Raw genomic sequence first — 43,975 nt, 5'->3', positions numbered from 1 at the left:
CATGAGCGGCGCGAGCTTCACGCCGACGCCGTGCGTGTATTCCATCGATCCGCCCATTTTTTGAACCAGACGAAGCAGCTCTTCGACGGTCTCTTCCAGCGCGAGCTGCGCCCGATTCGTGCCGTCGTCTTCGATTCGGAGCGGCATTGAGAAAAGCTCCGGCCGAATCCATAAACCGCTCTCCTGCAGGTGAACCCCGCGCTTGGCGACGATCTCCATCGCCGCCTTTCTAAACGGCAAAACATTGGAGGCGGGCAGTGCGACGTGAATCCAGTCGCGATAAACGCCGTCACGACCGCGCTCTCGCCGCTGCCGACGGTTCTCCATAAATCGCCGCGCAATCGTATGCCGCTCGCTCCAAAACTCTTCCGCCTGTCGTTGGGGCAGCCGTCGCGCGCCTGCCAGCTCGCAGATCGCCAGAACAATTTTCTCCTCCGCCTCGACGACTTCTTTGACGCCTTCGAAAGCCAGATAGAGGAGTGCGAGGCCTTGATACTTTTCTTCATTGTCGCCGAAATCGACCATCGCCGGCTCCAGACCGCGCGCGAAGAATTTTTGGATGGCGCCATATCCCTGCTCGAACGACGCGAAACCGAGCGCGTGCAGAGATCGCTTCTCCGGCCGGGGAAAAATTCGGATCGTCGCTTCGGTCACGATGCCGAAGCATCCTTCGCCGCCGATGAAGAGCGATTTAAGATCGATTCCGGCGGAAGATTTCGGCACGGCGCGCGTCGTCAAGACCTCACCGTTCGCCAAAACCGCTTCCAACCCCAAAACCTGGTCTCCCATCGAGCCGTATTTTCCGCCGCGATAGCCTATGCTATTGGTGGAAATCGCACCGCCGATGGTAGCCACGGGCAAGGTCCATGGATCGTGGCCAAGAATGCAGCCCTGCTCGTTCAGCTTTTGCTCCACCGATTCGAGAACGGCACCGGCTTCTACTCGCGCGGAAAGCGCCTCGACGTCGATGTCGAGAATTTCATTCATTCTTCTTAGGTCGAGCACGACCGCCGGGCGCACCGACAGCGCTCCGCCCATGAGGCCGGAGCCGCCGCCGTAAGGGATGATGGGCGTCTTTTCTTTATCGGCGAGCATGACGATTCGCCGCACCTCCGCCGTGGAATCGGGCAAGACGATGCAGAGAGGCAAAGTTGTGGCAGGTTTCTTCTGAGGATGGAGCCGCCCTTCGCTCAGCGCGTCCCAGGAAAATTCGTCCAGACGCGCCGGGTCCGTAAGAACGTGCTCGGCTCCGACAAGCTCGGCAAGGCTTTCTATCAGCGTCTTTCTGAGCGCCGCTTCCATGATCTAGAGACTCCGGATGCCGTTAGAATATAACTGAAACGACCGTGTCGAAAAAGGTCGCGTTCCCTGTCGGTCTCAGCTCACATCCAGCCACTCCAGCCACTGGCCGTGATTGTGGCAACGGGCAAGAATTCGCCCCGTTCTCACCCCATTGATAAATGAGACCAGTTGAAGCTCGGAATCGATACTGCGGCCGCCCGTCGTCGAGAGCAGAAACAAATCCCGCCGGGCGCCGTATTGAGCGCACATCTCGGCAATCCGCTCGCGGGATTGCGGCGCAAGCGGCGTGAAAGTTCGAAAGATGCACAACGTGTTGTCTTTGGGAACTGCCGCCAAAACCGCAGGAAGCGTCTCAGCCGCGTCTCCCGCAATAAGTTTGACCGGATTTTGCCGGGCGATTTGAATCGCGCGTTTCAGCAACTCAGCCCGCTCGACTTGCTCCGGCCAAACCAACGCCTGTAGCCATAAAATCGCATCCGGATCGCTCGTCTCGATCGGCACGCGATCTAATCCGATGCGGCCGGCGACTTCCGGAAATATTTCCGGAATCGGCGGCGGCCTGCTGTCTCTCAGAGCACATCTGATTTGTACCGGCGAATTTAAATCGCCGCCCCGGTGGATGTCTCCATATATGTAGCCGTAACGGTCCCACAAAAGGTTCAGTCCGGCGCTGGCGCCGATCTCGACGAGATAAAGCGGATGGCCTTGTCCTTGACGCGAGATAAAAACGAAAGCAGGCGCCAAAAAAGCGCGGCGGCTGACCTCGTTGGTTTGTACCAGTCCGACCGCGATCAGCCCGCGAATTTCCTCGTCGTATTCGAGACAAAAGAGCGGAACTCAGGGTAGGGATCTTCAACCGAGGCCGAAGGGCCACAAGCGATCTCAAAAAACACCGAAACCGGATGTTTGATTCCGTTCAGCAAAAGAAATTGAACGGCGGCAAAAAAAAGATTTGGAATCCTCTCGCCGTTTCGCGCATGGGCCGCCAGCGCCAATATCTCCGGATCTTCTGCGATAGATAAAGACAGCTTTTCATAAAGCGGCGAAGCGTCGCGAACCTCTTCACGCGCGAACCGTTGAAACGTCTGTGCCAAAGCTTCGAGCGAAAGGTCGGACATGACCCTGCCTCACGCTGTCAAACGTGATGCCCAAGACGCGGCTGTCTGCGCAGCTTCGTCGAGCACCTCGTCGTCGCTTCGTCCCGAGCTTTTCAGCATGTGCAACGAATGGTCGCCGCCGTCGAAGACGAAAAGCTCCGCGCGCTTGCCGAGACGGTTGCACAGCGGCTTGAGGAGCTTGAGATCGGCGAGCGCGTCGCGCGAGCCCTGGAGAAAAAGCATGGGCACGGCAACATTCATTAGGTGTTCGCCGCGCGCAGCCGAAGACTTGCCTGCGGCATGGAGCGGAAAGCCGAAGAAGGCGAGCCCGCGCACGCTGTCGAGCGGCGTCTTCGACGCAGCCAGGGAAGTCATTCTGCCGCCCATCGACTTGCCGCCGGCAAAGAGCGGCAGGTCGCCAGCGTGTTTTTTCGCTGCGGCGACGGCCGCGCGCACGGTCTCGGTGAGCGTTCCCTCCGAATCCGGCGCCTTATTCCCCTTCTCCATGTACGGAAATTGATAGCGCAACGTCGCAACGCCTTGGCTCGCGAGCTTCTGTGAGATCTCTTCCATGAATTTATGCTGCATACCCGCGCCGGCGCCGTGCGCGAGGACGAGGAGAGCCCGCGCATGATCCGGCCGCAGCAGCAGCGCAGAAACCTCGCCCGCTTTTTCGCCCACGCGGAATTTGAATTTGCTCGGGGTCACGAGAAAATCTTAGCGCGTCGAGCCCGCCGACGCCACAGCGCGCCTTGACTGCCGTCTCATGGGCGTATTAGACATGTGAAAGCGGCAAACGGGAGAAACTATGGCCGAGCGGAAAACGATGAACGAATTGGGTTTCAAGACCACCTACCAGCAGTTCCTGGAGAAAGAAGGCCTGCCCGTGATCCGCGCCTTTCACATCGAGGACATCCGCAAAGTGGAGCTGGCGCCGTGGAATCGCGTCGGAGGTCTCGGCGCCTATCTCAATCTCGAAGGCACGGAGGGAGTCAACGACTGCTACATCGCGGAGATCCCTCCCGGAAAATCTCTCAACCCGCAGAAGAAGATGTTCGAGGAGCTTGTCTTCGTCGTCAGCGGCCGTGGCGCAACGACGGTCTGGCGCGATGGCAAGAAGAAGCAGACCTTCGAATGGCAGCAAGGCTCGCTCTTCTCGCCCCCGCTCAACACCTGGCACCAGCATTTCAACGGGGCGGGCGACAAGCCGGTTCGTCTTCTCGCCATGACGAATGCTCCAACGGTCCTGAATCTCTTTCACAACATCGACTTCGTCTTCAACTGTGACTACCCGTTCACCGATCGTTACGACGGCGAGGAAAATTATTTCAGCGGCAACGTGAAGGCGTTGTCGGAGCACTACCGCGATACCAACTTCATCCGCGACGTGAGGAGCTTCGAGCTGATCGAAAGAAAAGAACGCGGCGCCGGCGGTAAGATGACGCTGCTCGAAATGGCCAATAACGTCATGTCGGCGCACATCTCGCAGTTTCCCGTCGGCACGTACAAGAAAGCGCATCGCCACGGCGCGGGCGCTCACGTGATCATTCTCAAAGGCGAAGGCTTTTCCGTCATGTGGCCCGAGGGCAAGGAGGTCCAGCGATACGACTGGCGCGCGGGCAGTCTCCTGGTTCCGCCCGAGCGCTGGTTTCACCAACACTTCAACGTCGGCAACGAGCCGGCGAGATACCTGGCGCTGAAGCCCTTCAGCAGCAGGAAATTTCCCGGCCTCCGCAAACAATGGGGCACGGCTGAGAGCGTCAAGCAGGGCGGGGATCAGATCGAGTACGACGACGAAGAGCCGCGCATCCGGAAGATGTTCGAGGAAGAACTGGCCAAGCGCGGCGTCAAAAGCCGCATGGACGAGGTGCTGCGGGCAAGCCGCGCGGCATGAATAACGTCATGAAAACAATTTGCCGCCTGGCTCTTATCGCCTTCTTCCTGTCGGCGTCCGGGCCGGCGCTCGACGCTGCCGAAAAAATCCGCGTCGCCGTCACCAACCCCAACATGTCTTTTCTCCCGTCACAAGTGGCTCTGAAAAAGGGGTTTTTCAAAGACGAGGGCCTGGACGTAGAGATCATTCGCATGAACGTGCCGAATATCGTAACCGCCCTCGTGACCGGAGATATCGGCTACACTCTGCTCTTCGGCTCGGTCGTGCGCGGCGCGCTTCGGGGCATGCCCATGCGCGCTCTCGCAAGCCTCCTGGACGGTTCGACCCACGCTTTGGTTGCCAAGCCCGAGTACAAATCGGGCAAAGAGCTTAAAGGGAAAACCGTCGGCATCGGCAACTTCGGCGGCACGGACGAGGTGGCGGGTCGCATGATGTTGAAATCTTTTGGCCTAGACACGGAGAAAGATCTCAAGTTCATCGCCCTGGGGCCGGATCGAGCGCGTCTGGCCGCGTTAAAGGAAGGTCTGGTCGATGTAGCAGTGATCGCCCCGCCCGGGGACGCCCTGGGAAAACAGATGGGATTTAACGTGCTTCTGAGGGCGTACGAGGTTTTTAGTTTCCCGTTCATCGGCGTAGGCGCCAATCTAAAGAGCATCAAAGAAAGGCCGGTGGAGGTCAAAAAGATCGTCAAGGCCCTTATCCGCGCCAACCGCTTCATCCGCGAAGACAAGAACGGCGCGGTCAATGTCCTGGTCGAATGGGGCCGGGTCGACCGCGAGCAGGCGCTGGCCTCCTACGACTCCACGGTGAAAGTCTTCAACGCCGACGGCAACATCCCGCAGGAAGGATTGAAGCTCGTGATCGATCAGGCCAAGACGGAGCTGAAGCTCACCAAAGACGTTCCCGTGAGTGAGGTTATCGATCTCGCGCCCTTGCGCGAAGCGCAGAGAGAGTTGGGCATTAAAATGCCATAAGAAGAGAGGTCCTTCACTTCGTTCATCAGGATGACAGTCTCTCTTGTGTCATTCTGCACGCAGCGAAGAATCTCTCAGGAGCCGAACGATGTCGGAAGAGCAAGAGTTGCGCGACCTGGACCAGAAGCTCCATAAGCTCGGCGTCGAGGGGCTTTGGTCGGAGACGTCCGAGGCGGACCGCGCGACCTACAGCAAGGACCCTCACACGTCGGTGCTGCCGCATCTATGGAAGTGGGACGATCTCTACGGCGCGATCAAGACGGTCGGCGAGATGCACGGGCTCGACGGCAAAGCCGAGCGGCGCGTGCTCCGTCTGGTCAATCCGGCATTCCTGGATTTAAAAAACCGCCGCCAGCGCTCGACGACGCACACGATGCTGATGACCATGCAGCTTTTGAAGCCCGGCGAAGTGGCGCACGCCCACCGGCACAACTTCGCGGCGTTCCGCTTCATCGTCAAAGGTGGCGGCGCGTACACCGTCGTCGAAGGAGAAAAACTGCCGATGGAAGAAGGCGACCTGATCCTCACGCCTTCGATGACGTGGCACGGCCACCACAACGACGCCGGGCCGATCGTCTGGCTGGACGGTTTGGACAATCCGCTGCTCTTCTCGCTGCAATGCATCACCTGGGAGCCGTATCCCGGCGGCGTCCAGCCGATCAAGAAAATTTCCGCGACCACCGCGCCGCGAGTCGGCGCGACGCGACCGGTTTGGGAAAAATCCTCCGATCGGTCGAGCTACAACCTGGTCTACAAATGGAAGGACACGTACGAAAGCCTGAAGAGTCTGAGCGCGAGTCCGGCTAGTCCGTTCGACGGCGTCGCGCTGGAGTACGTCAATCCCGACGGCGGTCATACCATGCCGACGCTCTCCTGCGGCATCCAGATGCTCAGGCCCGGCGAAGCGACCAGGACGCACCGGCATAACAACAGCGCGGTGTATCACGCATTCCGGGGAAGCGGCACAACTTTCATCAACGGACAACGATACGATTGGGACCAGGGCGATTGCTTCGTCGTGCCGCTGTGGAGCTGGCACAGCCACCAGAACCGCTCCAAAGACAAAGAAGCGATTCTATTTTCCATGAGCGACGTGCCGGTCCTCGAGGCGCTTAAGCTCTACCGCGAAGAAGCGGGCGAAGGCGCTTAGGCTGCTCGACCAAATCGTTTGCGTTGCTCGTTCCAACCCGTCAGCAGATACCAAATCAGCATCACGGCGATGACGCTACACACGGCTCCCTGCCATCCGACCACATCAGGAAGAAAAATCGCGGCGCCCAGATCGTCGAAAAGTTCCGACTATTCCGATCAATAGCCACCACGACTTCTTCTACTTTACGGACTCGTGAATTTGTACTAGGCTAACGAACCCGAAGGGAGAATAGAACAATGCAAAAAAATCTGTCCATACTCGCTGGTCTGGGTCTGCTCCTACTGACCGTTGGATGCGCGCTGATGCAGCAGAAGTCTACCCACTATGAGGTCTGGGCGGCCGATCAGAATGACGACAAGATATATATCTTGGACCCGGAAGGAAAAACTCTCAAAACGATCGATGGAAAGACGCTCGGCGACGCCAAGCGACCACACATGCTCTGGGGCGTGCCCAAGGATCCCTATGTGTACGTTACCAGTACGGTCTCCAATTCCGTCACTGTATTAGACGGCAAGGATGGCGCGGTGAAGGCGGTCATTCCCGGCGTTGGAAAAGCGCCCCATGCCGCGCAGCCGAGCCCGGCGCATCCAGAGCGGATCTACGTTTCGAACATCGGCCCGCAGGCCGCCGCTCCGGACGGAAAACCGGATCGGGGCGAGACCATCACTGAGATCGTGCGCAACGGTTCTAAATGGGAGAGCGCACGGTTTCTCGATCTGAAAGCGGCGCCCGCGCTGGCGGACACCAAACTCTACCCGAGCCGGCGCCCCGTTTGCGTCGGGTTCTCGAAAGACGGTCGCTACATGCTGACGACGCTCTTTAATGGCGGCCTGGCAGTGATAGACCTGCAGGCGTGGAGGGTCGCCAAGGGATGGGGAAAGAACGAGATCGCCGAAAACGGATGCGGTTTCGCCGCCTCTCGCTCGGGAGAGGAACTCTACGTGACTGCCGGAAATGAGAAATCATCTTGGTTGTACGTGTTCGACGTCGCCGGAGAGCCGAAGCTGATCGCGACGCACGATCTGTCAAAATTCGGACGGGATTCGCACGGGATTGCTATTGACGCGCCGCGCAATGCGCTTTGGATCGTGCATCGCGTCAGCAGTAATATTACGATCCATCCCCTTGCTGCCATTCGCAAGCCGGGCCAGCAGCCCACTGTCATTGAGTTTGTCGGCAAGACACCCGATCTCATTATGTTTGCGCCGGATCATAGCTTGGCGTACGTGACCCTGCGGGGACCAAAACCGGCGCCGACCATTCCCCATGCCACAGTGGGTGAAACCCCGGGAATTGGGATTATCGATGTGGCCAATCGGAAGCTTCTACGCGTTGTGAAACTGGGCGACCAAGTGAACGCGGATTTTCATGGGATTTTCGTTCCCACCGGCCAGTAGATCAGGTACTCTTAAGAATGATGACCGGCACACAGGGAGGGATACCGTGAACGTAACAGCAGAAAACCGTTTAGAGGAAATTGACCCGATGCTCCTGAAAGCATGGATGGACAAAGGGGAAGCGGTCCTCGTGGATGTGCGCGAGCCGTCGGAGCACGCCGGGGAGCGCATCCTGGGGGCTCGGCTGGTGCCCCTTTCCAGCTTCAACCCAGCACAGGTGCCACGAGAACCTAACAAGAAAGTCGTGCTGCACTGTCTGACTGGGACGCGTTCCGCTGAGGCAGGTCGAAAACTTTTGGCGGCCGGTTTTGCCCAAGTCTACAACCTGAAGGGAGGTCTGCAGGCGTGGAAGGGTGCCGGCTATGCAGTGGAGTATAATCCGAACGCCCCTATAAGCCTGCTGCGCCAGGTGCAGATTGTCGCAGGGACCCTGGTGCTCCTCGGCACGGTTCTGGGGGCTGCGGTTTCGCCATGGTTCCTCCTGCTCAGCGGCTTTGTGGGCGCCGGTCTGATGTTTGCCGGGATCACCAATACTTGCGGCATGGCAATGCTCCTGGCCAAGCTACCGTATAATCGGCGTTCGCAAGCGATCTCCTAGCGTGTGCCCGCGATCTTTCGAGACATTTACTCAGCCGCCGGGTTCCTCCAGGCGCAGATGGTCAACAGAGCGGTCGTTTCGATTGGAAATTCTCTCTACTTCAGGCTCGAATAGTAAGCGGCAAGATCGGCGAGATCCTGGTCCCGAGACTCTTCAAAACTTTTTCTCTTGCGCTTCGAGCGTGGTATCGTCGAGCTTCCGCTTGTCTTCTCTTTGCCGTTTGACACAAGCCCATAGGTAAAGCTACTAGAGCCACATGGCTGAGTGTCGTTTGAGCGTCGTGGTGCCTTGCCGGAACTACGGCCAATATTTGAGCGATGCAATCGAATCCGTGTTGCAGCAGGAAGGGTTCGGCGACCAAGCAGAGGTAATCGTCGTCAACGACCACAGCACCGACTCGAGCACTCTCGAGTGTTTCTCGTATTGGCGGACGGCTGATCCTCGAGTGCGCGTGATCGATAACCCGGGCCGCCTGGGCGCCGCTGCGGCGCGTAATCTTGGAATTGCCGAGGCTCGCGGAGAGTGGATAGCTTTTTTGGATGCCGACGACGTGTGGGTTCCCGGCGCACTGCAAACCCGTTGGCGTGTACTCGATACTCATCCGGAAGCTCAATGGATCGGCGCGGATTTTAAACGCCTGCGCCAGGACGGAACTTCCGACGCGGAAGGATTTTTCAAGACTCGATCCGTGGATCACCCTCGGCTCCGTCACGCCTGTGAATCCGGCGCGGTATTAAAGCTGGTAAAACCCGTTCCTGACTTTCTGCAGATGAGTCTCGGTTGGACCAGCACCGTATTGGCTAAAAAAGCTCTCCTGCTGCGCGTCGGTGGATTCGAAGCTTTGCTGGGGAATTACGAAGATCATCATTTATGGATCAGGCTCGCTCGCCATACGGACTTTTACTTTGTCCCGGAGGTCGTCGCGCTATATCGAGATCACCCTTCGAGCGTTTCCCGCCGGGAGGGGCCTCCGGCCTACTGGTACATCGTCGCCCTGCGCATGCTCCTCAGAGATCCTCACTTTCGACCCTATCGGACCCTGATCCGGCGCAAGTTAGCGTTTCTTTTTGCGCAAAATATGTATTACCATCGCACCCGCGGGGAGAGGGGGCGTGCGATCGCAGCGGCGGCCCAATCTGTCTTGCGTCATCCTTCCAGAATGAGCTACTGGAAGAATCTTCTGGCTGTTTTCGTGAGAAGGCGATGAAAGACTACAGCATTGCCGTGATCATTCCCGCTTATAATGCCGAACTCTTCATCGGCGAAGCGCTTGACAGCGTCGCCGGTCAATCCCGTCGTCCGGATCAGATCATCGTCGTCGATGACGGCTCCACTGATCGCACCGTCGATTGTATCCGTAAGTGGGAACAGCAGTACCATGGCGAGCTCCATGTGCTGCAACAAGACAATCGCGGCGTCTCCGCCGCCCGCAACGCGGGTATCCGTTATGCGAAAACAGACTTAATCGCTCTACTGGATGCAGACGACCTCTTTTTCCCGTTTCATCTGGAGCTGCTCGAACGAGCCTTCAAGAACAATCCGCATATTCTGCTAAGCTTCGGCGATGCCCTGTATTTCGATTCTGAGCGCATTATCAAAGGCAGTGTCTTTGCGGGAACCCGGATCGAGGGCGTCGAATACGACGAGCAAGCCGATGGACTCCGTCTCTTGCGCGGCCCCGTATATAGCAGTTTGCTGTGGGGCAACTATATCGCTCCGAGCGCATCCTTGCTTTTAAAGAGCGCCGGGGAAAAAATCGGGCTCTTTGACGAAGACATTAAAAGCGCGGAGGATCGAGACCTTTTCCTCCGGCTTTCCCGAATCGGATCTTTCGCCTATTTTCCGGTGGTTGTCGCGCGCAAGCGGGTTCATGAAAACAACGCGACGCACCGCCGGCACATGTCGCAGTTCAACCGCTATCAACTTATGGTGCTTCAGAAGATGATCGATAACGCCGAAGAATTGAAGCTCTCGGCCGCGGAGGAGGAGCAGACGCACGCGGCCCTCGGTCAGCAGGTCTGGAGCATGCTTTACGCCGAGTCGCAGGGAGGACTCGGACCCTATTTCGAAACTTTCATGTACCTCATACGCCGTCGACAGATCTCGACGGTTTTCAATCCGAAGCATTTTTTACGCGCGGTCATATCCCACTACCGCGCCGCAAAAAACAAAACCCCGGTTAAATAAAAAACTGAGTAGGCTTGACTATTCCAATAACGCGGCGTGGAAAATGCTTTCCCATCAGGTTGAGGTTGCCGGCGGTCATTCGAGCTGGCTGACGAAATCCCCCATGCCGCCTGCCCCGGTTACTTCGATGCGCGGGAGCATAAGTAAAGGATCCTGAAAACTGCTCAGTCCCTCCTGGCACGACAAACCGAAAACGTAGCCGCAAGCTCCGATCAGATGCTGCACCACCGCATCGACGTCGCCGTACGGATAGGCAAAAGCTCGAATCGGGGTTTTGAGCTCGCGTTCGAGAATAACCCGGGAGCGAGCGCCTTCCCGGACAACGTCCGTCACCGAAAGCCCTGTCAGTGGACGGTGCGTGGCCGAATGGGAGCCGAACTCGACCCCTTCGCTCCGAAGCTGCCGGATCTCCTGCCATCCGAGCAGCGGCACTTCTTCACCAAAGGCGCTGTCCCAGGAATTTGACCTCCCGATCTTCTCTGCCACAAGAAAAACGGTGGCCGAAAATCCATACCGTTTTAATAAAGGCCACGCGTATATGAGAAAGTCGCGATAGCCGTCGTCAAACGTGATGAGCACGGCCTTGCCCGGAAGCGGCATTCTTGTTGCCGCTGCCGCCTGCCAGTCTTCCAGGCCGATGCTGTAGTATCCGGCGTCGCAGAGGTAACGAAGCTGCTCCTCAAAGTTCTCCGGCGTCACGCGGTAGGCGCTCATGGCGGTAGCGCCCGTCGGCGCGACGCGGTGGTACATGAGAATCGGGAGGCGGTCGGTGCCGGCCGCCGGCGCAGCCTGCTCGCGCAGCGGCGCTCCGCCCTGCCAGAGAAAATGCGCCGCGACCTCGGCCGGAAGCGGCGCCGGCTGTTCGGCGAGCTCGATCACTTGCGGATTCTTTCTGTGAAAGCCGAACCACGCTCGGCGATCCCGCCGAAAAAGTTGGATGCGATAAAGCGGTGTGCGCAATTCCTTCACGAGCCTGAGAGAAGGGGTGGCGGCAAGTGTCTCGCCGATGACCTTGGCGCCGAAAGGGCAATCCCAGTCGAAACCGGGCTTGTCGGGTTCATCGACCACCAGATTCGAGTGAGCTGTGAGCAGGTGGCCGCCGGGCACGAGCGCGGCGGCAAGCTTCCGGGCAACCGCCTCAGCCGCCGGCAACGAGCCAAAGTAGTAGAATACCTCGCTGCATACAATCAGATCGAACGGGCCCGGCAGCGGTTCCGTCGTGATGTTGAGTTGCCTGAAGCGGACATTTTTCAGACCGGCGCAGCGTTTGGCCGCCCGATCGAGAGCGACTCGGGAAATATCGGCGGCTAGAAGACTGCCGACGCGGGGAGCGAGCTGACTGGTGAAGTGGCCTTCAGCGCAGCCCAACTCGAGCGCGCGCCGCAGCCGCCGGCGGCGAAGCAATGCCAAGGTCTGCTCGTACTTGGTCTGTTCGTAGGGACTGGTGTATTTCCACGGGTCGGGATGTGCGGCAAAGAGACCCTCGAAATAATGCCGCATATGGCCGGCATTTTGCGCCGCTTGTGCCGTGGCAGATTGGGGCATGGTTGTTGTAGACGCTTGCGCGCTCTGGCCTGAAAGGCAGATGAGATCGGGCGTGTAAATCACGTGTTTCGGCCCATTGTCCCCTCGCGGGATCCGAATCGCCGGCTCGCCGCTGAAGGAAGCGGCGTCGAGGAGTTCACGCGCCGCGGCGGCGGGAAGTGCGGCCCGGCGCGAGGCGCTTGTGCCCATTGTTTCGGGAGCGCGCCGGCCGAGCACTAAGCACGGCTCGCCCAACGATAGAGCACGGTGGAGGGCGCGTTCCGTGACGGCCGCGAGCGCGGGGATCGTCATGAAATTATTGTCTGTCCTTATGAGCTCTGCGGATGCGAGAGCGGCGACGTTTTCAGTATGCTGCGAGGCCGCCGCGGCGGCGAGACGGCCGCGGAGCGATGCGCCGTTCGCAAACGGCTGACCCAACAAACCCTCCCGGACCGCCGCCCGGCACAATTCAAAACCGCTCGCGACATTAAGCGCCGCGCGCAGCTCCTCGGCATGGACGGCATTCTCTTTGACCGGAACGGTCACGACTCCGAGGGCGGCTCCTCCCACCGTGAGGACCGCCGCCAGTTCGGGGCGAGAGATATCCACACTGGAAAGATCCTCGCTGACCTCGGCTACGAGCCAGCCGTCCTCAGCGGAGCGACGAGGAGCTTCTTCTTTCTCCGCCGGAGGTTCATAGAAGCGCGCGTCCGGCCAGTCGGGGCGTCCCCAGATCTCCTGTAAGAATACTACCCAGCCGATCCGATCGTGCGCTTCCGACCAGAAGTCACGCTCGTCCTTAGAATCAGGAGGAATGCCCTCGCCGAGCACCAGCGTCCCCCGTCGGATGGACACGCCCTCCGGCGACCGCTCCACGGCGAGATCCCGATAGATAGTACGCTCAAAGAAACGCCCAAGAATCTGCCACGCAAATTCCGCCGCGATGGCGTCGGCCAGGACGGCGCGAGGCACAAAGCCATCGCAGACGGGGAGATGGAGCATGCCGAGGCAACCCCCCTCACAGTCGATAGCGCACAGAAGGGACTCGGCCGATGCGGGAGGATGAATGTCGACTATCGGTCCGGTGATCTCGACGCGGACGGCATAGGTCGTCCCAAAAGCCAGCGGCCTCGGGCCCGTTGTTTCTTCGATAACCCGACACTCCAGAAGCTTGCGCGCGCGGCGAGCCAGCTTCGGCGCCAGCGTTTGGCTCTCGAGAGCACTTAGAAATGCGTCGAGACCCCGCTCGATACTGGGCCACAGCTCGATCCAGGCGGTGGGCAAGCGACACGTGGGAAGCGGCGCAGCTTGGAAAATGCTTTCCGCGGCCTCGTTTGCATCGAACGTCGGATCGCGCGCCGCGCGCAGGGTTTCGAGCAACAGCGTCGCATCCTCGCCGTTGCCGAGCATCAGACCGGCAGCCCAGCAGGCGAGGCTAAACTTGACCCTATCGATATGGCTCGCCGATCTGCCGCTCGCGTGCGCGGGGTGTGGATTGGGCACGCGCGGGTCGGGCGCGTGCCCGCGCATAATCACACGCAAACCGTCGGCAAGAAACCGCGGGCCGTCGACCGAAGCCGAGGCCGGTCTCATGCGATAGAGCGCAAGCACCTCCTGAATCGCGCCGAAGCGCGCGCCGGTCCTGGCGATTCGCTGCCAGAGATCCCAGTCCTCACAAATACGGAGCGAGGTATCGAAGCCCCCGACAGCCTCCACGAGCGACTTGCGGACGATGCACGCGTGGACTGCAAAGGCGCAGGTGCAGGCGAACAAATCGAACAAGTCTCCTACCTCGTCGGAGAACTGATCGCCGCCGCACAGCGTGCCATCGGGAGCAACCCGGCTCCAACGGCAGTGAACCGCGTCGAGGCTCGGGTTCTGAGCGAGCTCCCGCGTCATCCGCTCTAGGAACGTAGGGGTGAGCCAATCGTCGGCGTCAAGGAAAAGCAGCCAATCGAACCGGGCAAGGTCGATGCCTGTATTGCGCGCCGCGCATACGCCCTGGGGCGGACGGCTTACAACACGGATCCGGGAGTCTTGTGGAGCGAAGGAACTAGCAACGGCCGCCGTCGCGTCGCTCGACCCGTCGTCGACGACGATCACCTCCCAGTCTGGAGAGGTCTGAGAGCGAACAGACTCAAGCGTCTCGGCGATGGTCTCCGCGGCATTGCGTGCGGGGATGACGATAGAAACGTACACGTTAAGGCCTCCGCACTTCTGATAGCGTGACCTTTCTCGCGTGCACTCGCGCCTTGACGTACATCAGCGGGCTCAGCAAGGCCCCCGCCAGTTCGATAGCAGACAGACGCCGGGAGAAATCACCCGGCCGCCACAGGTTTCGCGCCAGCCACCCGCCCAGCCAATTACGGATCGCGAACCGCAATATCGAGGTCGAACTCACTGTGCGGTTGCGCGCGCAGGTAAGGAGGTAGATCCCGAAAGAGCGGCCGTTGTTGTAGATCAGCCGCCGTAGCGAAGCCTCATCCCGCACGTGGGTATGCCAAACCAGAGCCGCGGGCTCATAGACCAACGTGCGCCCGCGCGCAAGGAGGCGGTGCAACATCTCGATATCGCCGCTGCCGCCGCCGGGCGAATCGGAGTCGAGCGCTACGTCAAACGGACCCATAGCGGCAAAAAGGTCGCGGCGGAAGGCCATGTTGACGCCGCTGCCGAAATCGCGCGCCCAAAGCAATTCTCGATCCGTGAGCCCGTCGCGCCGAAAAGTTCGACGGCGCAAACGGTGCCGCAAGCCGTATCTGAACTCAAAGCGAACCTGCGCCGCAGTTTCCAATTCAGAGGCGGCGACGGCCCCGGTCACTGCCGTCACTTGCGGGTCGGTAAAGGCGCAAGCGATCGCCCTGAGCCAGCCGCTGTCCGGACGCGCGCCGCCGGTCGTGAATGCAATTACATCGTAACGCGCCTCGGCGATGCCGCGATTGCGCGCACGGTTCGGACCCGGCCGCCCTTCGCGCACGTAGCGGACCGGATGGCCGCCTGCGAGCGGGGCATGATCGCCGCGCGGCGTGTTGTCCACCACGATGATCTCATGGTTGGAGTAGTCCTGCGCCAAAAGAGCCTGGAGGCATAGCTCGAGCCGGCTGCTCTGATCGGCTGAGACCACGACGCTGATCGGCGTCGACGGACTTTCGGCAGCGGTCTCACTGGAGAATTGTCTCCCTAAAACGCTCGGCATGAGATCCCCGGCGAGCTTATCGATGGCGGCTTTCAACTGCTCCACCGAGACTACCGGATGGCGCAGACCGGTGATAACGGCCTGCCCGACCGGCAGCCGGTGATAGCGCGCCAGGACCAATAGCCCGTCGTATCCCTCCATGCCCCAGATGGGCTTGATCTCTTCCGAGATCTCAAGATCCAATACTTTCATCGGCATAAACAGACTCCGAGGACCGACAAAGCGAATCGGCAAACGGCCAGAATTGGGCCGTGTCCCGGCCGGTCGCTTTTTCCAACGTCAGCGCGTTGAGGAGCGGCCAGGCCATCGTGGTTGCTAGTATCGCTCGAAGATGCGCGCCGCTGAGCCGTTCGGCGTCAAGCCGGGGAGGGATGCGGCCGACCGCCTGGCGTCCATAGCGGATGCGGACGCTCGCCGGCCGCTCCTCGCTCAAGCGCCGCTCCGCCGCCTCTAAACCGTCGCGGAGGTCGATCTCGATCTCGGAACCATCGCCATCGGTTCGCGACGGAGCGCTGTGGAGAAAGTCGGCCAGCGCCCGCTCGGTGCCGATTTCTTTCGCGACGCCGCGCCAGTACCAATAGTCGAGCATGTTGTCCAAAAGTCTTCGCCAGAGATCGCGCATCCGCAATCGCTCAAATATCCTGAGGGCAAAGCCGGAACCGGCGGCGAACAAGCTCTCGGACGCCGGCCACGCGAACGCGGCCGCGCGCAGAACGTAGTTCAACCTGGACCATGAGCCGGCGCGGGCCAGGGGAAGCGCCGGTCGCAGCTCCGGGTGGCGGCGGCCTATCAGCACGTCGGCGCGTCCTTCGTCGTACTTGCGCCTGAATGAACGGCTCATCTGGGTTATCTCGTAGTGATAGCCTAGTGCCTCGGGCGCAAAAGTCAGAGACGCGCCGGCTTTGATCAAGCGGATGCCAAGCTCGTAGTCCTCATGGCAGTAAAGCGCGGGATCGAATCCGCCGATCGCGGCGAACATCTCCGCTTCGAGCGAGAAGTTGCCGCTCAGCAGATCGCGGAAGGTATAACGGTGGCCGGGCTCGCTCATCATGGTGAACTTGTTCTCCCACCAGGCCCGGAGCGAGAGGCGGAAGAAGCCGGTTTGCACCTGAAGGACCGGCGGTAGATAGCCGATCACCACCTGGCCTGGTTGTTTTTGGTGAGCGCGGACATGGGTCTCGATCAACTGTGGCGCCGCTTGAATATCGTCGTCGAGGAAGACGAGCAGACGCCCCGTAGCCAACGTTGCGCCGTGGTTGCGGGCGACGGCGGGACCCTGCCCCTCCTGCTCGACGACGCGAAGCTTAAAAGGCGGGCTGTAGCGACCGAGCACTTTTCCGGTGTCGTCCGAACAGCCATCGGCCACCACGAGAACCTCTATGAGGTTGAGCCGGTAGGTTTGAGTCGCCAGGGCGTCGAGGGTTCGCCCCAGCGCGGCGCTGCGGTTATGCGTAGGGATAACCACACTGACGGTCGGCGTAGATTCTCTCATCTTCATCCGGCTCTGGCACGGAGGCGCTTACGGGAAGCAAAGTAGGCGCGCGGTCCGGCCATACAGCCGCGTAGCTCGGCCACGATGAGGTCCAGCGGCATGCTGCCCGGCCGCCTGAGAAGCGCGTGGATCAGATCCGGAAGCTGTTGAACGTGGAACCACTCCCAGGCGAGACCCAGCGCGCCCAGCTCGCCCTCGGTCAAGAGCCTCCGGGTCATGAATGCGTAGGCGCCCGTGCCGTAGCCATAGAGCGCTTGGCGCAGCTCTTCCCAGGTGCGCCGGTGGCGGTGCCAACTCAGCGCCGCCGGATCGTAGACGATGTCGTATCCGGCCATCAGGATGCGCGAGAACATTTCGTGATCGCCGCCGGAGCGAGTCATGGTCCCGGCGTCCAGCGCCTCGTCGAAAAACCCGATCAGCTCCGGCGCCGTTTTCCGGAGCGCCATGTTGACTCCCGCGCCGACTCGCCCCACTCGTAACGGATCGGCCTGAATTCCCTTGAAGACGGTGCGCTTGAAGCCTTTGCCGAAAGGATTGTGGCGCTCGAACCACTCTTGGGCCGCGGTTTCCAGCTCCATAGGCATGGTCAGCCCCGTGACGCACAGAGTAAGCGGCTGATCGAAGTTCGACGCGAGCGCGCGCAGCCATCCCCGATCCGGCACGGCGTCGTCGTCGGTAAAGGCGACGATCGGGTGGCGCGCCTCGCTGAGCGCGCGGTTACGGGCGGCGTTCAAGCCCGGGCGATCCTCGCGCACGTAGCGAACGCCATTGCAACTCTCCACGAGACGGCGTGTCGCCTCGGTCGAGGGACAGTTGTCGACCACCAGCACTTCCTGCCCGTCGTCGGGCATGCGCATGAGCGCATCGAGACACCGGCCGAGATCCTCAGTCCGGTCGCGGGTGCATATCGCTACGGTCACCGCCGGAGGCGCCGACCGTCTTTCGTCCCACTCGAGACGGTCATGAAGCCAGCGTTCCCAGAGGAGCGTACCGCCTGCGTCGATCAGCGTGGTACGGAGCTCGGCGCCGCCGATACGCCCGCCGGCGACCGGCAGCGATACCTTACCGACAGGCCTGCCGTTCAGCCGGATGAGAACCAGCGCGCGCCCGTAGTTTTCCAGACCGGTGATTTCGGCCGGAAGCCGGTTGAGGTCAAGGTCGAGAACGGCCGTAGCCATCGTTTATTTCACGCCTACTGAGTATGCGTTCTCCGCTCCGTGATCTGGTCGTCCGTGAGCAGGGACCAGACCGGACCGAGCGAAACGACTCCGGACACTTCGAGCTGGGCGTCGGGTCGGCTAAGAATTTCCAAGCAGTGCATTTCCCAATGATAGTCGTACACAAAGTCCCAGTCGGGGGGATACAACCCGACATTGATATAATACCGCCCGGCGAGGAGGGGCAGCTCGGGAAAACGGCAGCGCAGCACGCCGGTGATGGATAAGTTACCGAACGCGGCTTGGGCCGAGGAAACAGCGACTTCGAAGCAGTTCACGTGCGCCTCGTTGTAGATGCCTAGAGTCACGGCCATGTCGGGCAGCGGTTTCATCAAGCGGTATTCCAGTTCGATCGTCAGGCCTTCGCCGCATTGCACGGAGGAGACGGCCCGCCCCTCGGCATCGTAGAAGCGCACGTCGGAGATGGCGGCCTCCTGCGTTCCCTGGCGGCTGCCCTCTGCGACCGCGAGGCTCGGCGACAGCGCTTCCCCGGAGAGCACGGCCGCGCGCTTTTCCGTTCGTTGGCGCATTAAATCATGGTAACAACGCACCGCGTCTTCCGGCTCGCCTTGCATCGCCACCCGGCCTTCTTCCAGCACGAGGACCTCATCGCATAATGTCTCGATCTGCGCGGAGTCGTGCGAGGTGAGGATCAGGGTCTTGCCCGCTTTTCGGAACGCGAGCAGCCGTTCGAGACATTTCTGTTGGAAACGGGCGTCGCCGACCGCCAAGATCTCGTCGAGAATCAAAATTTCCGGGTCGAAGTGCGTGGCCACGGCAAAGGCCAGTCGCAAATACATTCCGCTGGAATACGTGCGCACCGGTTGATCGATGAAGTCCTCCAGTTCGGCGAAGGCGATAATTTCTTCTTCTCCCGACCGCACTTGCCGCGTCGTCAAGCCGTTGAGCAGACCGGCGGTCAGAATATTCTCGCGTCCGGTGAGATCCGGATGAAACCCGGTGCCAAGTTCGAGCAAAGCGCTGACGATCCCGCTACGATGAATCCGTCCGGAAGTGGGCTGCCCCAACCCGCTTAACAGCCGCAGCAACGTGCTCTTGCCCGCGCCGTTGTGACCGATGATGCCGAGCACGTCTCCCTTCTCCATGTAAAAACTTACGTCGCGCAGCGCCCATAACGTCCGGCTCTTTTGATAACGGCCGCTCATCCAAGTCGTGGCGAGCTCGCGGAGCGTCGTCGGCCGCCTGCCCCGGAGATAGAATCGCTTGGAAACGTCCTCGACTGTCAACACGATAGGCATCGCCGTTAGAGAGCATCCATGACGTGCGGCCGTTGAAGGCGGTAAATCCAAAATCCCGCGCCGGCGACGACAAGACTGGCGACGCTGCAATAAACCATCGATTCCCAGTCCGGCGCACGCTGATAGAAAAAAATCTCGCGATAACTCTGGATCAAGCGGGCGATCGGATTCCATAGGAGCAGTCCGGAGTAGGCCGCGCCAAGTTTCAACGGGCGATAGAAGATCGGGATCAAATAAAATAGGAGAGAGAGCGCCACGCTCGTAAGGTGCCCCACATCCCGATAGAAAACATTCAGCGTCGCGATCGCGAGCCCAAGGCCGACCAGCATGATTCCCTGAAAGAGAACCAGCAGGGGAAATGCCAGCACCGCCGTCGTCGGAGGACGGCCATGCAGAGCGAGCACGACGAGCAAAATGGGCAAGCTCACGAGATACGTGAGCAAATTGGAGAGGGTATTGACCACGATCAAAGTCGCCGGCGCGAAATTCGGCCGCCGGAGCAGATCACGATTGGCGGTGAAAAGATTTCCGGCCGACCCCGCGGAGCTGCTGAACCAGGTCCACGGCAAGAGGGCGCTGAAAACAAACGCCGGATAATCCTCGATGTCCAACGGGACGACCTTGCCGAATAGAAAAACAAAGACGAGCAATTGAATCAGGGGAAGCGCGACCGACCAGAGAACGCCCAAGACCGAGCCGGTATAGTGCAAGCGAAAATCCCGTCGTACCAGGTGGCCGATGAGCTCGAATTGATGCGTCGGAGAATACATGCGCTTACGGTGCGGCTTGAAAAGACCTCCTCTTCACGGAATTCTTTGCCGCCCCGAAAAAATATCCGAGCAGCGAAAGAAACTGGAGCTCATGATAAAACGCTTCGCGATGCCGCAGGGTCAAGCTCATGGTGAAAGTTTTCGACAACTGCTCGAGCGTCTGTCGATACTTCCATCTTGGAACCATCCCTAGCGTGCACGCCCCGGGAGCAAGTTTTTGCGCGCCCCACTCGCCGATGCGAAAATACCACCGGCGCAAATACGATTTTGTAAACCGGGACGGATCCGGGCAATGATACACCATCGCGGCCGGATAATACATGGTCAACTCGCCCGCCTTTTTGATTTTTTGGTAAAATTCGACGTCTCCGCCCATCAGCAGTTTATTTTTTCGCCGGTCGAGATCCGGTCGAAAGCCGCCGTATTTTTCGAACACGGAGCGCTTGAAAGCGAGATTGGCGCCGATGCCGACGATGCTGGTATAGGTGTCGTCGGAAAGAATGGCCGTCTCTCCGGGGTCGAATTTTCCCAGCGCGCCGTCATACTCCGCATGCCACCAGGCCGGCCGGGGGAGATCGTCTTTGATTAACACCCGCCCGCCTACGCCCACGACCGGGTTCAGGTCGAAGGCTTTCGTCATCTCCGGCAACCAGTTGCGGGTAACCTCGACATCGTCATCGATAAAAAAAATAAACTCGCCCCTGGCCGCCTGGACGCCGGCGTTGCGCGCATGATTGAGCCCCTGGCGCTCCGCGAAAACGTATCGGACGGTCATCCGGGCATCGCGCGCGAAAGTCTCGGCGGTCCCTCGCGTGCCGTCCGTAGAGTTGTTGTCCACAACGAGAACTTCCCAGGAGATTTCCGGCGGCACGAGCATTTCGCTCAGGCTCGACAACGCGCGGCCCAAACTCTCGGCGCGATTGTAAGTGCAGATGACAACGCTCACCCGGCAAGCGTTTGACTCGCTGGCTGATCGCATACGGCGGGCACTCTTAAGGAGAAAAACGAAAGTTGGGGCTCGTAGACAAGCGCATCAAGTGCGGGCGCTCAGAAAAATCTCAGCGGCCAGGCGCAACCATCACAATGCCCGCCTGGGGGTTTCTTGAAGGGCCGATGCGTGGGACGAGGAGCATCAAGCGTGCCGGCAGAACTTCTCCTAGAACTCTCGTGCCGCGTAACACAGGACGTATCGCATCGGCCCGGAGAGAGACTCCCGGGCGGGCTATGACCTTTTTCAACTTTCAACGGCCTGCTATGTTTCGCGCTCGCTCGTGGGACCGACCTCGCCGGTGCACCACGGCACAAACGCCTTCATCTTGCACGGCGCGCCGTTTTCCTTGAGCTCCTTCTCGAAGATCTGGTGGATCTCGCGGTCTTCGTCGCCGTACTCGATCTGCCAGCCGCCTTCTTTCATGCTGCGGTCGGCATACTCCCCGCCGCCGGCCCGGGGCGAGTTGAGGCCCATATCGCCGGACCGGAGCGCCAGGTAGCGCGCCCGAGTGGTGCCTGAGTTGAAATGCTGGTGAAAGCAGTTGTCGCTGGGAACGATGACCATGGAGCCGAGTTGCCAGTCGCACTTGATCATGTCGGAGCGGTCTTCCTTGGTCCAAACCAAGGAGTAGCCGGCGGTGCCGCTCAGCAGCACGAGGTGCGCGCCCGGGCCGTGGCGGTGCGCCTTCTTGTACGTGCCTATGGGGAACTCCGAAATGTGGCTCTTCTGGTTGTTGTTCGCCATCTCCAGCATGGCGTTGATACCGCCGGCGCCCCGCTCCTTCCATCCGTACAGCTTCATGTCCGGCGCATTGGCGATGAAGTTCGACTCCCAGATCCTTCGCGTGAAGAGCTTGCCGTTGCCGCTGAAGTAGTCCTCCTCGCCCGAATAGCGGCCGCGGAAGATGAAATCGCAGTTGAATATGAATTCGTTGTCCTGAAAGAAGCGCATCATCGGCGGCGCGTTGGTCACGGCGAGGTAGCGGACCGTCTCCTGGCCGCTGCCGTTGAAGTTCTGGTACCACGCGTTCAGCGGAATGGAAAAAAGGCTGCCGGCGTGCCACTCGAAGGTATTTTTCTGTTTGGGGTCTTGCCAGATCGTCGTCGCGCCGCGCCCCGATACGACGTAGATCGTAAGCTCGTACATGTGGTGCTCCGGCTCGGACTTGCCCCCGGGCTTGATCTCTACCACGTGACAGTCGTTGGGCATGTGGCGGTTGGCGATATGGATGACGGCGCCGCTGCCTCCCTTGCGCTCCCATGGGCCCAGCTCGACGTTGGCCAAGCTCGGAAAGTAGAACTCCTCATGGACCTTCACGCCTTCCTGCTCGAGCCAGTCCGAGTACGCGTCCGGTTTCTTGTAATCTTTAAGGCCGTCCTTCGGGGTTTCGGCTATCTTCATATCGGTGCCTAACATAACCATTGTGGCGTCCTCCTCTGAATCTTTTGAGCCTCTTAGTGGAATATCCGATCTGGTCTCGACTTGTCAACGATCGGGAGGAAGACAACCTCCTAAAAATACAACCCCGCCCGGCTTAAAGATATGCAGGGGTTGACCAGGACCCGCGGGACGAATTAAAACAGACGTGTTAATCGAGAGGAGGTCACCGTCCATGAGCATAGCCGCCGCCGCTCGAAAAGCGCCGTCCGCTCTTGCCGATGAAGTCATTATTTCGGCCGATTCACATATTATAGAGCCGGCGGATCTCTGGGAGAAAAACTTGCCGCCGGGGCTCAGGGAAAAATATCCCAAGTACCCGCCACGCAATTCGCCGGGTGAAAAACCCGGCGGCTGGGACCCCACCGCGCGGATCGGCGAAATGGAAGTCGACGGCGTATCGGCCGAAGTGCTCTACCCCACTTCCGGGCTGCGTCTTTTCGCATTGGAGGACGCCGATTTGCAGGAAGCCTGTTTTCGGATCGCCAACGATTGGCTGATCGAATACTGCAAAGCGGCGCCGGGGCGGCTGGTCGGCATCCCATCGATCTCCCTGTACAATATAAAAAACGCGATCCAAGAACTGGAACGCTGTAAAAAGTCAGGGCTGGTGGGTTGTCTCATCTGGCAGGTGCCGCCCGCGCATCTTCCTTTCACCAGCGACTATTATTATCCGTTCTGGGAAGCGGCCGAGAGTTTAAATATGCCGGTCAATCTCCACATTCTCACCGGCTTTAACTATAGCCGCTTCGAGCGCAAAGGCCTCGACATCTTCAAGGCGACCGTGAACACGAAACTCTACGACGCCGCCAACAGCCTGTTCGATCTGGTATTCGGCGGCGTGACGGCCCGGTTTCCCAAGCTCAAATTCGTCTACGTCGAAAACGAGGTCGGCTGGATCCCGTTTGTCGTCCACGAATGGGACAAGTACTATCTCCGCTTTCGCAAGCGGGTGGATATGCCGTACATGAAAAAAATGCCCGGCGAGTATGTCGCGGAACAGGTCTACGCCACGTTCTTCAGCGACCCGGCGGGCGGCTGTCTCATGGAGCGCTGGGGGCAGGACACTTTCATGTGGTCCAACGATTACCCGCACGCGGCCTCGACCTGGCCGCACTCGCGCGAAGTGATCGCCCGCGAGCTCGGCCACCTCCCTAAGGACGTTCTCAGAAAAATAACCCGCGAGAATGTGATCAAACTGTACGATCTAAAAATTGACGGAGTGAACGCATAGAGTTAATATTGACAGCATGGATAATTAAGGAAAGGAGCCGATATGAGCGAACCCGCCGCAGCCAGAGTCAGAGAAGACGAAACACCGAAGGCCAAGATGTTCTCGTTGAAAACCCCGTACATGCAACAGGGCCGGGTGACCCAGCTCGTCGCCGAGACGCCGAATATGTGGATCCACACCAAGATCAATGCCGAAGGCGGCGAGAATGAGATTCACACCCACCTCGATGAAGACCATTCGTTCATCGTGCTGGAAGGCGAGATGAGCGTGTTCGATGAAAAAGGCAATGAGATGCGCCTGAAGCCTTATCAGGGAGTGCTCCTGCCGAAGGGCGCGTATTATCGCTATCTCAACACCGGCGCGGGCAACCTGGTCGTGATCCGCATCGGAGCCGGCGTGCGCAACAAGCCGAAAGCCGGCGAAGCGATGCGGGTCCGGCCCGATGGGCAGGAAATCTTGGGCGGCTCGATAGAAAACAAAAGCCTTCCGCCCATCGAAATGCCCGGAAAATGTTTTGCTGAATCGGCCGGATAAGCGAACGCCGCTCTCATCCCATCCTGCGACCCCGGCGGGCGATGCGTTCGCCCGCCGGGAGTAATTTTAAACTCGATAACTCCCCAGCGCGCAACCCCATCCACGCGCGCCGCGTCTACATTTTCAAATTCAGGGTACAAAAAATCCCACTGTCTGTTATAATAGAGACAAATCTTCCCCAGCCTAGGATCAGACTCATTACAGGCCGGTCGACATGACAAACCTAACGCGGAATGTGTTTCTAGTGTTTTATTTGTTGTCGTTCCCGTCATGGGCAATGGCTGAGGAAATCAAAATCGTCGCAATGGGCGCCAGCCAGACTCACGGCAAGGGAGTCCCTCAATCCGACGCCTACCCCGCACAGCTTGAAAGAATATTAAGGGCCGAAGGTTATTCCGTATCCGTTGCCAACGAGGGAAAAGACGGAGACACGACGCGAATCCTGTTGAGCCGGTTGAACCGTGCCGTGCCTGACGGAACAAAGATCGTCATTTTACAGCCGGGCACCAACGATAAGATGCACACGAATAGACGCAGCGCACTCAGTCCCGAAGAGACAAAGAATAACGTCAAAGAAATATTGGCGAGACTTAGGGAGAGAAATATCACAGCGGTCTTGTTAGGGTACCCGGAAGTAGGAGGGCGAGGAAATCGCGCGACAATCCTCTGCCATCTGGTATGGCCAGCCTAACAAAAATGCATCCACCGACATGCTCCAAGCCGATCGACAGCATCTCACAAAGGAGGGATATGCGGTCTTGGCAAAGAACATGTCATCGCTGATCAAAGATGTGCTTGCCACGCTATCAAAGTGACAACGCGAAGATTAACCTCCCGGCCAAAAGTTACTCCTTTCTCGTTCCTCGCGTCATTCTTCGTGCTGCGCCTTTTATACAGACTGTCGAAATCAGATCGTAAGGAGACACAAAACAAAGAATGGTCAAAACCATGCTGAAGTCCAACGGTGAATCAGCTGAGACCCCGCCCTCCATACCGAAGCCGACGGTATCCGCCGCCGAGATGGGTTCCCGCCAGCGGGAGATTTCCGTCTCCGAGTTCTTCACCAAGAACCGCCACCTGCTGGGCTTCGACAATCCGCGCAAGGCGCTGCTCACCTGCGTCAAGGAAGCCGTCGACAACGCGCTCGACGCGTGCGAGGAAGCGGGGATTTTGCCCGAAGTCGTGGTCAAGCTGGAAGTGGCGTCGAACGGCGACGCTCCGCCGCCGCCCAGCCAGGCGAACCGCTTCCGGTTGACCGTGATCGACTACGGCCCCGGCATCGTGCGCCAGCAGATCCCGCCGATCTTCGCGAAGCTTCTCTACGGGTCCAAGTTTCATCGGCTGCGCATGAGCCGCGGCCAGCAGGGAATCGGCATCTCGGCCGCCGGCATGTACGCGCAACTGACGACCGGCAAGCCGGTGCAGATCATCTCGCGGACCAGCGCGAAGTCCCCCGCGCACTTCTTCGAGGTCCAGATCGACACCAAGAAGAACGAGCCGCGGATTTTCGAGAACAAGAAGATCGACTGGGAGAGCCATCGCGGCACGCAGGTGACGTTGGAGATCGAGGGCCGCTATCAAAAGGGCCGCGCCTCGGTGGACGAGTACCTCGAGCAGGTCGCGATCGCCAATCCGCACGTGAAGCTCGTCTACCACACGCCGGAGGGCGAGACCAAAGAATATCCCCGGACGATCGAAGCGCTGCCGCCGCAGCCGCGCGAGATCAAGCCGCATCCCTATGGAATAGAATTCGGCATGCTGCTCAAAATGCTGCACGACACGAAGAGCCATTTGCTCTCGGGGTTTCTCTCGAGCGAGTTCAGCCGGGTCTCTTCCACAGTCGCTCGGGAGATCTGTAAAGCAGCGAAGCTTTCGCCGGACTCGCGGCCGCGAAATATTCAGGCGGCCGCCGCCGAGACGCTCTACAAGACGATCCAGGCGACCAAGATCATGGCGCCGCCGTCGAACTGCCTCTCGCCGATCGGCGAAAAGGCGATCCTCCACGGACTCTACAAGCAGATCAAGGGAGACTTCTACACGGCGGTGACGCGGCCGCCGGCGGTCTACCGCGGCAATCCGTTTGTGATCGAAGCGGGCCTGGCGTTCGGCAAAGGACCGGAACAGGCGGCGGATCAAGAGGCGCCGAAAGCGCCGCTCGCCGAAGGCGAGCAGCACGACGACGACAACGAGCTGGCGCGCGTCATTCGCTACGCCAACCGGGTGCCGCTGCTCTACCAGCAGTCGGCTTGCGCGACGTTCAAGGCCGCGCTCGACACGACGTGGCGCAATTACGGCGTCGCTCAATCGCGGGGCGCTTTGCCGGCCGGTCCGATGGTGATTTTCGTTCACATGGCCTCGGTCTGGGTGCCTTTCACCAGCGAGTCCAAGGAAGCGATCGCCGATTACGACGAGATCCGGAAAGAAATCAAGCTCGCTCTGCAAGAGTGCGGGCGGCGGCTCGGAGTTTTCTTAAGACGGCGCGAGCACGCCAAAAGCGAATTTCGCCGGCGCAACATCTTCGAGCTTTACATCGAAGAGGTCGTCGAGGCGTGCAACCGCTTGAAGGGCGGCAAGCTCGCCAAGGAAAAGCTCAAAAACCAATTGCAAAAGATCGCCATGAAACGGACCGGCGGCCAGAAGACGGACGAGATTTTGGGCAGCAAGCGCGGACCGGAGGGTCTTCCGGATTCGATCATCGTCACGGCCGAGGGAGTCGAAGGAGACGCCCCGGTCCTGCCGCAGGATGAAAGAGCCGTCGCGCCGCCGGAACCGGAGCCGCCGTTGCCGACCCTGGCGAAGGGAAAAGTCGAGCCTGCGGTCAAAGGCAAGAAAGTGAACGTGAAGTCGACGAGCGCGGCCAAGGGTCGCGCTCCGGAGCAAGCGGTGCTTCCGTTCGTAGAAAAGGCGGGAGCGAGCCCAAAGAAAGAAAAGACGGGGAAAAAACATGGCGCGAAAAAAGCCAAAAAATAATGGTTTGGTCGAGAAAAAACTCGTCGGCGTGGCCGACACGGTCATCACCGCGGCCGAGCGGAGCAAGGACCCGACGCTTTCCATTCCCATCCGGAGCCTAGCGAACGTCAACTTCAACGAGAAACGCGGTCTCATCGAGATGGGGCGGAGGAAGCAGGCGCGCTCGTTCTTCAACGTCGGCATGGCGAAGAAGTTCATGCAGACCGTGCTCGTGGCGGACGCGCTGGCCGAGCTGCAGCGCGCGGATTTGACGACCTCTCTCCGGGAGATTTACTACCGCACCAAGCACACGATCAAAAACTCGCACGAAAACACTTTCGACGGCCAGAACGAATCCGACCCGCTGATCGAGGACCTTGAAGTCACGCTGGCGGCGCTCCGCGAAGAGCTGCACGTGCGTGCCGAGAACTCCGGCAGCATCGTCGGGCCGGTGGTGTTCACCGACGACGGCGACCGCGTGGACTGCACCCGGCTCGGAAAAGGCGGCTATTCCGTTCCTTCCATCGTCGAGCCGGAATACATTCAGATCACCCGGTGCACGGCCGATTTCGTGCTCCTCGTCGAGAAAGGCACGCAATGGAACCGCCTCTCCGAAGATAAATTTTGGCGCCGGTACAACTGCATCCTGCTGACCGGAAACGGCCAGCCGCCGCGCGGCGTCCGGCGCCTGGCGCGCCGGCTGAACGAAGAGCACAACCTTCCGGTCTACGTCCTCGTCGACAACGATCCCTGGGGCTACTACATCTATTCTGTCGTCAAGCAGGGCTCGATCAACCTCGCATTCGAAAGCGAGCGCATGGCCATTCCCAAAGCCAAGTTCATCGGCTTTTCCAGCGCGGATCCGGACCGCTACGGCCTGCCGCGCAACGTCGGCATCAAGCTCAACGACAAGGACATCAACCGGGCGAAGGAAATCATGAAGTACAAATGGTTTCAGAAAAAAGAATGGCAGAATGAAATCAAGGGCATGCTCTCGACCGGCCTCAAGTACGAGCTCGACGCACTAGCCAACAAGGACTTTCAATATCTCACCAAGACCTACCTTCCGAGAAAGCTTAAAGAGAAAGATTGGCTGGATTAGGCGACGCAACCAAAAATAAGACTCCAGCGTAGCTCGACGGCCTCGCCGACAAGCCCTCGCTTTGTTTTCTCGCGGTGGACAATTGTTATCACATCAAGTATGCAGCTTGCTGAGAGCAATTCCCCGCGCAAATCGATTCTGGAGGCGTTGTGAAAGTGATGAAAAGCACATTCGTCTTGATCCTCGGCATCTCCTTGAGCCTGCTACCGACGACGCGCTTACACGCGCAATCCTTCTATGAGAAAAAAACGATCCAGGTGGTCATCGGATCCGCGCCCGGAGGACTGTACGATCGGTGGGCGCGACTTTTCGCCCAATACATGGGCAAATACATCCCCGGCAATCCCAACCTTGTGGCACAAAACATGCCCGGTGGCGGCTCCATGGTTGCCGCAAACTATCTCTATGGAGTCGCTAAGCCGGATGGATTGACCATCGGCATGTTCCAAACCCACATGTACCTGCAACAGCTGGTTGGGGTTAACGAGGCAAAGTATGACATGCGAAAGTTCAACTGGCTCGGCTCGCAAGAAAAGGGGCAAATGATGCTCTACATCCGCGCCGACTCGCCGTACAAATCGTTAGACGACATCCTGAAAGCCAAGGAGCCGCCAAAATGCGGCGGCTCGGGCGCGAGCGATCAAACCGCGCTTTTGACGCGGCTGTTGGAAGAAACCATCGGCGCAAAATTCATTCGAGTTTTGGGATACAAAGGAGGCAGTGAAGTCGATCTCGCCATGGAGCGGGGCGAAGTGGTCTGTCGAGCCACGAGAATCACGGTTCATTTCAGCCGCGAGCCGTTTCTTAGCTGGGAAAAAAAAGGGTTCGACCGGCACCTCCTGCAGGCCGGGATGAAGAGAGATCCGCGACTGCCCGACGTACCGACGATCTATGAGCTCATGGATAGACACAAAACTCCGGAAGTCGGCCGACGATTGGCTCACGTCATTCTGAGCGGTGATGAGTTGGGTCGGCCGATGGTAGCGCCGCCCGGGGTGCCCGCAGATAGAGTCAAAATTTTGCGGGAAGCTTATAACAGAACTTTGAAAGATCCGGAGCTAGTGGAGGAAGTTACCAAATCGAGGCTGGACATGGAGCCTTCGACCGGCGAGGAGATCGAAGCTATTATCAGGGATGTTATGGATCAACCTCCTGAAGTCGTATCGCTCGTCAAAAAACTGATTGATCAGTAGGCGGGACGCGCCAAGCGGATGCCGTCGACCCTGACCCGCGGCTAAGCTCGCCAAGGCTCAAAAATCCGGCCGGCGTTATCAAGTATTCAGCCGTCAATAATCAGCTGTCGGCAAGAACGTCGAGCTGAGCCGAAAGGCTGAACGCTGATAACTATTGTCGCCAAGCGCTAAACCATAGCGATCTTGGCTGGCGGAAAGCCGTTGAAATTGGCGACGGCGCTGGCGGAGAAGTAGGCGCCGATATTTTTCACGTAGACCACGTCGTTGACGTAAAGCTCGGGAATTTCCAGATCCAACGAGAGCGTATCAAACGAGTCGCAGGTCGGCCCGGTGAGGGCGCTAAAGAACGTTTATCTGCGCCGCAGCGTTTGTTGAGGTAGCTGTTAACCCTGATCCGACAATAAAATTACGAAAATAAAAACTTGAAATGGCCTACCGTTGTAGGAGATAAAGCAGTTGGAACACCGACTAAATCATCCTACAAGGAGGCCACTCCAAGTGAGACTTAGTAGAGCCGATTTTTATTCCCGGTGCAAGAGTTTTTTTAAGATCGAGTTTGCTTCTCAGGATATTACGGCATACGGCGGTCTGGAGCTGATCCGGCGATACTTTCGGATCATCGAGCTTCATCGCAAAGTTCAGTCGGCGTTTGCCCGTTACGGTTTGGGAGGAGACTACCGGGCGATCGACATGATCCTTGTGATCCTCGGTTTGGTTCTGGTCGGCGGCCGGCGCCTGGAGCATCTCAGCTATATCAGTGAAGATCCGCTGGTGAAGAGGTTTTCGAGCCTGATGCGTCTGCCGCGAGAGAGGAGCGTGGCACGCTGGCTCAAGCGCTTCACGCAGAAATCGCTTCAGGCGCTGGTGGAGATCAACAGTCAAATCGTTTGCGAGGCAATTGAAAGACAAAGGCTGGGTCGTTTGACTCTCGATATCGACGGCAGCGTCATCACCACGGGCGCCAGCGTCAGTTGGGCGTTTCGGGGATTCAATTCGCACCATCGTAAAGATCCTTCGTACTATCCGATCCTGGCGCACCTGGCTCAGACCGGACACATTTTGAGAGTCAAGAATCGGCCCGGCAACGTCCACGACTCCAAGGGGGCGGTACGCTTGTTAAGCGAGCTGATCGATGATTTGAGAATCCGGCTGGGAAGAGGTTTGCCTTTGGAATTTCGCATGGACGGGGCGTTTTTCCAGAGGCAAATCCTTGAGCTTTTGGAACGAAGGCAAGCGAGCTACGCGATCAAAGTACCGTTCTTTAAGTGGCTCGGCCTGCTGCCTTTGATCCGAGAGCGCCAGCGCTGGCATCCTCTGCCAGAGGGCATGGGGTTCTTTGAGGTGTCGCTCGCAGTTCCCGCTTGGGAAAAGACCCTTCGAGTGGTCGTCTACCGAAAGCCGGTGCATCATAAAAGCAGAAAAAACTACCAGCTCGATCTGTTTGACCCCGACGACGGCTACTTTGAGTACTCAGCGGTGACTACCAATCTGACCCTCAGCGCCGCCTCGCTGTGGGATTTTATGGCCGGACGAGGAGCCCAAGAGAAGACTTTCGCTGAACTCAAAGGGGAGTGGGCGTTGGATGTCGTTCCCACTCATCACTACGCAGCCAACTCCGCTTGGCAGCAAATCTGTGTTTTGGGACATAATCTGCTGAGAAGTTTTCAGCTTCAGACCGTGGCCACTCAAAAACCTAGATCACGTAAACGGACTTTTGGTTTCCTGCTGCAAAGTCTCAAGACTCTGCGCTTCAAGCTCATCCACCAGCCGGCTCGGCTTGTACAGCCCCAAGGTTATTCGGTTTTACGCTTCTCGGTGGCTCAACCGGCAAAGGAATTGATCGAAAGGATCGAACAGAAACTCAAAATTGCCGCCTGACTCAGCAAAAATATTGTCGGATTAGGGCTAACTGCAACCCAAGGCGCTTTCAGTTGCGCAATCGGATAACAATTGGTAAGGGAAGCCCAGTCGCGCTGGAAAGCAGTCAACCATGACGAGCGTCAAAGAACTGAGGGACAATCTCAATCAACTGGTCAACGACCACTACGAGACGCCGGAGATGGCGCGCTTCTATTCGTTTCCCATGACGGTCGCGCGGGCCAAGGTCATGCTCGTGCACCAGCTCCATTTCAACATGAATCGCCGCGACTGCTGGGGCTACGTCCAGGGATCGTGTCCGCCGGACGTGAAGAAGCTCATTTGGGAGCACGAGAAAGACGAGCTGTTTTCCGATCCGCGCTTCGGCGGCGACCATCACACCGCTTCGCTGCAAAAGGCAATGAAGGTCACCGGCCTTTCGGCTGAAGACCTCTACAAGGCGGATCTCGTCCCCGGCTGCAAGGCGGCGTTTCGCGCTTGGGTGCATCTCGCGAGGGACTCCTCTTGGCTCAAAGCGATTTCGGGCTCGACCATTCTGGAGCGGGCCAACAATAATCGCATCGTCCAGGGCGGCGGGGTTTCGGTCCGCGACTACCACAGACACACGGACGAGTTGCGCAAACTGCTCGAAGGCGTCCGCGGCCACGACGTCCACAACGTGGCGGACGAAGACCATTCGGACATGATGGAAGAGTTGCTCGATCGCTATGCCGTGACGGAGGAAGCTCGGCGCCTCGTTTGGGAAGGCGCCAAAGATTCTCTTGATTTCGATCGCGCATTTCGCGGCTCGATCGCGATCGTGCTGGAAAAGGTCGAAGGTTAGCCCGGATTACTCTTCCATCGAGGAGTCATATCGACAAGTGTCGCTCCCCTTGGTTCCTCAGGGACGAGCCTTCAAGCCGCAGGCAATAGGGCACTGCCTCTTTGACTCTTCAAACCATTCGTTATGCAGCCATCGACCGAAATACCTGTGTTCCGAGGTAACAAGCACCTCACATGACATTGTGCCTCCGCGTCCCTGTGCCTGCGGCTTTCATGCTCGCCCCATCGGAACCATGCCCGCGTGGAGGCAAGCAGCCCGAGAGCGCGAGCTTTTTCTTTTTCTATTGACCTCGCCCGGAGCGGCTCGCGCTTGAGGGCCGTGAAGGATTCGGCGCGATGATCTTGTTTGCGATGTCAGACCTTGATAACTTGGCGGCGATTCGATCGTTATGGTGCGAACTTTTTTAAAAACCATCTTGGCATGGCTCGTGTTTGTTCTCGCTCTTCCGGCGTCCGCCGCCGAGGAAGCGAAAGCCAAGTATGGCGGGACGAGTCGTGAGCGAGGTCTTAAAATATTGTATTCGCGACGTTCAAAAAAGTCCCAAATGCAAGGCGTGCCAAGATCGACGAGCGCAGGCGTACTTTTTTCAGTACGTCGAGCGAAGTCGGTCGAGCACAAGTATTGTAACGCCTGCCTTCGGCAGGCTATGGCAGTTGGACGTTTTTGGACGGCACTAAGGAGTATTTATGGTGGAACGTGAAGTCGTCTATTCGGTGGAACATTTTTATCCGAAGCATCCCGAGCATCCGATCGCGCCGCTGACGGCGCAGTTTCACGGCTACTTTCACGAAGCGGAACTGGAAAAAACCCGGCTCATGATCGCCGGCGACGACACGGGGAGCATCGACAAGCTCCTCGCGGGCGAGAGCGACGTCAGCATGGACGCCCATCCGGCGATGATCATCGAAGAGAACGCCAAAGGCAAAGACGTCTACATCGTCGGCTCGTATCGCAACGGCCTGCCCTTCAGCATCATCGCCCGGCCCGGCATCATCAACAGTCCCAAGGAGCTCGCCGGCAAGCGCTTCACGACGAGCCGGCGCTTCGGCGTCGGCGAGCGCACCGTGCGCACGACGTGTCAGAAGCTCGGCATCGATCCGGACAAAGAGATCGAGCTGATCTTGATCCCCGAGCGCGGCACCTACGAGAAATTAGAAGCGCTCGCGGCGGGGCGCGCCGATTTCGGTATTTATCACCATGATGCGGAGGGCCGGATCGTCCGGGACTTGATCGACAAAGGCGAGCTGGTGGAGGTCATCGATTTGACCACTCTCTTCCCCTACTACATCACCCGATGCATGGCGGCTTCGGGACGCCTGATCCGGGAGCGCGCCGATTTGCTGAAGGCGTTTCTCAAAGGCGTGATGCGAGCGCAGCAGTTCATGCACGACGAGGACCCGATGGGCCAGGATGCGCTGGCGATCCTCAAAGAAACGCTCAAAGTCGATTCCCTGGAAGGCAGCCGCTACCAGAACGGCAGGCCCGAGGCGTGGCCGCTCCGCGCCGTCGACGCGCTCGCAAGTCCGGAAGGCGTCCGCGCCCACGTTGAGGAAGTGAAAGCGGCCGGCAAGATTCCGGCATCGTTTTCAGCCGCCGACGTGCTCCGGAACGAGCCGGGGCTGGCGGCGTTGGAAGAGTTGGGGCTCGCGCATCAGGCCGAAGGCCGCCGCCTCACGGCGTAGCGCGAGAACCGCATTTCGGTTGCGACACCATTCCTGCTGCCATTGTGGGCCAACCTCAGCGGCTTTGGCCAGATCTCCTGTAAGGGCACGACCCAAAGCCCCTCCGCGCATCTCCGTTCACGACGAACTTCTCGCACCCCTTTATAGAGTTGATAAAAGTCGACAGCGGCCGCTGCATTGTCTTGACTGGTGGTACTGTTTGGGTTACATACGGTGTGCTTGGAGGTGTGATATGAAAACAAAAAGTGCTAAGAAAAAGATTCCAAAGACAGTGCGTAGAAGCGTGGTGCTTCCCCGGCAGCTTATCGAGGACGCAAGCGCCGCGGCTCCGCCTGAACTAAGCCAGAACGTCAACCGACTCGTCACGGTGGCATTGCAGGAATTTGCCGCCAGGCGGAACGAGCGGAAGTTTGAAGAGGCTGTGGCGCAGATGGCCGCAGACCCCGCGATCCGGTCCGAATGTGTCGCGATCGAAAGAGATTTCAGTATCGCAGAAGCGGACGGACTGAGAAATGATTAGCCGCGGCCAGATCTACTTTGTTAATCTCACGCCCACTCAGGGGCGAGAGCAAGCTGGATACCGGCCGGTGCTCGTAGTTTCAGTGGACGCGATTAATCGCCAGCCCTTGGTTATGACCGTGGTTGTGGGAACGAGCTCAAAGAACATTTCGAGAGACTACCCCACGAATGTGCGCGTCACAGCTAAAGAGACCGGTCTTCCCGCAGATACTGTCTTTCTCTGTTTTCAGATTCGCTCTTTGGACCCCGCTCGCTTTTTAGACCCGAAGACTCATCAGCCCCACCTCGCCGGGACGATGCCGCCATCTCGCATGACCGAAGTTGAGAACGCCCTAAGACTGGTTCTAGGCCTCTAGCGATTCGAACGTTCGTGATGTTTGTGTGTCCTACTAGAGAACGTGGACGTTGTTGATCAGACGAGACTTATGGGTAACGACCAGCGCGAGCGGGAGAGGGAAGGGGTGAGCGACGGGCTGAAGCTGAAGGCTGAGAGACCGGCGGAATTCGTCGGGGAAAAATCTAAACCATCACGATCTTTGCCGGAGGAAAACCGTTGAAGTTGGCGACGGCGCTGGCCGAGGAGTAGGCGCCGATGTTTTTCACGTAGACCACGTCGCCCACGTAAAGCTCGGGAATCTCCACGTCGAGCGAGAGCGTATCGAACGAATCGCACGTCGGCCCGGCGAGCGCGCTCAAGAACGTCTGCCCGCGGCGGAGCGTCTTGAACTCGTACTTGCAGTGATCGAACAGCATGCCGGAAAAATCCCCGTAGATACCGTCGTTCAGGTAGTAATAATTTTTGTTGTTGCGGAACGCCCGCCCGATCACCTGCGTCGCCAGAATGCCGGCCGGCCCCACCAGGAACCGGCCCGGCTCGGCGATAAACTGAACCTTCTTGTCGAAGAGCTGGCGGATCTGCTTCCGGATCTGCGACGCCATGCGCTCGAAATTGACGCCGATTTCGTCGTCGAAATGCTGGATGGGAAATCCGCCGCCGATGTCCATGATCTTGAGCGGCACGTCGTGCTCTTCGGCTTCGTTGAAGATATGCGCGGAAATTTCCAGCGCCTGAAGATAATTTTCCACGTTCTTGGATTGCGATCCGACGTGAAAGCTGAGACCCGTCGGCACCAGACCGAGCGAGCGCGCCTTGCGCAGGATGAGGTGGGCGTCTTCCGGATCGGCGCCGAACTTGAGCGAGAGGTTGACCACGCTGCCTTCGTTGCCCACTTTAATGCGCAGAAGAACGTGCGCCCCCGGATAATGCTCGGCGATCTTGTAAAGCTCCGGCTCGTTGTCGAAAGTCATCATCCGCACGCGCCGCCGGCGCGCCGAGATGATATCGTCGGCCGACTTGACGGTGTTGGCGAAGATAATTCTGTCGCGGGAGGCGCCGAGAGCGAGCACCTGCTTCATCTCCGAGGCGCTGGCGACGTCGAACCCGGCCCTCAGTTTGACGAACGTCTTGATGATCTTGGGGTGCGGGTTCGCCTTGATGGCATAGTACGGCATGACTTCGGGCAGGCACTTGCGAAAGCGCTGGAACTGTCTTTCCAGAACGGCCCGCCGGACCAGCATGAACGGCGTGCGATGTTTCTTCAGCATCGCGCGGATCATATTCTCGACGCCGCTCAGGTCCGGCTTGGGTTTAGCGAGCTTCGGACTTGCGCGCAGGCTTGGAGCTGGTGTAGGCACGCTTCCTCTCCTGATGATCGACGAGAAACGTCGTGAACTGCCAGACGTCTTCCTCGGGGGGACGGGGGATATCGAATCGGGTGAACTGGGTATTCAAATTTTTGAGCGGCGTCCAGTCCACCGCTTCGGAAACGAACGGGCTGATGTAGGGAACGCTGATTTTCAAAATCTCTTCGTGGTCGATATCGTCGGGCAGGCAAACGCCGCTCTTCGGATTCTGGATCATCCAGCGCGCCGCCGCGACGACGGAGATCGCGACTTGCAAGGTCGTCGCCTGCTGATGCGGCACGTGCTTGCGCGCGTCGTGGATGCTGAGAAGGCTGCCGCACCACCAGGATTTGAAGTCGTGCCCCATCAGAAGCACGCCGAGCTGGTCCTCGCCGTCGATGATCTCGTCGCTCATGATGCGCTGGTCTTCCTGAAGTTTGTACTGGCGCATTTCCAGCTCGTGCAGCGAATTGATCGCGACGTCCGCCGGACAATAGGCGTAGTGCACCGTGGGCCGGTACACGGCTTCGCCGTTTTGCCAGACGGTAAGACGGTCCGAAATGCTGAAGGCCTCGCCGTGGCGGATCACCATGCCGGTGATCTCGCCGCAGGGCACCCAGGAGCGGACCCACGTTTTCATCCCGAGCGTGGACAGGCAGATTTGATTCTTCGGCCCGGTCTTGTGGAAAAAGGCGTTCTCGGGGACGTAGCGCTCGTGCGTGCCCCAGCCGAGCTCGGCCGGCGCCACGCCTTCCTCGAAGAAGCCTTCGATGCTCCACGTGTTGACGAACTCGTTCACCCGCTTGGGCTGATCGGTGATTTGGGTGTCGCGCTCGCTGATGTGAATGACTTTGACGCCCGCGAGCTGGGCCAGCGCTGGAAAATTTTTGTCGGCGAGGGCTTTTTCCAAGCGCGGGCGCCGCGGATCCATCGACTTCTCTTTTAAAATTTTCCCGGCGATTCCAAGCAGCGCGTGTTTGGCGAAGTGCGACACGAGTCCCGGATTGGCGCCGTGGTCGACGACCGCGGACGTTCCTGTGTTGTCCCCCCACTTTTCGATCATTTTCCGCATCGTCATGTGCCGGTAATAGAGCGTGTATTGCGTCGGGTCGTTGCGCTGTGAATCCTGGTAGGGGTTCCACACCTCGACCGAGGTGTTGACGTAGAGGACTTGACGGTCGCGGCACCACTGGAGCATGGCGTTGCACTCGATGTTCCAGGCGAGGTCGATGATCAGGTCGCCCGGGCCGACGTATCGCGCCAGGAGCTCCCGGTAATTTTCTTCCGTCACGCGATCGAAAACATAATTGACGCCGCGGTCCAGCGCGTCCTTGACGCGCGGGCGGTTGTCGACGAAATCCATGATCGTGATGTTTTTCGCCGGCATGTCGATGAACTCGAGCACGAGCGGCACGGCGCACTGCGACACCGACCCGCAGCCGATGATGAGCAACTTTCCGTTAAACTGCATGGTGCATCTCCGTTCGATCGAAAGCGATGAGCGGAAGCTATCCGATGACGGGAATTATTTCAAGAAAATTATCTCTCACGCGGACATTCGGCGCGTCCGCGCGGATTCAATGCGGACGCCGTGAAGCGCCGAAGAAGTTAAGCTTATTTCCCCGGCGGCGGAGCGGCTGAGAGCGGGATGCCTTTTTTAGCGAGCTCTTCGATCGCGGCCTTGGCGCTGGCGTTGCCTTTGCTCGCGAGCTCCGCGGTTTGAGTGACGAGCGTTTGCAACTGCGCCTGCATCTTTTGCGCTTCCTGCATTCCCGCATCGAAGTTACCCTTGACCGCAAGCAAGTTATTTCGTTCGAATAAAAGCGCCACTGATTGAAACCCAAACCAAACGAGCAAGGCAATCAAAGTTAGCGTTAAAGGAACGCGCCACGCCGGCCTTTCGGCGGCTTCGGGGCGCGCGGCCTCTTGTGTCTCCGCGGTTTCGAACTCGTTTTCCATAATAAGCTACTTTGCGCCGCCCCCGGCTTTGGGTTCGCCGCCGAGGTTGATGCCCTGAGAGGCGAGCAGGCTCATGAGCTGTTGGTCATTGGTTTTCACGGCGACGGCCGCCAACGTCGTCACGATTTCTCGATAGAGCCCTTCCATTTGGATACTTTGACTGAGGACCTGTTGGCGCTCGTTGAGTTGCTGGCGTAGAAACTGGTTGCCAAGGGTCAATAGCACGTTGACCAACGCCAAAATAAGTATCAGCACGGCCAGCGGGGTCAGAAAGCCGATTTTCTTTAAACTGAATGAAGCCATCGTTTACCCTGAGGTCGTTCGACGACCATGATCATGACGCTATATTTGAATCCACGTCAAAATTCCAGGGGTCCAACAATTTCTTGTCGGGTTAGAAGTTGAGCCTGCCCAGGCGCGCTTTGAGATCGGCGTTCGCTTTCCTGGCGTCCTCTAGGACCCGCCGTTCGTCGGACAATTGAAGCTCGCGATTTTTCATCAAGACCCGTCCGTCGACGATCACCGTCTCGACGTCGCTCGCCTTGGCACAATGGACCAACTGGCTGAAGAGATCGTTGACGGGTTGGCTGTGGACGGTGTCCACGCGAACCAGGATCAGATCCGCCCGCTTGCCCGCTTCGATGCTCCCGCACACCGGCACGAGCCCGAGAGCCTTCGCCCCGCCCGCCGTCGCCATCCTGAGCACGGCGTAAGGCGCGATGACGCCGGCCTCTTGATGATGAACTTTCTGCAACAGCGAAGCGGTTTTCATCGTTTCGAACATGTCTTGCGAGTGGTTGCTCGCCGCGCCGTCGGTGCCTAACGCGACGTTCACGCCCTGGCTAAGCATTTCCACCACCGGCGCTACGCCGTCTCCCAGCATCATGTTGCTGACCGGATTGTGGGAAACGGATGCGCCGCGTTTTTTGAGGATGCCGATCTCGTCGTCCGAGACGTGGACGCAATGGGCAAAGATAGACGTCGCCGCGGCAATGGCGAAATCGTCGAGAAATTCGACGACGCCGGATCTGCCGTGGTTTTCCCGGGTAATCTCCACCACCGATTTGGACTCGGCGACGTGCGCGCTGATGCCGATCGATTTCTCGTCGGCGAAGCGGCGGATCTCTCGGAGCAGCCCGGGCGTCGTATTCAACGGCGGCGTGTTCGGACCCGTCATGAACGAGAGCAGCCTGTCGCCTGGATGCGCCCGAATGAGTTCTTCTATGCGGCGAAACGCTTGCTCCGCCTCTTCTTTCACGCAATCCGGCACGATCTCTCCGGTATCCATGATCGTGCGCGCGAAAACCGCGCGCAGGCCGGACTCGCGCAGCGCGCGAATCGTTGCAAAAGCGCACTCGGGTTGGGGATTTAAAAAATTATGCTCGCAAACCGTCGTCACGCCGGAGCGAATCGCTTCCACCGCGCCCAGCAGCGATCCGGCGTAAAAGTGCTCCGGGCGCAGCGCCCGGGCGGCGCCGTAAATCCGCTTGAGCCACGGGAGCAGCGGCAGATCTTCCCAGACGGCGCGCAGCAACACTTGATAGAGATGGGTGTGGGCGTTGATTAAGCCCGGCATCAACACGGAACCGGCGGCATCGATGACCTCTTCCCCGTTCGCAGGGCGCGGAGAGCCTGGTCCGGCTTCCGTGATGACGCCGTCCTCGACGCGAACGTAGCCGTCGAAATGTCTCCGCTCCTCGGTCATGGGAACGACGAGCGCATTTTGGATCGTCAGGACTCTCATGGCTGCCCATCCTCTGTATCTCTATCCCCTACCGCCGTAAAGCCTCGGCTGTTTTGCGGACGTTGAGCGGACGTTGTTTAAACGAACTCGTATCCGGCTTGGGCCCCTGGACTCGGCCGGTCCGTGTGCTACGTTTTAGAACAGCCGTCGATCCTCGAAAGACATCATGCCTGTCGACCCATCCTACATCGACCAAATAGCGGCCCTCGATTTCAAAGGCGTCGAGTGGACGCGGGAAAAGATCCTCGAGGTGCGGGACTTGCTCTCGCCGTGGAACCATAACATCGCCTTGCCGTACGGCGTTTACACGGCGGCGTGCGAGGATTACTACCCCGCGCACCGGGAGATCATGCGCATTGTCCGCGAACGGCTCGGCCCCGACTTCAGCGGGCGGCGCATCGCCGATATCGGCTGCCTCGAAGGGTACTTCTCGATCGAGTGCGCGCTCCAGGGCGCGGAGGCCCTCGGCATCGACGGCAAGCTCCTCAACGTGCGAAAATGCGAGTTCGTGCGCTCCGTCCTCGGCGTCGAACGAGCGACGTTCGTCCTGGGCGACGCGATGAAGGTGACCCGCGAATCGTCCGGCCGATTCGACGCCGTCCTCGCGCTCGGGTTGCTCTACCACCTCGACGATCCCCATACCTTCCTCGCCAACTTAGCCGGACTCTGCGACGGCTTCGTCGTGATCGATACGCACGTCGCTCTGGAGGATCAACCGGAAAGCATCAAGGAAGGTTGGCGGCCGGAGCTCTCGGAGATGCGGACGTTCACGTTCGGCGGGAAACGGTACGAAGGCCGTCTCTTCCGCGAGTTTCCGTCGGGAACGGCGCGCGACGTGAAGGATCTCTCGCCGACGGCATCGCTCGAAAACGAGCTTTCCGTTTGGCTCACCGAGGATTCCCTCATTCGTATGCTCCATGATGTCGGGTTTTCCGGCACGGAGAAGATCGTTTACCCGCAGAACGCGGATTCCTGGTGGTCGGACCTTCGCAAAGAGTGCCGCGTGCTCATCGTCGCGTCCTCCCCGCAAAGCCGGTTCCGCTCGAAGCTGTTCCCGGACTCATGACGTCTTGCAGCGCGATTTCCCTTCGCGACACCGATAACTGCCAGGTTAACGATGGCGCCTGAATCTGCTTCGCGCCAGTCGTAATTTTGAAGGCCCGCTGCCCGGAAACTGCGGTTCCGGGATGTGGCGCTTTTTGAAAACCAACACTTCCAGCTTGTTGGTATAGTTTGCATCGGTACCCGTCGCTTCGGCCGCCCCGGTCGGGAGCTGGAGTATTTGGCGTCGGCGTATCGTTTGGGTAGGCTAACTATGCTAAACGTTAAAACATGGCTCTCAACGTAGTTTCGCCGGGAAAAGAAAAATCCCTGCTGGAGCGCATGCAGGCTCTCGGCGTGCGCGAGCAGGACATCGATGAGCAATTTGTCCGCGCTTCAGGAGCCGGCGGTCAGAAAGTGAACAAGACTTCGAGCTGCGTCGTGCTCTACCATCGGCCGACGGGCATCCGGGTGAAATGCCAAAGAGAGCGCTCGCAGGCCCTCAACCGTTTTTTGGCGCGGAGAATCCTGCTCGATAAAATCGAGGCGAAGCTGAGAGGCGCCGAGTCGGCGGAGCAGCAGGAGATCGCCAGGATTCGCCGGCAGAAAAGAAAGCGCTCGCGGCGCGCCAAGGAGAAACTCCTGGCGGCGAAGCGCCATCAGGCCGAGAAAAAATCTTTCCGCGCCCCGGTTCGCCCTGAACACTACGACGATTAAACCATCCTCCCCATCGTTTGCCGTGGCTCGTCGCTTCGTGATATCCAGAACCATTCGCGGTTAACACGCAACAAAAATTTATGGACGATCTCCAGGTCTCGGCAGCGACAACCGCGGCGCCAACGCTCGGTGCTCGAACCACCGAAGCGACCGCTTCGCAGAAGCGCTCCGCGCTTCTGCTCGTCGGTTTTTGCCACACCTTGAATCACCTGCAGCACAGCATCAATTCCGTGCTTTTTCCCGTCATGATGCGCGATCTGGGCTTCGGCTTCCTCCAGCTCGGCTTTCTCTCGGCGGTCTCCGGTATCGTCGGCCAGAGCCTGGAAGTCACCTACGGCTTTCTCACCGGCTACTTCCGACGAACCACGATTCTCGGCGCCGGCAACGTGATCATGGGAATCTCCACGCTGCTTCACTCCGTGGTCGGAAGCTATCCGCAGCTCATGGCCGCGCGCGTCGCGGCCAGCATGGGCTCCAGCCCGCAACACCCGCTGGGATCAAGCATCCTGTCGCGCTACTTTCCCGAGCGCCGCGGCTGGGCGCTTACCCTGCACCATACTGCGGGAAGCGCCGGCTCCTTCATCGGCCCGGCGGTCGTTTCCATACTCCTTTTATACGCGGGGTGGAGGACGGCCTTCGTCGTCTTCGGCCTGCCGACGCTCATCCTCGGCATGTTCCTCTTCACGCTGCAAGATCGGGACACTTCCGGGGAAGCCGGCCGAAAGCGGACGATGCGGGCGAGCTGGGCGGTTTATCTAAAGTGCCTTCGCAATCGAAATATTATTTTAACCTCGCTGGTTTTAATGGTCGGGGCCGCCGGCCGGGGAACGGGAATCAATTCGACCTATCTGGTGCCGTTCTTTATGGAAAGGTTCGGCGTGACCGCTTCCGGCGGAGGATTTCTCCTGACCTTGCTCTACGGCGCGGGGCTCGTCGGGCCGCTCGCCATCGGACTGGTCTCGGACCGCTTCGGCCGGCGCGCGCCGGCCGTCCAAGGCACGCTGCTCCTTTCGGCGCTGATGACGATTGGCCTCGCCCAGCACGATTCTCTCAGTCCTTTGTTCTACCTGAACCTGCTGCTCTACGGCTGCGTCGTCCAGGCGCGCAGCTCGCTCACGCAGGCGATGCTGGGCGATTTTGTCACCGAGGAGATGACCGACGCGGCGTTTTCGATTTTCTTCTTCGTGGGATTCATGTCCGGTCCGATATGGCTCCTTATCATAGGCTACGTGATGGAGCACTTCGGCTTCACGCCGGCCTTTTACGTCGCCGCCTCGACCTACATCGCCGGCATGCTGCTGCTCCTGTTCGTGAAAGAGTAAATTTCTGCCGCACGGCCTTTTGCGTGAGATTTATTTTTTTGTCCTCGCGTCAGACAATCTTTTGAAAAAACCCTCGCTCTCGAGCTCGTCGATAACGCTCTCGTCGACAAACTTTTCGAGGTTGCCCTCTCCCTTGACCTCGACGCCCTGCCGCACCAGATCGAGGGCGTTCTGGATGCCGCCGCGGTCGACGCGCGGCGGAAAAGAAAATTTCGGCGCGTAAAAAGCGATGGTTTCTTCGAGAATCGTCTGGTCTCTCTGCTTCAGGCGATTGGCGTAGACTTTTATTCCTCTTTCTTTGTTGGTCTTGAACTCATGGATCGATTCGCTGTAGGCGCGGAGGAACCGTTTGACGGTGTCGCGCTTGGCCGCGAGGAAGGAGCGCCGCACCATGATCAGCGTTTGCGGAAAAGAAGCGCTCAAATCGCCGAGGTTCGCGAGAATGTTCAACCCCGCCCGCGCGGCGGCAACGGTCTCCGGCGGCGACAGCACGGTGGCGTCCATATTCCCGGCCATCAAGGCCGCCAGCCTTTCCGGCGCGCCGCCGCTCGCTAGAATGGTGACCGCGCTACGCGGGATATTCCATTCCTTCAACGCCAGCCCGACCGCAAGATCGTTCGAGCCGCCGAAGTTGACGACGCCGATCTTCTTGCCGACGAGGTCCGCGGGCTTGCGCAGCTCTTTTCTCGCGACGACGCTGAAAGGAAACTTGTTCAACGCCGCCGCCACGACGACGACGTCCCCGCCGCGCAGATAGGCCGACAGCGGCGCGGTCGCGGAGCCTTGCGCGAACGCGGTGCTGCCGGAGAGCAAGGCGGCCATGCCCCGCGCGCTGCCCGGGATCAGGACCAGCTCTCCGGACAGGCCGTTTTTGTCGAATAATCCCAGATCTTTTGCCCCCCAAACGGGACCCTGAAAGCCGGCATGGCCGTCGTACCCGACGACGATTGATTCCTGGGCCGGGGCGCCTGGAGGAATCGCCAAAGCGATTACGAAGCAAGCCAAAAAAAATCTCCGAGGAATGCAGCGCAAAGGTTCAATCATCTTTCCTCCTCTGTCGTGCGACTCGGTCACGCCGCTCAATGTCTGAACCGCCCGCCCGGGGGT

At 59.1% G+C, this 43,975-nt stretch carries 36 protein-coding genes and 2 pseudogenes; 20 read left to right on the top strand and 18 right to left on the bottom strand.

All coding sequences use genetic code 11. The features are described 5' to 3' along the window. The 3 genes and pseudogenes from VGL70_16450 to VGL70_16440 form a co-directional block, all read right to left on the bottom strand. A partial coding sequence (locus tag VGL70_16450) for an FAD-binding oxidoreductase (GenBank protein ID HEY3305116.1) occupies positions 1–1,302 on the bottom strand: 1,302 nt, incomplete at its 3' end. A 75-nt stretch (positions 1,303–1,377) separates the two neighbouring features. Beyond that, positions 1,378–2,420, bottom strand: a pseudogene (locus VGL70_16445) (DUF2332 domain-containing protein). A 9-nt stretch (positions 2,421–2,429) separates the two neighbouring features. After that, entirely contained in the window at positions 2,430–3,107 is a 678-nt protein-coding gene (locus VGL70_16440; GenBank protein HEY3305115.1) for an alpha/beta family hydrolase, read from the bottom strand. Between the two features lie 100 nt (positions 3,108–3,207). Between VGL70_16440 and VGL70_16435 the strand changes: the two genes are divergently transcribed. The 7 genes from VGL70_16435 (at position 3,208) to VGL70_16405 (ending at position 10,605) form a co-directional block, all read left to right on the top strand. Next, positions 3,208–4,293, top strand: coding sequence for an ethanolamine ammonia lyase-activating protein (locus VGL70_16435; protein ID HEY3305114.1), 1,086 nt, complete (start codon positions 3,208–3,210; stop codon positions 4,291–4,293). 8 nt (positions 4,294–4,301) lie between these two features. Beyond that, a complete protein-coding gene (locus tag VGL70_16430) occupies positions 4,302–5,267 on the top strand; it encodes an ABC transporter substrate-binding protein (GenBank protein HEY3305113.1) in 966 nt (321 codons plus the stop codon). A gap of 88 nt (positions 5,268–5,355) precedes the next feature. Beyond that, the gene (locus VGL70_16425; protein HEY3305112.1) at positions 5,356–6,417 is read left to right on the top strand and encodes a cupin domain-containing protein; all 1,062 of its coding nucleotides are present in this window, start codon (positions 5,356–5,358) and stop codon (positions 6,415–6,417) included. Between the two features lie 239 nt (positions 6,418–6,656). Further along, positions 6,657–7,820 carry a hypothetical protein gene (locus VGL70_16420; GenBank protein ID HEY3305111.1) on the top strand — a complete coding sequence of 388 codons (1,164 nt, stop codon included), beginning with the start codon at positions 6,657–6,659 and terminating at the stop codon, positions 7,818–7,820. Between the two features lie 88 nt (positions 7,821–7,908). Beyond that, positions 7,909–8,418 (top strand): rhodanese-like domain-containing protein, encoded by a 510-nt coding sequence (locus VGL70_16415; GenBank protein HEY3305110.1) that lies wholly within the window; start codon positions 7,909–7,911, stop codon positions 8,416–8,418. Between the two features lie 256 nt (positions 8,419–8,674). After that, the gene (locus VGL70_16410; GenBank protein HEY3305109.1) at positions 8,675–9,625 is read left to right on the top strand and encodes a glycosyltransferase family 2 protein; all 951 of its coding nucleotides are present in this window, start codon (positions 8,675–8,677) and stop codon (positions 9,623–9,625) included. Beyond that, positions 9,622–10,605: a glycosyltransferase gene (locus VGL70_16405; GenBank protein ID HEY3305108.1), complete on the top strand. Its 984-nt coding sequence runs from the start codon at positions 9,622–9,624 to the stop codon at positions 10,603–10,605. Before VGL70_16410 ends, VGL70_16405 begins: the two co-directional genes overlap by 4 nt. A gap of 75 nt (positions 10,606–10,680) precedes the next feature. Here the strand turns inward: VGL70_16405 and VGL70_16400 are convergent, their stop codons facing one another. The 8 genes from VGL70_16400 to VGL70_16365 all read right to left on the bottom strand — a co-directional run bounded on the left by VGL70_16400 (position 10,681) and on the right by VGL70_16365 (position 22,473). Then, positions 10,681–14,328, bottom strand: a complete 3,648-nt coding sequence (locus VGL70_16400) for a glycosyltransferase (protein ID HEY3305107.1) — start codon at positions 14,326–14,328, stop codon at positions 10,681–10,683. A 1-nt stretch (position 14,329) separates the two neighbouring features. Beyond that, positions 14,330–15,520 carry a glycosyltransferase gene (locus tag VGL70_16395; GenBank protein ID HEY3305106.1) on the bottom strand — a complete coding sequence of 397 codons (1,191 nt, stop codon included), beginning with the start codon at positions 15,518–15,520 and terminating at the stop codon, positions 14,330–14,332. Beyond that, positions 15,495–16,814, bottom strand: coding sequence for a glycosyltransferase (locus tag VGL70_16390; GenBank protein ID HEY3305105.1), 1,320 nt, complete (start codon positions 16,812–16,814; stop codon positions 15,495–15,497). Before VGL70_16390 ends, VGL70_16395 begins: the two co-directional genes overlap by 26 nt. Positions 16,815–16,816: 2 nt before the next feature. Beyond that, positions 16,817–17,992 carry a glycosyltransferase gene (locus VGL70_16385; protein ID HEY3305104.1) on the bottom strand — a complete coding sequence of 392 codons (1,176 nt, stop codon included), beginning with the start codon at positions 17,990–17,992 and terminating at the stop codon, positions 16,817–16,819. A gap of 14 nt (positions 17,993–18,006) precedes the next feature. After that, positions 18,007–19,281 carry an ABC transporter ATP-binding protein gene (locus tag VGL70_16380; GenBank protein ID HEY3305103.1) on the bottom strand — a complete coding sequence of 425 codons (1,275 nt, stop codon included), beginning with the start codon at positions 19,279–19,281 and terminating at the stop codon, positions 18,007–18,009. A 14-nt stretch (positions 19,282–19,295) separates the two neighbouring features. Next, positions 19,296–20,060, bottom strand: a complete 765-nt coding sequence (locus tag VGL70_16375; GenBank protein HEY3305102.1) for an ABC transporter permease — start codon at positions 20,058–20,060, stop codon at positions 19,296–19,298. A 4-nt stretch (positions 20,061–20,064) separates the two neighbouring features. Further along, the gene (locus VGL70_16370; GenBank protein HEY3305101.1) at positions 20,065–21,006 is read right to left on the bottom strand and encodes a glycosyltransferase family A protein; all 942 of its coding nucleotides are present in this window, start codon (positions 21,004–21,006) and stop codon (positions 20,065–20,067) included. 306 nt (positions 21,007–21,312) lie between these two features. Next, the gene (locus tag VGL70_16365) at positions 21,313–22,473 is read right to left on the bottom strand and encodes a cupin domain-containing protein (GenBank protein ID HEY3305100.1); all 1,161 of its coding nucleotides are present in this window, start codon (positions 22,471–22,473) and stop codon (positions 21,313–21,315) included. Between the two features lie 190 nt (positions 22,474–22,663). On the opposite strand from VGL70_16365, the gene VGL70_16360 reads away from it, so the two are divergent. From VGL70_16360 to VGL70_16340, 5 genes are all read left to right on the top strand, one after another. Continuing rightward, the gene (locus VGL70_16360) at positions 22,664–23,722 is read left to right on the top strand and encodes an amidohydrolase family protein (GenBank protein HEY3305099.1); all 1,059 of its coding nucleotides are present in this window, start codon (positions 22,664–22,666) and stop codon (positions 23,720–23,722) included. Positions 23,723–23,764: 42 nt separating this feature from the next. Further along, positions 23,765–24,256 carry a cupin domain-containing protein gene (locus VGL70_16355; GenBank protein ID HEY3305098.1) on the top strand — a complete coding sequence of 164 codons (492 nt, stop codon included), beginning with the start codon at positions 23,765–23,767 and terminating at the stop codon, positions 24,254–24,256. Between the two features lie 936 nt (positions 24,257–25,192). Beyond that, entirely contained in the window at positions 25,193–27,226 is a 2,034-nt protein-coding gene (locus VGL70_16350) for a DNA topoisomerase VI subunit B (GenBank protein HEY3305097.1), read from the top strand. Beyond that, positions 27,201–28,307 (top strand): DNA topoisomerase IV subunit A, encoded by a 1,107-nt coding sequence (locus tag VGL70_16345; GenBank protein HEY3305096.1) that lies wholly within the window; start codon positions 27,201–27,203, stop codon positions 28,305–28,307. The genes VGL70_16350 and VGL70_16345 overlap by 26 nt, the downstream gene beginning before the upstream one ends. A gap of 158 nt (positions 28,308–28,465) precedes the next feature. Then, on the top strand, positions 28,466–29,500 hold the full coding sequence (locus tag VGL70_16340; protein ID HEY3305095.1) for a tripartite tricarboxylate transporter substrate-binding protein: 1,035 nt from the start codon (positions 28,466–28,468) through the stop codon (positions 29,498–29,500). Between the two features lie 167 nt (positions 29,501–29,667). Here VGL70_16340 and VGL70_16335 read toward each other — a convergent pair. Beyond that, positions 29,668–29,826 (bottom strand): annotated as a pseudogene (locus tag VGL70_16335) (type III PLP-dependent enzyme). Between the two features lie 172 nt (positions 29,827–29,998). Between VGL70_16335 and VGL70_16330 the strand changes: the two are divergent. From VGL70_16330 to VGL70_16310, 5 genes are all read left to right on the top strand, one after another. After that, a complete protein-coding gene (locus tag VGL70_16330) occupies positions 29,999–31,378 on the top strand; it encodes an IS1380 family transposase (protein HEY3305094.1) in 1,380 nt (459 codons plus the stop codon). A gap of 112 nt (positions 31,379–31,490) precedes the next feature. Further along, complete coding sequence (locus tag VGL70_16325; GenBank protein HEY3305093.1) at positions 31,491–32,201, top strand: iron-containing redox enzyme family protein; 711 nt, start codon at positions 31,491–31,493, stop codon at positions 32,199–32,201. A gap of 686 nt (positions 32,202–32,887) precedes the next feature. Continuing rightward, complete coding sequence (locus tag VGL70_16320) at positions 32,888–33,883, top strand: ABC transporter substrate-binding protein (protein HEY3305092.1); 996 nt, start codon at positions 32,888–32,890, stop codon at positions 33,881–33,883. Between the two features lie 232 nt (positions 33,884–34,115). Further along, positions 34,116–34,403, top strand: a complete 288-nt coding sequence (locus VGL70_16315; GenBank protein ID HEY3305091.1) for a hypothetical protein — start codon at positions 34,116–34,118, stop codon at positions 34,401–34,403. After that, positions 34,396–34,758, top strand: a complete 363-nt coding sequence (locus VGL70_16310; GenBank protein HEY3305090.1) for a type II toxin-antitoxin system PemK/MazF family toxin — start codon at positions 34,396–34,398, stop codon at positions 34,756–34,758. The genes VGL70_16315 and VGL70_16310 overlap by 8 nt, the downstream gene beginning before the upstream one ends. A 163-nt stretch (positions 34,759–34,921) precedes the next feature. Here the strand turns inward: VGL70_16310 and VGL70_16305 are convergent, their stop codons facing one another. From VGL70_16305 to VGL70_16285, 5 genes are all read right to left on the bottom strand, one after another. Further along, positions 34,922–36,097 carry a type III PLP-dependent enzyme gene (locus VGL70_16305; protein ID HEY3305089.1) on the bottom strand — a complete coding sequence of 392 codons (1,176 nt, stop codon included), beginning with the start codon at positions 36,095–36,097 and terminating at the stop codon, positions 34,922–34,924. Continuing rightward, a complete protein-coding gene (locus VGL70_16300; protein ID HEY3305088.1) occupies positions 36,051–37,556 on the bottom strand; it encodes a saccharopine dehydrogenase C-terminal domain-containing protein in 1,506 nt (501 codons plus the stop codon). The genes VGL70_16305 and VGL70_16300 overlap by 47 nt, the downstream gene beginning before the upstream one ends. A gap of 143 nt (positions 37,557–37,699) precedes the next feature. Continuing rightward, positions 37,700–38,044, bottom strand: coding sequence for a hypothetical protein (locus VGL70_16295; GenBank protein ID HEY3305087.1), 345 nt, complete (start codon positions 38,042–38,044; stop codon positions 37,700–37,702). 6 nt (positions 38,045–38,050) lie between these two features. After that, complete coding sequence (locus VGL70_16290; GenBank protein HEY3305086.1) at positions 38,051–38,347, bottom strand: hypothetical protein; 297 nt, start codon at positions 38,345–38,347, stop codon at positions 38,051–38,053. A gap of 91 nt (positions 38,348–38,438) precedes the next feature. After that, positions 38,439–39,788 carry an amidohydrolase gene (locus VGL70_16285; protein HEY3305085.1) on the bottom strand — a complete coding sequence of 450 codons (1,350 nt, stop codon included), beginning with the start codon at positions 39,786–39,788 and terminating at the stop codon, positions 38,439–38,441. 166 nt (positions 39,789–39,954) lie between these two features. On the opposite strand from VGL70_16285, the gene VGL70_16280 reads away from it, so the two are divergent. The 3 genes from VGL70_16280 (at position 39,955) to VGL70_16270 (ending at position 42,868) form a co-directional block, all read left to right on the top strand. Continuing rightward, complete coding sequence (locus tag VGL70_16280; protein ID HEY3305084.1) at positions 39,955–40,854, top strand: methyltransferase domain-containing protein; 900 nt, start codon at positions 39,955–39,957, stop codon at positions 40,852–40,854. A 266-nt stretch (positions 40,855–41,120) separates the two neighbouring features. After that, entirely contained in the window at positions 41,121–41,546 is a 426-nt protein-coding gene (locus VGL70_16275; protein HEY3305083.1) for a peptide chain release factor-like protein, read from the top strand. An 80-nt stretch (positions 41,547–41,626) separates the two neighbouring features. Next, entirely contained in the window at positions 41,627–42,868 is a 1,242-nt protein-coding gene (locus VGL70_16270) for an MFS transporter (GenBank protein HEY3305082.1), read from the top strand. Positions 42,869–42,898: 30 nt separating this feature from the next. On the opposite strand, the gene VGL70_16265 is transcribed toward VGL70_16270, so the two are convergent. After that, positions 42,899–43,975, bottom strand: a 1,077-nt coding sequence (locus tag VGL70_16265; GenBank protein ID HEY3305081.1) for an ABC transporter substrate-binding protein, incomplete at its 5' end; no start/stop codon positions are given.

The sequence above is a fragment of the Candidatus Binatia bacterium genome (assembly GCA_036504975.1).
Lineage (GTDB): Bacteria > Desulfobacterota > Binatia > UBA9968 > UBA9968 > JAJPJQ01.
The sequence above is the reverse complement of the archived record's forward strand: the minus strand, read 5'-3'. Positions and strand labels throughout refer to the sequence as shown.

What these genes read in the sequence shown, in the direction of transcription:
- VGL70_16435 (HEY3305114.1), top strand. Translation starts at nt 3,208, where the DNA reads ATGGCCGAGCGGAAAACGATGAACGAATTGGGTTTCAAGACCACCTAC.
- VGL70_16430 (HEY3305113.1), top strand. Translation starts at nt 4,302, where the DNA reads ATGAAAACAATTTGCCGCCTGGCTCTTATCGCCTTCTTCCTGTCGGCG.
- VGL70_16425 (HEY3305112.1), top strand. Translation starts at nt 5,356, where the DNA reads ATGTCGGAAGAGCAAGAGTTGCGCGACCTGGACCAGAAGCTCCATAAG.
- VGL70_16420 (HEY3305111.1), top strand. Translation starts at nt 6,657, where the DNA reads ATGCAAAAAAATCTGTCCATACTCGCTGGTCTGGGTCTGCTCCTACTG.
- VGL70_16415 (HEY3305110.1), top strand. Translation starts at nt 7,909, where the DNA reads ATGCTCCTGAAAGCATGGATGGACAAAGGGGAAGCGGTCCTCGTGGAT.
- VGL70_16410 (HEY3305109.1), top strand. Translation starts at nt 8,675, where the DNA reads ATGGCTGAGTGTCGTTTGAGCGTCGTGGTGCCTTGCCGGAACTACGGC.
- VGL70_16405 (HEY3305108.1), top strand. Translation starts at nt 9,622, where the DNA reads ATGAAAGACTACAGCATTGCCGTGATCATTCCCGCTTATAATGCCGAA.
- VGL70_16395 (HEY3305106.1), bottom strand. Translation starts at nt 15,520, where the DNA reads ATGCCGATGAAAGTATTGGATCTTGAGATCTCGGAAGAGATCAAGCCC.
- VGL70_16390 (HEY3305105.1), bottom strand. Translation starts at nt 16,814, where the DNA reads ATGAGAGAATCTACGCCGACCGTCAGTGTGGTTATCCCTACGCATAAC.
- VGL70_16385 (HEY3305104.1), bottom strand. Translation starts at nt 17,992, where the DNA reads ATGGCTACGGCCGTTCTCGACCTTGACCTCAACCGGCTTCCGGCCGAA.
- VGL70_16375 (HEY3305102.1), bottom strand. Translation starts at nt 20,060, where the DNA reads ATGTATTCTCCGACGCATCAATTCGAGCTCATCGGCCACCTGGTACGA.
- VGL70_16365 (HEY3305100.1), bottom strand. Translation starts at nt 22,473, where the DNA reads ATGGTTATGTTAGGCACCGATATGAAGATAGCCGAAACCCCGAAGGAC.
- VGL70_16360 (HEY3305099.1), top strand. Translation starts at nt 22,664, where the DNA reads ATGAGCATAGCCGCCGCCGCTCGAAAAGCGCCGTCCGCTCTTGCCGAT.
- VGL70_16355 (HEY3305098.1), top strand. Translation starts at nt 23,765, where the DNA reads ATGAGCGAACCCGCCGCAGCCAGAGTCAGAGAAGACGAAACACCGAAG.
- VGL70_16350 (HEY3305097.1), top strand. Translation starts at nt 25,193, where the DNA reads ATGGTCAAAACCATGCTGAAGTCCAACGGTGAATCAGCTGAGACCCCG.
- VGL70_16345 (HEY3305096.1), top strand. Translation starts at nt 27,201, where the DNA reads ATGGCGCGAAAAAAGCCAAAAAATAATGGTTTGGTCGAGAAAAAACTC.
- VGL70_16340 (HEY3305095.1), top strand. Translation starts at nt 28,466, where the DNA reads ATGAAAAGCACATTCGTCTTGATCCTCGGCATCTCCTTGAGCCTGCTA.
- VGL70_16325 (HEY3305093.1), top strand. Translation starts at nt 31,491, where the DNA reads ATGACGAGCGTCAAAGAACTGAGGGACAATCTCAATCAACTGGTCAAC.
- VGL70_16320 (HEY3305092.1), top strand. Translation starts at nt 32,888, where the DNA reads ATGGTGGAACGTGAAGTCGTCTATTCGGTGGAACATTTTTATCCGAAG.
- VGL70_16315 (HEY3305091.1), top strand. Translation starts at nt 34,116, where the DNA reads ATGAAAACAAAAAGTGCTAAGAAAAAGATTCCAAAGACAGTGCGTAGA.
- VGL70_16310 (HEY3305090.1), top strand. Translation starts at nt 34,396, where the DNA reads ATGATTAGCCGCGGCCAGATCTACTTTGTTAATCTCACGCCCACTCAG.
- VGL70_16300 (HEY3305088.1), bottom strand. Translation starts at nt 37,556, where the DNA reads ATGCAGTTTAACGGAAAGTTGCTCATCATCGGCTGCGGGTCGGTGTCG.
- VGL70_16295 (HEY3305087.1), bottom strand. Translation starts at nt 38,044, where the DNA reads ATGGAAAACGAGTTCGAAACCGCGGAGACACAAGAGGCCGCGCGCCCC.
- VGL70_16290 (HEY3305086.1), bottom strand. Translation starts at nt 38,347, where the DNA reads ATGGCTTCATTCAGTTTAAAGAAAATCGGCTTTCTGACCCCGCTGGCC.
- VGL70_16285 (HEY3305085.1), bottom strand. Translation starts at nt 39,788, where the DNA reads ATGAGAGTCCTGACGATCCAAAATGCGCTCGTCGTTCCCATGACCGAG.
- VGL70_16280 (HEY3305084.1), top strand. Translation starts at nt 39,955, where the DNA reads ATGCCTGTCGACCCATCCTACATCGACCAAATAGCGGCCCTCGATTTC.
- VGL70_16275 (HEY3305083.1), top strand. Translation starts at nt 41,121, where the DNA reads ATGGCTCTCAACGTAGTTTCGCCGGGAAAAGAAAAATCCCTGCTGGAG.
- VGL70_16270 (HEY3305082.1), top strand. Translation starts at nt 41,627, where the DNA reads ATGGACGATCTCCAGGTCTCGGCAGCGACAACCGCGGCGCCAACGCTC.